Origin of the sequence: Massilia sp. PAMC28688 (assembly GCF_019443445.1) — a bacterium.
Classification (GTDB): Bacteria; Pseudomonadota; Gammaproteobacteria; order Burkholderiales; family Burkholderiaceae_D; genus Telluria_A.
Genome location: NZ_CP080378.1, coordinates 800,175 through 857,845 on the forward strand (window position 1 = coordinate 800,175; position 57,671 = coordinate 857,845).

Below are 57,671 nucleotides of genomic sequence, written 5' to 3' on the forward strand. Positions count from 1 at the left end.
GCTGCGCAAAGTCGCCAGGCAGCTTGTACTTGGCAATCCCGTATTCATTGAGTCCGCCGGACTTTTGACGCGCCTCGAACACCACCACGTCGTTGCCCAGCATCGCCAGCCGGTGCGCGCACGACAGGCCAGCCGGACCGGCACCGACCACCGCGATGGTCTTTCCGGTGGCCGGCGCGCGCTCGAACGGGTGCGCGGCAAAGCGCGCGTTGTCGAGCGCATAGCGCTGCAGCAGGCCGATTTTGACCGGCTGCCCTTCTTCATCATGATTGCGCACGCAGGCGTCTTCACACAGGATCTCGGTGGGGCACACGCGCGCGCAGGCGCCACCAAAGATGTTTGCCTTCAGGATGCCCGCCGCCGCGCCGTTGATGTTCTGGTCGTGGATGTTGCGGATGAAGCTTGCCACGTCGATCTCGGTGGGGCAGATGCGGGTGCACGGCGCGTCGTAGCAGTACAGGCAGCGCGCCGCTTCAATGGCGGCCCGGCGCTCGGTGAGCGGCGGCGCCAGGTCGGTGAAGTGCTCGGCCAGTTCACTGTTCGATCCACGCGCCTGCGGCAGGTGTTTGAGTGATTCAATCATGTGCGTTCCAGGGTCCTGTTATGGTTTTTTATGTCATCCACTACTGCTGCGTGAAATATTATTTCATCTGCGGGAACGCGAATTCCACGCCCGCGCTGGCCGTATTGGGCCAGCGCTGCATCACCGCCTTGTGGCGCGTGTAGAACCGCACGCCTTCAGGGCCGTAGGCGTGATGGTCGCCAAACAGGCTGCGCTTCCATCCGCCAAAACTGTTGAATGCCATCGGCACCGGCAGCGGCACATTCACCCCCACCATGCCGACCTGGATCTGGCGCACGAACTCGCGCGCGGTGCCGCCGTCGCGGGTGTAGATCGCCACCCCGTTGCCGTACTCGTTGGCGTTGATCAGGTTGACTGCGGTGGCCACGTCCGGCGCGCGCACCACGCACAGCACCGGTCCAAAGATCTCTTCCTTGTAGATCGTCATGTCGGGCGTGACGTGGTCAAACAGCGTGCCGCCCACGAAGAAGCCGTTCTCGCAGCCGGCCACCTTGCACTCACGCCCATCGACCACCAGGGTCGCGCCCTGCTCCACCCCTTCGCCAATCAGTTTTTCAATGCGCTGCTTGGCCGCCGCCGTCACCACGGGCCCCATTTCGGCATCGGCCGCCATGCCGTCGGCGATCTTGAGGGCGGCCGTGCGTTCGGCCAGCGCGCCAATGAGCTTGTCGCCTGAGTCGCCCACCGCCACCACGACCGAAATGGCCATGCAGCGCTCGCCCGCAGAACCGAAAGCGGCCCCGATCAGCGCATCCACCGCCATGTCCATGTCGGCGTCCGGCATCACCACCATGTGGTTCTTGGCGCCGCCCAGGGCCTGCACGCGCTTGCCGTTGGCGGTGCCGCGCGAGTAGATGTATTGAGCGATTGGCGTGGAGCCGACAAAGCTGATGGCCTGCACATCGCGGTGTTCGAGCAGCGCGTCCACGGTCACCTTGTCGCCCTGGACCACATTGAACACGCCGTCCGGCAGGCCGGCATCCTTGAGCAGCTTTGCGTGCAGCAGCGAGGCCGAAGGATCACGCTCGGACGGCTTGAGCACGAAGGTATTGCCGCAGGCGATAGCGACCGGGAACATCCACATGGGCACCATCACCGGGAAGTTAAACGGCGTGATGCCAGCCACCACACCGAGCGCCTGGCGCATGGACCAGGCGTCGATACCGCGCGAAATCTGGTCGGTGAATTCGCCCTTGAGCAGATGTGGAATGCCGACGGCGAATTCCACCATCTCGATCCCGCGTGCGACCTCGCCCTGTGCATCGCTGAAGGTCTTGCCATGTTCGCGCGTGAGCATGGCCGCAAATTCGTCCGTATGCTCCTGGCACAGCTGCAGATACTTGAACAGCACGCGCGCGCGCGTCAATGGCGGCGTGGCCGACCAGGCCGGGAAAGCTGCGGCTGCTGCGGCGACGGCGGTGTCGACTTCTTCGGCCGTGCCCAGCGCCACCCGGGCACACGGCACGCCTTGGGCCGGGTTGAACACGTCGGCGTAGCGGCCGCTGGCCGTGTCGACCAGGGCGCCGTTGATGTAATGCGAGATCGTTTCGAGATTGCTCATGATTAGTCCAGGTTCTTCAGTACGGTGGCAAGCTTGCCGAACAACTCGTCGATGTGCGCTTTTTCAAGCACCAGCGGTGGCGACAGGGCGATGATGTCGCCGGTGGTGCGAATCAGGATACCGTCGGCAAAGGCCTGCTTGAAGGCGCTGAAAGCGCGCGCGCCGGGCTTGCCGTCGATGGGCTGCAGCTCGATGCCGGCGATCAGGCCAATGGTGCGGATGTCGATCACATGCGGCAGACCCTTGAGCGAATGGACAGCATCTGCCCAGTACTGCTGCATCGACGCCGCGTGGGTCAGGATGTCCTGCTCCTGGAATACCTCGATGGTCGCCAGTGCCGCGGCGCAGGCCAGCGGATGGCCTGAATAGGTATAGCCATGGAACAGTTCAATGCCGGCCGGGCCGTCCATGAAGGTATCGTGAATGTGCTTTTTGGTGAACACGGCGCCCATTGGCACCGTGGCGTTGGTCAAGCCCTTGGCCACCGTGACCATGTCCGGTTCCACGTCAAAGTAGTCGAACGCGAACGGGGTGGTAAGGCGCCCGAAGCCGGTGATGACCTCGTCGAAAATAAGCAGGATGCCATGCTTGGTGCACAGCTCGCGCAGGCGCTTGAGGTAGCCCTTGGGGGGAATGAGCACACCGGTGGAACCGGCCACCGGCTCGACGATGACGGCGGCAATGGTCGATGCGTCGTGCAGCGCGACGATGCGCTCCAGGTCATCGGCCAGGTGCGCGCCGTATTCCGGCTCGCCGCGGGTGAACGCATTCTTTTCGAGGTTGTGCGTGTGCGGCAGGTGGTCTACCCCGGGCAGCAGGGGGCCGAAGGTGCGGCGGTTGCCGCCGATGCCGCCGACCGAAATGCCGCCGAAGCCCACGCCATGATAGCCGCGCTCGCGGCCGATCAGGCGCGTACGCCCCGCCTCGCCGCGTGCGCGGTGGTACGCCAGCGCCATCTTCAGTGCCGTGTCCACGGCTTCGGAGCCGGAGTTGGTGTAGAACACGTGGCCGAATTTGTGGCCCGTGTATTCCATGAGCTTTTCGGCCAGGTTGAACGCAGCCGGATGCCCCATCTGGAAAGTGGGCGCAAAGTCGAGCTGGCCCACCATCTGGCGCACGGCCTCGATGATTTTGGGCTGATTGTGGCCGCAAGGGACGCACCACAAGCCGGCGGTGCCATCGAGCACGGAGCGGCCGTCCACATCCTTGTAATACATCCCTTCGGCGGAAACGAGCAGACGGGGGTTGGTCTTGTAGTCGCGATTGTTCGTAAATGGCATCCAGAACGATGCCATTGAGTCGGGTTTTGCCTCGTGCATGAAACTCTCCAATGATTTTTACCGGCAAAAAAATAATTTACCAGTTGGCAAAATGATGATGCAATAATAGTCAGCAGTACAACTATGGCACATATACACAAACTGCAAAACTCGCCAACCGTATCGGTGGCGCAAACAATACAGTTTGGTGAGGTACTCGCAGGAGGATGGTTTTATGGATCAGAATGAGGCGCTGTGGCCGGTCCTGGAGATCGATCGCGGCAAGCGCGGCAGCTTGGTTGATCAGATTGTGGCAGCCATCAGCGACATGGTAAACAGGCGTTCGCTGCGGGTCGGCACCAAAATGCCTTCCGTTAGACGTTTCGCAAAGTGTAATGGCGTGAGCACCTTCACCGTGGTCGAATCCTACGACCGCCTGCTCACCCTTGGCCTGCTGTCATCACGCCGCGGCTCGGGTTTTTACGTGGCCCGCAGTGAGGTGACGGCGGCGCCCATGCCCGTTGCGCTGCAGGCCACGCCGGTTGCCATCGACGCGCTTGCGCCGGACCTGTATTCGGGCGTATCCGATGCCCTGCCGGTGGGCGCCGGCTGGCTGCCGCCTGAATGGTATGGCGAGACCACCATCCTCGACGCGGTGCGCCACGCCATGAAGATACCGGCCAACCGCCTGCGCGGCTACGGTCATCCGCTGGGGTTTCCCACCCTGCGCCAGCATATGGCCACCAGCCTGTCGGCGGAACTGTTCCAGGTCGGCGCCGACCAGATCATGCTCACCAACGGCGCCACGCATGCCTTTGACCTCATCCTGCGCACGCTCACCAAGCCGGGCGACACCGTGCTGGTGGAAGACCCGGGCTACAGCAACCTGATCTCGCTGGTGCGCCACCACGGCTGCATCCCGGTGGGCATCGCGCGCGGTGAACATGGGCTGGACATGGACATGCTCGCGCGCCAAGCTGCAGCCACCCAGCCCAAACTCATGTTCGTCAACACGGTGCTGCACAATCCGCTCGGCACCTCGCTGTCGCAGGCGCAGGCGCACCGGCTGCTGGCACTGGCCGAGCAATTCGATTTCTGGCTGGTGGAAGACGATATCTACCGCGAGCTGGCCGCGCGCGGCGAAGCGTCGCTGGCGGCCATGGACGGCCTGCGCCGCGTGATCCGGGTGGGCAGCTTTTCCAAGACCCTGTCGCCGGTGCTGCGGGTGGGTTCCATCAGCTGCTCCAATTCGCTGGCGCCGGAACTGCTGCGCGTGAAAATGCTCACCGGCCTGACCACCTCCGAAATCAACGAGCGCGCCGTGTACCACGCCATCTCGGCGCGCCCCTATCGCAAGATGGTCGAACGCCTGGTCGACCAGTTATCCAGCGCGCGCGAGCGCACCATCGAGCGGCTCGAGGAAGCGGGCATGATGCCATTGGCGCGGCCGCGCGGCGGCATGTTCGTCAGCGCCGGCTGGGCGCAGGCGCCGGGCGCTTCGCTCAATGGCAAGCTGGCGGCGGACCGCGCGCTGGCGGCCGGCATCCTGCTTTCGCCGGGCGAATTCTTTTCGCTGAGGGAGCCGTCCACCGTCTGGTTCCGCTTCAATGCCGCATACGCCGCCGATGCCCCGGCGCTGACTGCCTTCCTGCAAACGCTACGCTGAAAGAGACCATGGCTACTTCCGGAAACGATACCGAAGCGCGCACCGCATCGCAGCGGCGGATGCAAAATCGCGACAAGCTCGAAGCCGACATCCTCGCCGAAGCGGTGCGCGTGTTTGCCGAAGCGGGCTATGAAGGCGCGTCGATTGCCACCGTGGCCGAGAATACGGGGTTGTCCAAGCAGAACCTGATGTACTACTTCCCCACCAAGCAGGCGCTGTACCAACGGGTGCTCGACGGCGTGCTCGATGACTGGCTTGAACGCATGGACAGCCTGGCCGACCCGGAGCGCGAGCCGCGTGACGTGTTACGGGCCTACATCCAGGCCAAGCTGCGCTTTTCGCGCGAGCAGCCGTGGGCGTCGCGCGTGTATGCCATGGAAGTGATCAGCGGCGCGCAGCTGTATGGAGAGCAGATCCAGAAGCGCGTGGTGCCGCTGCTGCGCAAGGACATCGACGTATTCGAGCGCTGGATCGGCGAAGGCAGGATCGGCCAGGTGAACGCCACCCACCTGCTGTTCGCCATCTGGGCGATGACCCAGTCCTACGCCGACTTCGCGACCCAGATGGCCCTGGTACTTAATCGCAAGCAATTGTCGAAAAAGGACTTTGATGATGCAGAGAACATGATCACCAACATGGTCCTGGCAGCTGTAGCGCTCCCGGCCGCATAATTCAGCCTTCAAAACAATTTCCTACAGGCGGGGTCAGACCACTTAAACCGACCAAAATCAATTTCCCCACGGCGGGGTCAGACCACTTAAACCGCGCAAAATCAATTGTTCCGCGTCATAAGTGGTACCGCTGCGAGGCGTAATACCCCTTCTTCCGGCCAAATTTGTCGGCGATTTCCTGGCCAGCCTGCGACAGAATCTTAACCGCGAGTGAGGCGGAAAGTTGTATAGACAAAAAGTGGTCTGACCCTGGTTTATGGAAATAAAATGAGAAAGTTCCGGTCGCTGCCGGCTTTTTTGATGGGCACCACGGGGGCAATTCAGTCACCGCGCCTTGCCACATCGTGTATGCTTTCCGGCAATAGCAACCCGACCACGTCTTGTATATGCCAGGCTTCGATTCCACGCCCATTGACACGCCCAGGCTGATCCTGCGCCAGCTGACCCTGGCCGATGCGCCTGGCCTGTATGCCATTTTTTCAGACGCGGAAGTGACCCGCTACTGGAGTACTCCGCCCTGGGCGGCGCTGGCCGAGGCCGAAGCGTCGATTCGCGAGTCACTCGAGCACTACCAGGGCAACGAGAACCTGCGCCTGGCCATCACGCTCAAGGATAGCGGCGCGCTGGTGGGTGTCATCAGCCTGTATCGCATCCAGCAATCGAACCGGCGCGCCGATATCGGCTACGCCCTGGCCCGCGCTCACTGGCGCTGCGGCTACCTGAGCGAGGCAATGGAGGCCTTCATCGGCCATGCCTTCGGCGCGCTCGATCTGAACCGCATCGAAGCCGATATCGACCCGCGCAACACGGCTTCGCGCCAGCTGCTGGAGAAGATGGCCTTTGCGCGCGAGGGCTACATGCGCGAGCGCTGGATCGTCAATGGCGAAGTGTGCGACACCGCTTTCTACGGCCTGCTGCGGCGCGACTGGGATGCACGCGCATGAGCGGTCTGCGTATCGCAGCGGCGCAGTCGCATTCGGTCGATGGCGACATCGCCGCCAACCTCGCGCGTCACCTGCTGTTCATCGAAGCTGCCGCCCAGGCGAAGACCGGCTTGCTGGTGTTCCCCGAACTCTCCCTCACCGGTTATCTGCCGCAGCAGCTGGCCGAGCTGGCGGTAACGCCCGATGATCCGCGCTTTGCCGATATCCGCGCCGCAGCTGCCTGCCACGGCATGACCATCGTGGTGGGCGCACCCCTGGCCAGCGCCGCGGGCAAGCCGCATATTGGCGTGATCGCCTTCCACCCCGGCGGCCACACCAGCACCTACCGCAAGCACTTCCTGTATCAGGACGAGGAGCGCTACGCCGCGCCGGGCAGCGCCATCAGCCAGGTGATCGATGTGCGGGCGGTCCCCGTGGCCCTGGCGGTCTGCTACGATGTCAGAGACCAGCGCCACCCGCACGCCGCCGTAATGGCCGGGGCGACAATTTATGCGGCAGGTTCGGTCGTCACCCCTGGCGGCATTGAACAGGAGCTGGCCACCCTCAGGCACTATGCGAGCCTGTTCAGCATGGGTATCCTGTTTGCCAATCACGCGCGCCGCACCGGCGCCTTTGATTGCGCAGGCCGCAGCAGCATCTGGTTGCCAGACGGGCAATTGCTGGTGCAGGCGCCCGGCCAGGGCGAGTGCCTGGTGACGGGCGACGAGGACAACGGCGCCGTCATCGCGGTGGCAACCTGACGCACCACTGGCCCCCGCCAGCTACCGCATAACCCCCGAAACCGACCGTTCGTCGTATGGCCATGGCAACGCCAGTTGCTGCTTGGTACAGTGACTCCATCGACAAACCCACCGGAGAACACCATGACGCACAATACCGCTTTCACCAATTTCTACGCAACGCTGCAGGAAATCGGCCGCGCCCTCTCGCGCGCCGCACGCTACGGCGCAGACGCGGTGGCGACCATGTCGTGGCCGGCGCTGGCTGTGGCCTGCCTGCTGATTGCGTTTGCCGTGACCATCCTGCCCTTGGCCCTGTTCCTGTTCGTGACGTTCATGCTGATCAAGCTGATCGCCAGCTCGCTGGCCGAGCGGCGCGAACGCGGCGCGCCAACCCCGTACCGCGCCACCGACGACAAGGAACTGTAAATCGTGCAGGCCAGCCAGATCAATAAATTCATGGACCTGCTGCGCGACGTGGTCGGCGAGGCGCGGGTCCTGTGGTGGAATTTTTTTGACTGGCTGGCCGTGGTCGAGTGGCGCAAGCTCAATATCACCTGCGCTCTCGCGGTGCTGGTAGGCGCGATGTTCCAGGTGACCGAGCCGGCCATCTCGTTCGCACTCATTTCCATCGGCGTCAAGACGCTCGCCGGCGGCAAGCGCAAGGCCGAACTGGCGGCCCGGGTGGCGACCGACGAAGCCGGCGTGGCAACGCTGGAACGCCGCCTGCTCGAAGCCCAGATGGCCACCCTGCAGGCCCAGGTCGAGCCCCACTTTCTGTTCAATACCCTGGCCCTGATCGGTCAGCTGATCGAGACCAATCCGGCCGAAGCGGCCAGGGTCCACATGCATCTGATTGATTACCTGCGCGCGACGCTGCCGCAAATGCGCTCGTCCGGCGGCGGCACGCTGGGCCGCCAGGTGCAGCTGTCGCGCGCTTATCTGGCCATCATGCAGGCGCGCATGAAGGAGCGGCTGGAAGTATGCTTCGATGTGCCGGACTACCTGGAGCAGGCGCCCTTTCCACCCATGATGCTCGTCACCCTGATCGAAAACGCCATCAAGCACGGCCTGGAACCGAAGATTGAAGGGGGCCGCATTACCGTGACGGCGCGCCTGATCGACACCAGCCTGTATGTCAGTGTGCGCGACAATGGCGTGGGCTTCAATATGCACGCCAATGATGGCGTAGGCCTGGCCAATATCCGCGAGCGCCTGCGCCTGCTGTTCGACGAGCGCGCGGAGCTGATCATCGAGGCGCCCATGGACGGCGGGGCGCTGGCCACCATTCGCGTCCCCTTCTCCATGCAGGAAAAAACATCATGACTACTGCCACGACACCGGTACGCGCCCTGATCGTTGATGACGAGGCCCCCATGCGCGACCAGCTGCGCGCCCGTCTGCGCGACGTGTGGCCGGAGCTCGAGATCATGGGCGAAGCATCGAATGGCCTCGATGCGGTCACGATGTCCAGGCAGCTCCAGCCCGATATCGTGTTCCTGGATATCCGCATGCCTGGCCAGAGCGGCATCGAGGCGGCGCGCCACCTGCACAGCCACTGCCACATCGTGTTCGTCACCGCCTACGACCAGTACGCGGTCGACGCCTTCGAGCACGGCGCCATGGATTATCTGCTCAAGCCCGTGTCGGCCGAGCGCCTGGCCACGACCTGCCAGCGGCTGCGCCAGCGCCTGGCAGCGCCGCGCGAGGATATTGGCGGCAAGCTCGATGAACTGACCAAACTGCTGCAGCACGGCCCGGCGGTGACACCGCGCTATCTGCGCTGGATCCAGGCCCAGGTGGGCAACAGCCTGCGCATGATCAGCACCAGGGAAATCCTGTTCTTCCAGTCGGACGATAAATATACGCTGGTGCAGACCATGCAGGCTGAAATGCTGATCCGTAAAACGCTCAAGGAACTGGCCGACGAACTCGACCCGGACGAGTTCTGGCGCATCCACCGCTCAACGCTGGTGCGGGTGGACGCGATTGCTGAAGTGACGCGGGACGAACGCGGGCGCCAGATGCTCAGAGTCCGTAATTTCCCTACCGCACTGGAAGTAAGCCGCAATCACGCCCACCTGTTCCAGCAAATGTAGCCGGAAGACGACGCCACTGCACAAACCGGCCCGGTGACGCGGTCCGGGGCGCCCCCCGTGCACCGCACGATGTATGATTGACACTGGCCGTGGTGGCCGTCCAATCTCATCGGGAGCGTGAAAATGTCTTCAGTGAACAACGGCATCAGATCCACCCTCATCCCCTGCCTGATCTACCGCGACGCGCCGGCCGCCATCGCGACCTTGTGCGAGGTATTTGGCTTCACCGAGAAAGTTGTGATACCGGGCGAGAACAATACCGTGCATCATGCCGAGCTGGCACTCGGCAACGGCATGCTCATGCTTGGCTCGGTCCAGCACCAGACCCCGTTCGGTCGGCTGATGGACGCCCCGACGGCCGGGCAAACGCAAACGCAAAGCGTGTATGCCGTCGTTCCCGATCCCGATGCCGTGTACGAACGCGTCAAGCGCGCCGGCATGGCAATCCTGATCGAGATCAAGGACGAAGATTACGGCGGGCGCGGCTTCACGTGCCGCGACCAGGAAGGTCACATCTGGTCGGTCGGCAGCTACGATCCATTCGCCTAGAAAGGAACCCAATGTCACGCGCAGTGCACTTTGAAATCCATGCCTCCAACCCGCAGACCCTGATCGATTTTTACAGCGGCCTGTTTGGCTGGACCTTCAACCGGTGGGAAGGCGGCGAATACTGGATGATCCAGACCGGTGCCGATGACCAGCGCGGCATCAATGGCGGCCTGATGCCGCGCCGCGGCGACCTGCCGCATGCCACCGCTGCCATCAACGCCTTTGTGATCACGGTCGACGTCGACCAGCTCGACCCGGTGGTCGACAAGGCCACGGCGTCCGGCGGCTCGGTGGCGCTGCCCAGGATGCCGGTGCCGGGCATCGGCTGGCTGGCCTATCTCAAAGACCCGGACGGCAATATCTTCGGCGTGATGCAATCGGACCCGGAGGCCGCATGAGCGCCGACGAACAAGCTATCCGCGCGCTGATCGCACGCTGGCTGCAGGCCACGCACGACGGCAACATCGACGAGGTTCTGGCGCTGATGGCGCCCGATGCCATCTTCCTTACTGCCGGCCAGCCCCCCATGCAGGGGCACCAGGCGTTTGCCGACACCTTGCGCCACGTATTGAACGACAACGTGGTCGAATCGAACAGCGAGATCGATGAAATCGAGATCGAAGGTGACATGGCTTACTGTCGCTCCACGCTGGAAGTGACGATTGTGTCCAAACATGGCAAGCTGCCGCTGCGCCGCACCGGGCACACGCTGACCATCTTGCGCAAGGATGCCGCCGGCACCTGGCATGTGACGCGCGACGCCAACATGCTGGCGTAGCTTACAGGGTCGCCATGTTTGAGCTTGCCGTAGATCGGCGTCTCGATAAGGCCCGGGCTGATGCTGTTGACGCGGATGCTGCGCGATGGAGGTGAGAATGACGCTCGACGGGTTGTTCAGTAGCGCCAGCCTGCTTTGCACGGAGTAGACGACGCATGTGAAATTGACGCCGATCTGTTCACCGAGATTGGCACCATCCACGTCCGGCAGGACCGGCGGCCGGGCGAAGCCTGCAGGGGCCCGCTCGCGACAAGGCAATAACAGCGCTCATGACAGCGCAGCGACAAGACCCTGATCGGCTACCTGCACGGCGCGAATGCGGATCGCTTCACTGTACAGCGGTGGCATGTGAGCACACAGCGCGTCCAGCTCCTCCTGCGGCAGCGAAGGCAGCACGTACTGGAACTGGTGCGGATTGGAAGGGGGCAGCGGGCCCTCCATGGTGGAACCATACGCGCCCAGATTCATGATGCTGTGGGCGGATGCATCCGGCCCCCGTGCGAAGACGAATGTACCCTCCCGGGGATGCGCCAGGTAGTTGCGCACTTCATGCTGGGCTTCTTCGTTCGCACCTTCCATCAGCCGATAGCGCAGCTGGGCGTAGCGGCGAGTGCACTCCATGAACGCCGTGCAGATGGCAGACTGCGCCAGCCGTCCGGGGGCGCACAGCAGCAGGTTGCCAAAAGGGTCGAGCAAGGCAACCGCGTCGCCACCGCCCCCCTGCGCCCTGTCCTGCTCCATGGCGCGCAGCAGATAGGGCGCCAGGCCAGCATCGGGCTGCAGTGGCTTGCTGCGGTATGCAAGCGCGTCGAGATACAGCATCTTGAGCGCACGCAGGATGCGGTGGCCGGGCGGCAGCGTCGCGGGATCCTTCGGCACGGCACGCGGCAGGTCGGCATTCACCTGCGCCCTCACCTTGTCGTTGGTAGCCTCGAAGACCAGCGCGCACAGGGCCTGGGTCGGTTCCGAAATCGTTTTACCGATAAAGAACGATCTCGGTGCATGGCCCGATCCCTCGCGCGCGAAGCACGAGGCCCCCAGCACCGCCGGATAAAAGAAGCGCGCCGCCGCCACTGGCCGCAACGGTTCCGGCAAGCTGGTAAAAGTGAAGCGCGCATCGTGGTTGATGCCGGCGGTGGCATCGTTGGCACCGGCCACCACATTGAAGCCTGCGGCGAGGATCGCACCCGCGCACATGGCGCACGGATCAAGCGAAGTAACGATTGTCATCTCGTGCGGCGGTGGCAGGTCGGCACCACGCGCGCGTTCAGCAAAATACCAGTCGATCAGCTGGCGCTCGCCGTGGGCAGTGGGATCGAACACCAGCCCCCCGCACATCACATTATTTTGCAGTGCCTTGTGGACGTTGCCATGGTGGTCGAGCAGCACGCCACCGACCCCGAACGTTCCCTGGGTCCTGGCGGCGATGGCCTGGCTGGCGGCCATGGCGACCGCCGTCTGTACGTCAATGGCGCGTTTGAGCACTTACTTGTTTAAATCCCGGCTATTGAAGGCATTCGGCAGCTGGCCGGCCGCCGTCGTTTCCAGAATGTCGCCCTGCAGGTTGGTCAGTACAACCGGCAGATCATCGCCACCCAGTTCCACGATCACCTGGCGGCAGGCGCCGCACGGCGCGATGGGACCGTCGGTAGCACCGATGACCGCCAGCGCACTGAAGTCGCCCGGCTTGTAGCCATGCGCGATAGCCGAGAAGAACGCGGTGCGCTCGGCGCAGTTGCACAAGCCGTACGATGCGTTTTCCACGTTACAGCCGCGGAAGATGCGGCCATCCTTGCATTCCAGTGCTGCCCCGACCTGGAACTTCGAGTACGGCACATAGGCCAGCGCACGCGCGGCCGAGGCTTCGGCGATCAGTTTTTCGTATTTCATGAGCGGCTCCGGAAATTCAAGGACGGATTGTACGATAGACGACTGGATTGGCCGCCGGCTTGATGGCGCCAATATGGTAAGCCGCCTGCACTTCGCGCACCGCCTGTTCGGCCGCTGCCTGCGTCCGTGCATGCACCATGGCCAGCGGCTGGCCCACGGTGATCGCGTCACCCAGTTCCACCAGTGCGCTCAGGCCGACCGCGAAGTCGATTGCGTCTTCCGGACGGCGCCGGCCACCACCCAGGCTCACCACCGCCAGGCCCAGGCCGCGCGTGTCCACCGTTGCGATGAAGCCGCCCTGCAGCGCAGGAACTGCCACAGTCACCGGCGCCTGTTCCAGGTAGGCGTCGGGACGCTCAATCAGGTCGGCCGGCCCGCCCAGCGCCGCCACCATACGCGAGAAGCGCTCTGCCGCTTCACCGGAGTCCAGGCCTGCCTGCAGCTTTGTCCGCGCTTCGGCTTCGTTTGCGGCCAGGCCGCCCAGGATCAGCATCTCGGCGCACAGCGCCATCGTCACCTCGTGCAGGCGCGCAGGCCGCGCGCGGCCGGTCAGGTAATCCATCGCCAGGCGCACTTCCAGAGCGTTGCCGGCCACCGGACCGAGCGACTCGTTCATCTCGGTCAGCAAGGCAGAGGTGCGGGTGCCGGCACCATTGCCCACGGTGACGATGCTCTCGGCCAGTTCCACCGATTTCTCGAACGTCGGCATGAAGGCGCCGGTACCGACCTTGACGTCCATGACCAGCGCATCGAGGCCGGCCGACAGCTTCTTGGACAGGATGGAGCCGGTAATCATGGCCACCGATTCCACCGTCGCGGTGGTGTCGCGGATGCTGTAAAACCGCTTGTCCGACGGCGCCAGCTGCGCGGTCTGGCCAATGATGGCCACGCCCACATCCTTGACAACCTTGCGGAACAGTTCGGGATCGGGCACCGTGCAATAGCCGGGAATGGAATCGAATTTGTCCAGGGTGCCGCCGGTGTGGCCCAGGCCGCGGCCCGAAATCATCGGCACAAAACCGCCGCAGGCGGCAATCATGGGGCCGAGCATGAGCGAGACCACGTCGCCCACGCCGCCGGTGGAATGCTTGTCCACCACCGGGCCTGGCAGGTTCAGCGAGCGCCACTCCATGACCTGGCCGGAATCGCGCATGGCCAGCGTGAACGCGACGCGTTCGTCCATGTTCATGTCATTGAAGAACACCGCCATGGCCAGAGCCGCAATCTGCCCTTCGGTGACGCTGCCGTCGGTAATGCCACGGACAAAAAACTGGATCTCTTCTGCGCTCAATACGCCGCCGTCACGCTTCTTGCGGACGATTTCCTGGTTCAAAAACATTAAATACCTTTTATATTATTTATACGCCGTATGGAATCCACACGTTCTTGACCTGGCTGGCGTGGGCCAGCACCGCGCGGCCACCGGCCTGCCTGGTGTCGTACCAGTCGCGGCCCTTGCCGCCGCCCACCCAGGTGCGCTTGAGGGAACCTGCCGACAGGCGTTCCACTTCGGCGCAGCCATCAGGCGAACCATCATGACGCCATACGGCGTCTACGTCCGCGTGCGAGGCCAGGGTGCGTGCCAGTTCGTCGGCGCTGCCGGTGACGATATTGAGCGCGCCGCCCGGCAGGTCGGAGGTGTCGAGCACCTGGTACAGGTCCGTGGCGGCCAGCGGAAATGCCTCCGACGGCACGGCCACCACCCGGTTGCCCAGTGCCAGGGCCGGCGCCACCAGCGAAATAAAGCCCAGAAGGGGCGCTTCGTTGGGGCAGATGATGCCGATCACGCCGACCGGCTCGTTCAGCGCCACGGTAATGCCGTGCATGGGTGGCTGGTGTGCCAGGCCGTCATACTTGTCGGCCCACGCTGCGTAGTAGAACAGGCGCTCGATCGAGGCTTGCACTTCGCGCTGCGGATCTTTCGAGCCGGTCATGGCAGCGAGGCGGTTGGCAAATTCCTCGGCCCGAATGGCGAGATTTTCGGCGATGTAATACAGCACCTGCGCGCGGTTGTGCGACGTGGCCTTGGCCCAGCCGTACGCCTTGTGCGCCGCTTCCACGGCATTGCGGATGTCCTTGCGATTGCCTTCGCCCACTTCGCCAATGAAGGCGCCGCCGGCGCCATGGATGGCGCGGCTGTAGGCGCCGTCGGGGCGGGCCTGCTTGCCGCCGATGTACAGCTTGGCGGTGCGGTCGATGGCGAACAGGTCGCCCGAACCACTCTGCCTGACCTTGCCCTGGGCTTCCACCACAGGTGCGGCGGGCCGCGCGTCTTCGGCCAGCGCCACCATGTATTCATACATGCCTTCCTTGCCGCCTTCACGGCCAAAGCCGGACTCGCGATAGCCGCCAAAGCCGCAGGCTGCGTCGAACTGGTTGGCGGTGTTGATCCACACTACGCCGGCCTTGATTTGGGGCGCGACATCCAGCGCCAGGCTGATGGACTCGGACCACACGCAGGCGGCCAGGCCGTAGACGGTATTGTTGGCCAGCTGGACCGCTTCCACCGGGGTGCGGAAGCTCATCGCCACCAGTACCGGACCGAAAATTTCGGTCTGGGCGATGCCGGCCGAGGTCGAGGCCCCGGTAATGAGGGTGGGTGGGAACCACGAACCACTGGTTGGCATCTCGCAGACAGGCTGATAGATCGTGCAGCCTTCGGCGCGGGCAGATTCCACCAGGCCGTGGATGCGCTGGTGCTGCACCGGGTCGACCAGGGCGCCGATATCCATCGACTTGTCCAGCGGCGAACCCACACGCAGGTTGTCCATGCGCGCGCGCAGCTTGGCGTAGAAGCGCTGCTCCACCGATTCCTGCACCAGCAGGCGCGAACCGGCGCAGCATACCTGGCCCTGGTTGAACCAGATCGAATCGACCAGGCCTTCAACCGCGGCGTCAAGGTCGGCGTCTTCAAACACGATGAATGGCGACTTGCCACCGAGTTCCAGCGACAGCTTCTTGCCACTGCCTGCGGTAGCCTGGCGAATGATGCGGCCAACTTCGGTGGAGCCGGTAAAGGCCAGCTTGTCGATGCCCGGATGATTGACGATGGCTTCGCCCACGCGCCCGTCGCCGGTCACGATATTGACCACGCCTGCCGGCACGCCCGCCTGCTGGCAGATTTCGGCAAACAGGAGTGCGGTGAGCGAGGTGAATTCGGCCGGCTTGAACACCACCGTGTTACCGGCCGCCAGTGCCGGCGCGATTTTCCAGGCCAGCATCAGCAGCGGAAAATTCCAGGGCACGATCTGTCCTACCACGCCCACGGCGCGGTAGTCCGCGAACTCTTCCGACTGCAGCTGCGCCCAGCCGGCGTGATGATAGAAGTGGCGCGCGGCCAGCGGCAGGTCGGCGTCGCGCGTCTCGCGGATGGTCTTGCCGTTGTCGAGCGTTTCAATGACCGCGAACAGGCGCGCATGCTTTTGCAGCAGGCGGGCCAGCGCATACATGACGCGTGCGCGGCCATGGCCACCCAGCGCCACCCAGCCTGGCTGCGCGCGGCGCGCGGCTGCCACGGCGCGGTCCACATCGTCGCTGCTGGCCTGGGTGATCTGCGCCAGTTCCTTGCCATTGGCAGGATTGGTCGAGGCAAAGGTGTCGGCCGCTGCGGTCCACGCATTGTCGATGAACAGGCCAAAGCGGCTCTCGTGCTGGTCCAGCCATGTTTGCGCTTCCTTGGTGCTCTCGGGTGCGGGGCCGTAATCCATAGTCTGAAGAATCTCGTTAATTGTTGGCATGACGAATCCGATAATTTAAGGTTGCGCGTGGCGGTGGTTCGCGGAGTAGTTGCCAGTGACGTAGTGTTCGAGCTGGCGTTCGATGTCGGTCAGCAGGCTCGATGCGCCAATGCGGAACAGGTGCGGCTCCAGCCATTCGCGGCCCAGCTCTTCCTTCATCAAGGTCAGGTACTGCAGCGCGCTCTTGGCAGTGGCCACGCCGCCGGCCGGCTTGAAGCCCACCTGGAAGCCATACTGCTCGTGGTATTCGCGGATGGTGCGCACCATGGTCAGGGCCACGGGGATGGTGGCATTCACACCTTCCTTGCCGGTGGAAGTCTTGATGAAATCGGAACCGGCCATCATGCACACCCACGAGGCCTTGGCCACGTTTTCCAGCGTGAGCAGATCGCCCGTGGCGAGGATGGCCTTGACGTGGGCTTCGCCGCAGGCCTGGCGGTAGGCGACCATTTCGTCGTACAGCGCCTGCCAGTTGCCGGTCAGGACATGCTGGCGGGTGATCACGATATCAATCTCGGTGGCGCCGGCAGCTACCGACAATTCGATCTCGCGCACCTTGGTTTCCATGCTGGCCAGTCCCGCAGGGAAGGCCGTGGAGACCGCTGCAATCGGCAGGCGGCCATTCAGTATCCTCGCCGCTGGCGCGATCATCTCGTGGTACACGCACACGGCACCGGTGGTCAGGCCCGTGACACCGAGCGCTTCCATCAGATCGGTGCGCAGCGGGCGCATCGCCTTCATGCACAGGCGCTCGACGCGGCCGGGCGTATCGTCGCCGCCGAGCGTGGTCAAGTCGATGCACTGCAGCGCCTTGATCAGCCACGCGGCCTGGTATTCCTTCTTGACCGTGCGGCGGTTGGCCAGACTGGCGGCGCGGCGGTCGGCGGCGTTGCGGTTGACCTTGATCTGGTTGACCCAGCCGAGGTCGAGGCCAACGGCCTCATTGCGCTTGAAGCCAGTGTGTGAGCCGGTATCGTGGGTCATAACAGAGCGGTTCCATGTAAAGTTGGTGCGACCCCGAGGTGCCTGGCCAGGGTGGCGCCAATATCGGAGAAGGTTTCGGAAATCGGCAGCGCGCGCGGTGCGACGCCAGGGCCGAAGAAAATCATCGGGATGTGTTCGCGCGTGTGGTCGGACCCCGGCCAGCTCGGGTCGCAGCCATGGTCGGCGGTGATCACCACCAGGTCGCCTTCCTTGAGCCTGGCCATGAATTCCGGCAGTCTGCGGTCCATCTCGTGCAAGGCGTTGGAATAGCCGGCAATGTCGCGGCGGTGGCCGAAGGCCTGGTCAAAGTCCACGAAGTTGACGAAGGTGAGCGACTTGTCGCCTGCTTCTTCCGTCACCTTGAGCAGTGCGTCGAACAGTGCCATGTTGTCGGCACCTTTGACCACGCGCGAAATGCCCTGGGTGGCGAAGATGTCGCTGATCTTGCCCAGGCCAATGACCTCGCCACCGGCATCCTTGACGTTGTCGAGCAGGGTCTTGGCAGGTGGCGCCACGGCGTAGTCGTGGCGGTTGCTGGTGCGGCGGTAGTTGCCGTTCTCGCCCAGGAAGGGGCGCGCGATCACGCGGCCGATGTTGTATGGCTTGACCAGTTCAAATGCGGCCTCGCACACCGCGTACAGGCGCTCCAGGCCAAAGTGTTCTTCATGCGCGGCGATCTGCATGACCGAGTCGCCCGAGGTGTAGACGATGATCTTGCCGGTGGCGACATGCTCGTCGCCGTGGCGGTTGATGATTTCGGTGCCCGACGCGTGGCAGTTGCCCAGGTAGCCCACCAGGTTCATCTGCTGCTGCAGCTTGTCGGTCAGCTCCGCCGGAAACGATGGCGTCTCGCGCGGGAAGTAGCCCCAGTCGAACGTCACCGGCACGCCGGCGATTTCCCAGTGGCCGCTCTGGGTGTCCTTGCCGGTGGAGCGCTCGCGCGCCGCGCCGTAGGCTCCGGTGAAGCCGTCGCGCATGGCGAAGCCTTCGGCCCACTGGCCGCAGGCCAGTTGGGCAGCAGCTGCCAGGCCCAGTTTTTCAAGATTCGGCAGCGCCATCGGCTTGCCTTCGGCAGCGGCCCAGCTGGCAATGTGGCCAAATGTGTTGGCACCGGCGTCGCCGTATTTGTCGGCATCGGGCGTGGCGCCCAGGCCAAAGGAATCGAGCAGCAAAATAAAGGCGCGTGACATGGTCGGCTCGCTAAAAAGGGTGAACGATTATTGTGCCGCGCGCGGGGTTGCAGCGACGCGCTCCAGGAAGGCCAGGATCAGGGTGACCAGGTCCTTGGCACCGATGGCGGCGTACTTCAAAGTCTGCTCGTGCGACAGCGGGAATGGCGACAGGCCTTCGGCCAGGTTGGTGATGACCGAGACGCCGGTCACTTTCAGGCCGCAGTGGCGTGCCGACACGACTTCCGGCACCACCGACATGCCGACCACGTCTGCACCCAGGCGCGCCATGGCGCGGATTTCGGCGGCGGTTTCAAAGTTGGGGCCCGGGTAGGCGATGAACACACCCTCGTGCAGCTTGATTTGCTTGTCGGCGGCGGTGGCCTTGACCAGTTCGCGGATGTCGCTGTCGTAGGCATTGGCCATGCTGAAGAAGCGCGGGCCGAAACGGTCGTCATTGGGGCCGATCATGGGCGTACCGGGCAGCCAGTTGATATGGTCAGTCAGTGCCACCAGGCTGCCGGCGTCCACTTCGGGACGCAGCGAACCGGCCGCATTGGTCACGAACAGCATCTCGCAGCCGAGCAGCTTGATCGTGCGCACGGCGCTGGTCATGACTCCCATCCCGTAACCTTCATAGAAGTGACCACGGCCCTTCAGGCACACCACATCCACGCCGGCGAGCGTGCCCAGGACCAGCTGACCGGCATGGCCATGCACGGTGCTGATCGGGAAGCCCGGCAGTTCGTCAAAGCCGATCGACACCGCATTTTCCATCTGCTCGGCCAGCACGCCCAGCCCGGAACCGAGGATCAGCGCCACACGCGGAGCAAATCCGGGCTTGCGGGTACGGATGATGTCGGCGGCTTCAAATGGGGTGTTGTTCAGCATGAGGGTTCCTTGTCTGGTTCGCGTGGTGAGGTGACGGCGGACAGCGCTGACCCACTGATGGGTTGCCACATGAAAATTGATCGCTGTATTTGCTGTCACTACTTAAGTATTATAACTATGCATGAGGGTCGATATGTATGGCAAATACCATTTTTCTTGCTGATTTATAGGCCTCACATATAAATACCAGGTAAAACTGTTGGCGCAGGGCATCGCCAACGCCTCGATCAGAGAGCTGTTACACATTCATTGATTGACAGAATCAAAACATGTGTCTACCATCGCAGACAATTGTTTAATTGATTGCCGATCGTGAACGAAATTTCCAAAAAAGACCAGTTGTACGAGCTCATACGCGCAAATCCCTTCATTTCTCAGCAGGATCTTGCCGTGCAACTGCGGCTGTCACGCTCGGCCGTCGCCGGCTACATTGCCGGCTTGATCCGCGACCGACGCCTGCTCGGGCGCGCCTATGTGCTGCCGGACAATCGCCCCATCGTCTGCCTGGGTGGCGCCAACCTGGACCGCAAGCTGCGCTCCACGAGCACGCTGCGCATGGGCACCTCCAATCCCGCACGCCAGGACGAATCATTTGGCGGCGTGGCGCGCAACATCGCGGAAAACCTGGCCCGCCTGTCCACGCCCGTGTCCCTGATCACGGTCATCGGCGACGACTCGTCCGGCCAGGCCCTGCTCCAGCATGCCGAAGGCGTGGGCATCGACACCCGCGCCACGCTCAAGCTGCAGGGAGTGTGCACCGGCACCTACACCGCGGTACTGGACGACCATGGCGAGATGATGCTGGCCCTGGCCGACATGGCACTGTACGACGCCCTCACGCCGGAATTTCTGTCCACCCGCCAGCCGCAGCGGGCATCGGCCGCCCTTACCGTGGCCGACATGAACCTGCCGCGCGAGACGCTCAAGCTGCTGCTGGAAGACGCCGCGCGTGATGCCATTGCGCTGGTGATCGTGGCGGTATCGCAGCCCAAGATGAGCCACCTGCCGGAAGACCTGCACGGCCTGCGCCTCCTGATCCTGAACCAGGGCGAGCTGGAAACGCGGGTGGGCAGGCAGCTCAAGACCGAAGCCGACCTGCTGGCCGCATGCCGCACCGTGCAGCTGCAAGGGGCCAAGGACGTGATCGTGACGCGCGGTGGCACCGGCGTGATCTACACCACCGCCCAGGGCATTGCCCACCTGGACGCGCCCGATGCCCACATCGTGGACGTTACCGGCGCCGGCGACGCCTTTGCCGCCGCCGTGTGCTGGTCCATGTTCCACGGCAGCGACGACCTGCTGCTGGCCTGCCGCCGCGGTCTGCGCCTGTCGGCCATGACACTCGAATGCGAAGAAACCGTTTGCCCCTACCTGAGCGCCGACATCCTGTCCGACATCCATAACTTTGACAGCGTCCCTGCGAGCCCGCAGGCCTTTAACGCCCTCTATCAGGATTGACATGCAACAGTTCCTCAAGTTTTCCCCGGAAGTGGCCGCCGCCCGCTCGGCCGGCAAACCAGTGGTCGCCCTGGAGTCGACCATCATCTCGCACGGCATGCCGTATCCGCAGAATGTGCAGATGGCGCAGGAAGTCGAACAGATCATCCGCGATGCCGGTGCCGTGCCGGCCACCATCGCCATCATCGATGGCAAGATCTGCATCGGCCTGGCCCCAGAACAGCTGGAACTGCTCGGCACCTCCCCCGACGCCATGAAAGTGAGCCGCCGCGATCTGCCCTTCGTGCTGGCTACGCGGCGCCTGGGCGCCACCACCGTGGCCGCGACCATGATCTGCGCCCAGCTGGCGGGCATCGAGGTGTTTGTCACCGGCGGCATCGGCGGCGTCCACCGCGGTGCGGAAACGAGCTTCGACATTTCGGCCGACCTGCAGGAATTGGCCCGCACCGACGTGGCCGTGGTATGCGCGGGCGTCAAGTCGATTCTCGACATTGGCCTGACGCTGGAATACCTGGAAACCTACGGCGTACCGGTGGTGTCCGTCGGCCAGCAGGCCTTCCCCGCGTTCTTCACGCGCGACAGCGGCTTTGCGGCCGACTTCCAGTTCGACAGTGCGATTGAACAGGCTTCCTTCATCCAGACCAAGTGGCAGCTGGGGCTGCACGGCGGCGTGGTGGTGGCCAATCCGGTGCCCGAGGCGTTTGCCATGCAAAAGGAAGAAATCGACCGCATCACCGACCAGGCCTTGATGGAAGCGGACCAGCGCGGCGTGACCGGCAAGGCCGTGACACCATTTCTGCTCTCGCGCATCAAGGAACTGACGCAAGGCCGCAGCCTTGCGACAAACATCGCCCTGGTCAAGCACAATGCCCTGGTCGGCGCCCAGCTGGCGGTGGCCATGCGCGACCTGCCGGGCCTCAAACCTCTGTAAGGCAGTGCCATGTCGATCGACCTGAAGCAGCTCAAGTACTTCCTGGCCGTGGCTGAAGAAAAAAGCTTCAGCCGCGCCGCCGAACGGCTGCACATCTCGCAGCCTCCCCTGTCGCAGCAGATCATGAAGCTGGAAAGCGAGTTGGGCGTGCGCCTGTTCGCCCGCACCACGCGCACCTTCGAGCTGACGGTGGCGGGCAAGGCGCTCATGGGCGAGGCATCGGACCTGCTGGCCAAGATGCGCATGACGATTGATACCATCCGCCAGATCGACCGCGGCGAAGTGGGGCGGCTGCGGGTGGGCATCGTGGGTTCGGCCATGTGGGGCCCGATTCCCAGCCTGCTCGAAGAATTCCAGACCAAGTATCCGCGCGTGACCTGGACGCTGCACGAGTCGGGTCCCAACGTGCAGTACGACGCCCTGCGCGCCAAGCAGATCGACGTGGGCTTCTGGCGCGAGCCGAAGCTTGACGAAGATGACCTGCGCAACGACCACCTGCGCCAGGAATTGTGCTTTCGCGAGAACGTGTGCGTGGCCGTCAACGAGCATCACCCGCTGGCCACCCTGCCCCACATCGAGCTGACCGACATTCGCGACGAACCGATGCTCACGCTGGCGCTCGACAAATCGGCCTTCCCGCGCTACCTGATCCAGTGCTGCGTCAAGGCGGGCTTTCAGCCGGCGATTTTCCAGGAAGCGTCCGAGCCGCAAACGCTGCTGGCCATGGTGGGTGCGGGCCTGGGCGTGGCGCTCATGCCCGAGACCACCAGCCGCATCGGCTGGCCGGGCGTGATCTTTTTGCCGATCAAGACCAATCCGCCGTCGGCCAATCTGTATATTACTTACACAACACTGGATGATGCGCCGGTGGTGCGCGCTTTCCTCAACATCCTCAATCCACCCGAGGCCTGACCCCGGACCGCCAGGCCAGCGCAGTGCCTGCGCGTGCGGGCCTGGGTGCCGCTATCGGGTCGGATCTGCCGCCCTTGGTCCCTGTAGATACTTGTCCAGCGCGGCCTTCATCGGTGCCAGGTCGACCTTCTTTTCGGCCAGCTCCCGGAACTTAAGAAAGGACGCGTCGGCCTCGGCCCGCTTGCCGAGCCAGTCGAGCAACTGGCCGCGGTCCAGCCAGGCGTAGGCATCATCCGGGTATTTCGTGACATAGGCCAGGGTTTGGGCTTCGGCCTGCGGCGCCTTGGTACGTATGCTGATCATCATGAGCCGGTGCTGGGCAAATTGCGCATGCTGGCCGGCTGCCAGCGCTTTTTCGAAAAAGGGCATGGCCTGCTCCAACTCCTGCGTTTCATACAATGCGCGCCCCAGCAGGATGGGAAGATGCACGTCGCCGGGATACGCTTTTGCCGCATTTTCCAGCATCCGCGCGGCCCAGACCGCCTCGCCGATATTGAGCAGGATGCGCGCCCGTTCACGCGTGGCGTGCTCACTGACTGGCTCAAAGCGTGACAGCGTCAGGGAAGTGGCCAGGGTCTCCCAGCGGTCGGCCGGCAGATAGACCATGGCGTTGGTGAGCGGAGCGAGGACCCGGGTAGAGGGAAATTCCAGCGCGTAGGGCTTCAGGAGGGCAATCGTGTCCGCATACTGTTTATCGCTATTTGGATAGTCAATTTTATCCTCGGCGGCGCGTGCCTTCATGCTGATCAAGAGAGGTCGCGCCCCGGACAGGAGCTGCAACTGGCTTGCATGCTCGCGCATCGCGTCATGGCTTCCGCTCCAGCGCGGTTTCAAACCCACCGACACCTGCCCCGCCACATCGAAACATCCCGCATCCGCAAGCTGTGCGCTGAGGATGATTTCTTTTTCAACCCACGCATCACTGCTCATCCTGGCGCCGAGCAGCATGGCCGCATGCGCGGGCATCATGCGCGGCTCCAGCTCAAGCGCGCGGCGCAGCAGGACATAAGATTGTCCAACCAGCTCCACCATTTGCCGATAGTTTTCCGCCTTAGTGTTGTCGATCGTGTCGAACCCGCGCGCATCGCTTGCGCGTTGCACGGTATGAATACCGCTGGCGGCGAGCGCAAAGGCACTATCTGGCGCCCTGGCCAGCCATTGGGCGGCAATGCGGCCAGCCTGTGCACCGCCGTCGAAAGCGCCCAGGTCACGATGAATGACTTCGCTGAAGTCCTTGCTGGAAAAATGGCGTTCCAGGTTGCGTCTGAACAGTTGTTCGAGTTTGTCCAGTGTCCCCGTGTCCAGGTGCTCCTGCACTGTCGCCAGGGAGATTGACGGTTCAAATTTGTAATGGCAGTAAGCTTTGACCACCTCTGGCGCGGCCTTACTATCCGGGTGATCCGGAAAGGCGAGGCAGCGCTGGAGCGGATCGGCAATGGCGTCCGCCAGCCTGGCCTTGGCCAGGTAGTCGCGCAGCCGTTCAGGGGCCTTGGTCAGTGGCCCTGGCGGCGGCGCCCAGCCGGGAGGGCTGTCCAGCGTCCACACGTATTGGACTTGCACCCATGCTTTGACTGGTTTGCCATTCTCCCGCATCGGCGCGATCTTGCAGCGCGACAGCGCCTCCAGTGCGGCCTGATCCAGGCGCGGATACAGACTCGACACGGCTACCTTGCTGTCAAGGACGGTGCCGTCCGCGCCGGGCAGCATGGCCAACGTCACGGTTCCCTCCTGCGTCCTGCGCTGGGCTTCGATCGGGTAAGTCGGGCGCGGACAATTCGAGAAATCGATGGTGCCCGGTTTGGCAGGCGCGCCTTTCACGGCAGCGGCAGCGGCCACGCCATGGGCCAGCGCGGACAGCGCCAGGATACTGAGCAAGGACGGGATGGTACGGTTCATGGGGCGGAAGGCTTGCGAAGAAGCTGCAAATAAAAAAATGCCCCGTGCCTTTTCAGCGCACGGGGCTTTGCGGAGGAGGCGGTGCTTAGAACGACGCCTTGAGCTGCACGCCGTAGGAGCGCGGCTCGTTGACCATGCCGGTCAGGTTGTTGAAGTCAATCGCCGCCACCGACTGGATCTCGTTGGTGATGTTGCGCGCATACGCGGCCACTTCATAGTTATCCCACTTGTAGCCCACGCGCAAGCCGCCTTCGAGCAGCGACTTTGCCTTGTACTCGGCAGCCTGGTACAGGAACATGTTGTAGCTGCTGCGATACGCCCAGTCGGTCAGCGCATACGCTTCGCCATTGCCAATGTCCATGCGATAGCGCAGCGTGAAATTGCCCTGCCACTCAGGCGCACGCGGCAGCGGATTGCCGTTCAGGTACTGAACCCGGGTATTCGAGCCGGGCAGGATCTGGTTGCCCGAGCCGGTCACGGTGCAGCCAGCTGCTGCCGGCGTGGTCGCGGTGCCACCGGTATTGGCGAAATTGCCGCAAGTCTGTACGAACAGGCGCGCATCCTTGATTTCGGTGTCGTTGTAGCTGCCGCCCACGGTCAGGCGCCAGGCGTCGCCCAGGTTGGCCTGCAAATCAATCTCAACGCCCTGGCCGGTCACCTTGTCGGCGTTGACCAGTTCATTCATGTTGATGGTGCCCGATCCTGCCGTCAGCTGCTTGTCATTGACGGTGTACTTGAAGGCGGAAATGGCCAGGCGCGCGCGGCGGTTGAACAAGTCCTTCTTGATGCCGGCCTCGAACGACACGGCTTTCTCGGCATCGGCATCCGATGGACGGTCATTCGGTCCGAACAGGCGTCCCTGGAAGGACGGGGCGCGGTAGCCGGTCGAGACGCGGGCGTACAGGTTGGTATCCTGGTCCAGCTCATACGTGCCGCTCAGGTCACCGCTGACGTTGGAGGTGCTCGAGCTCAAGGGGAACGGGCCGTAGGTGATGTCCTCGATCCGGAAGGCCGCAAAATCCTTCTTGTCCTTGGTGTAGCGCAGGCCGCCGCGCATCTTGAAGCGGTCGGTGACGGTGTAGTTGACCGAGCCGAAAACCGCGTAGGCCTTGGAGTCCTGGGTCTGGCGCGAGAAATTGGCGTATTGAGGATTGCCCGGCGCCAGGGAGTCGAAACCGATACTGTCGATCTGGATGTTTTCGTCAAAGTAGAACAGGCCGGCAATCCACTGCAGCGGGCCCTTGTTGTTCGATTCCACCCTTACTTCCTGGGTGAACTGGCCATGGTCTGGCAGCAGGTCGGCGGTTTCGACCACGAATGGAATCAGGCCGGGGCCGGAAGGCTGGGCGTACGCCGCGCCATAGCCGCCATCGACGTCGCCGCGGCTGTAGAAATCGGCCGTTTCGTAGCCGGTGATCGAGTGCACCGTCATGCCGTCCAGATCCCAGCGCAGGCGCGCGCTGGCACCCTTGGACTTGAGCCACTGCTCATTGCCGCCATCGGTCGAATAGCTATCGTAGTCGAAGTTATCGACCAGATCGTTGGTACCCTGCTTCAGGATATTGGCGCGGAACAGCATGGCGCTGCCCTTCATGTCGCGCGCATGGACATTGAACAGTGCCGAGAACTGGCTGTGCGGCTTGTACAGCAGCTGCAGGCGGCCGGCATTGTCGTTGTAACCTTCAAATTCCTTGGTGAACGCGTTGGGACGGGTATTGGTCACGCGGTCGTCGCGGTTTTGCGATTGTACCGACAGGCGCGCGGCCATGGTCTCGGACAGCGGCAGGTTGTACACGCTTTCAAAATTGATGGCCGTGTCGTTGCCAAAGCCGAGGGAGAAATAACCCTCGGTCTTGCCGATCACGGGCTTGGCCGAATCGAACTTGATCACCCCGGCCGGCGAATTGCGGCCAAACAGGGTGCCCTGCGGTCCGCGCAGCACTTCGACCTGGTCCACGTCAAAAATCGGGAATCCCTTGAGCATCGGGCTTTCCTGCACGATGTCGTCGACCACCAGGCCCACCGGCTGGGATGCATTCAGGTCGAAGTCGGTGTTGCCCTGGCCGCGGATGTAAAAGCGCGGAAAGGAGCGGCCATAGTCTGATTCCACCACCAGGCTGGGCGCACGGCCCGACAGGAGGCGAATGTCCTGGCCGCCGGCGGTCAGCGTCTCGAGCTTTTCACCCTTGAGGGCGGTGATGGCCATCGGCACATCCTTGATGTTTTCCGAGCGGCGCTGCGCCGTCACGATCACGGTTTCGAGCTGGCCGCTGGCCGTTTCCTGAGCCGGCTGTGCCTGCTGCGCCACGGCAGCGTGCAGGGGAAAGGCGCCGGCGACGGCGATGGCGATGAGCGAGCGGGTCGCAAAGCGGCGGGTCAAGTTGGTCATGGATGGTCCTGGTCATGTTGCGTTCTGTGCCCTTTAGCAATTGGTAAAGGTTGTCGCATCCTAGCATGAAAATTCAGGGCCTAAAATCAACGTCAATACGATTAGATTTATATTTTCAGAATATAAATGCTCAACTAAATTTGTATTTGCCATACATATTGGCGGTGGTGCATAGTTCTACGATCAGCCACCGGCAGTAAGTCGTGTATACAGGCAAGGCACGCAGGTGCAGTGCACAGCAGCCGACACATGACTCCTCCGGGCAGGCCTGTTTAAAGCAAAAAACAATTGTTTATGCACCCGGGGCATGTTGCAACAATACGACAAGAACTGAGCAAGTTAAACAAGCAGGGACATGATGAGTGAAACAAGCGCCTTCACCAGCCGGCTCAAGGCGGTGGCAGAACTGGGCCAGCAGATCTGGCTCGACAACCTGAGCCATGAGCTGGTCGCCTCCGGCGCGCTGGCTGCGTGGATAGCCGACGACGGCATCCAGGGCGTCACCTCCAATCCCTCCATATTCTTTAACGCGATCCGCAGCGACGCTGCCTACCAGGCCGCCCTGCCCGCCCTGCGGCGCACCCATGCCGACCCGGAAGCGCGCTTTGAAGCGCTGGTCTTGCCTGATGTGCAGCGCGCCTGCGAGCTGTTCCTGCCGATGTACCAGGGCAGCGACGGTCAGGCCGGCTTTGTCAGTTTTGAAGTGTCGCCGCGCCTGGCGCACGATGCCGCCGCCACCGTTGCCGCCGCGCGCCGCCTGTGGCAAGCGATCGACCGCCCCAACGCCATGATCAAGATCCCGGCCACCGAGGCCGGCATCGCTGCCCTGGAAGAAGTGATCTTCGCCGGCATCAACGTTAACGTGACCCTCATCTTTGGCCCACGCCAGCTCGCTGCCGTGCGCGCCGCCCACCGCCGCGGCCTGGCCCGGCGCCTGGAAGCGAAACTGTCGGTGCAGCGTATTGCCAGTGTGGCCAGTGTGTTCATCAGCCGGGTCGATGCCGCCGTGGCCGCCCTCCTCCCGCCCAGCGCCGAAGGGCTCAAGGGCAAGGCCGCCATTGCCAGCGCGCGCCTGGCTTACCGCGACTTCCTGGGCGACAGCGGCTTCGCCGTCTTTGCCGCCTTTGGCGCCACGCCCCAGTGGCTGCTGTGGGCCAGCACCGGCACCAAGGACCCGGCCATGCGCGACGTCACCTACGTGGAAGAACTGATCGGCGCCGGCACCGTCAATACCGTGCCCGACGCCACCCTGCTTGCCTTCCGCGACCATGGTGAAGCACGTCCATCGCTGGCCGAAGGTGTCGAGGAAGCCCAGGCCACCCTCGCTCAACTCAGCCGCCATGGTATTGAACTCGATACAATTGGTAACGACCTGTTGCGCCAAGGACTGACACAATTCGAACAAGCCTATGCCAGCTTGCTGGCGTTGCTGGATTGACCGTTTTACGCCGCGCGAGCGCGTTTGCTGCAATGGCAGCCAGTGTGCCGGGTACAATATCGAACTTCCCAGGAGTTAATACATGAAACTTAAGCAACTCAGTGTCACGATGGCCGCCCTCTTTGTGGCCGCAAGCGCGCAAGCGGCCGATCCCAAGCTGGCGATCGTGTACGACGCGGGCGGAAAGTTCGACAAATCGTTCAATCAATCCGCTTTTGAAGGCGCCGAGCGCTTCAAGAAGGAGACCAAGATTGACTATATCGAAGCACAGGCAGCCAGCGACACCCAGGCCGAGCAGATGCTGCGCAGCCTGGCGCGCAAGAAGACCGACCTGATTGCCGCCGTGGGCTTTTCGCAAAGCCAGGCCGTGGCCAAGGTGGCCCGGGAATTTCCCAAGACCCGCTTCGTGCTGATTGACGCCATTGCCAAGGGCAACAACGTCAATTCCGTCCTGTTCAAGGAAGAAGAAGGCTCCTACCTGGTAGGCGTGGCTGCGGCGCTGGCATCGAAGTCGAAAAAGGTCGGCTTTGTCGGCGGCATGGACATTCCCCTGATCCGCACCTTCAATTGCGGTTACGCCCAGGGCGCCAAATCGGTCGACCCGAAAATTGAAACCTTCAGCAACATGGTGGGCACCACGGCCGCCGCCTGGAACAACCCGGCCAAGGGCGGCGAGCTGGCCCGCGCCCAGTTTGACCGCGGCGTGGACGTGATCTTTGCCGTTGCCGGCGGCAGCGGCATGGGCACCCTGCAGACGGCCAAGGAAAAAGGCAAGCTGGCCATCGGTGTGGACTCCAACCAGAACTACATCCACCCGGGGTTCGTGCTGACCTCCATGGTCAAGCGCGTGGACAACGCCATCTATGAAGCGTTCATGCAGCAAAAGAACGGCACCTGGAAGCCGGGCGTCGTCTACAAGGGCCTCAAGGAGGGCGGCGTGGATTGGGTGGTGGACAAGGACAACCGCAAGCTGGTCACGCCGGCGATGGAAAAGCGTGTCAACGAAGCCAAGTCCAACATCATCAACGGCAAAGTCAAGGTACACGACTACCGCACGAACAGCACCTGCCCGGTCTGATCCCTTCTCGTTCTACCAAAGCGCGCCGCGCCGGATTCCCGGCCCGGCGCGCTTTTGAAATTAACCACTGATCCATATGCAGCCAGCCGTAGAATTTCGCAACATAAGCAAGGCCTTCGGGGCCGTGCAGGCGAACGCCGACGTCAGCTTCTCCATTGCCAAGGGTTCCATCCATGGCGTGATTGGCGAGAACGGCGCGGGCAAGTCGACCCTCATGAGCATCCTGTACGGCTACTACCAGGCCGATTCGGGGCAAGTACTGCTCGATGGCCAGGTACAGCCCATCCGCAGCAGCTTTGAAGCGATTTCACGCGGCATCGGCATGGTGCACCAGCACTTCATGCTGGTCGAGAACATGACCGTGCTCGATAACGTGATGCTGGGCTCCGAGGGCAGCTTCATGCTCGGCGTCACGCGCGACGCCATCGAAGCGAGCCTGCGCGAGATCTGCACCCGCTACCGGCTCGATGTCGACCCGCTGGCGCGCATCGACACGCTGTCGGTGGGCGCCCAGCAGCGCGTGGAAATCCTCAAGCAGATCTACCGCAGCGCCAACATCCTGATTCTTGACGAGCCGACAGCCGTGCTCACGGCGCAGGAGACGGCATCGCTGTTCGAGATCCTGCGGCTGTTCAAGGAACAGGGCAAAACCATCATCCTCATCACCCACAAGCTTGGCGAGATCATGGAAATCACCGATGAAGTGACGGTGATGCGTGGTGGCCGCGTGGTTGGCGGCGTGCACACGGGTGCCACCTCCAAGGAGGAACTGGCCAACATGATGGTGGGCCGCCCGATCCAGAGCGAGCTGCCGCGCCAGCCCTACAATCCCGGCGCCACCGTGCTGGAAGTGCACAACCTGCAGCTGACCGACAAGCAGCAGGTACGCCTGCTGGCCGATATCGGCTTCACGCTGCGCGCCGGCGAAATCGTCGCCATTGCGGGCGTGTCAGGCAATGGCCAGAGCGAGCTGCTGGAGATCCTGTCCGGTATGCGCATGCCCACCAGCGGCACCATCAACTTCCTGGGCAAGGCGCTGCCGTTCGGGCGCCGCGGCGACGCCGACGGCCTGCCGGCCACCTTCCGCAACCTGGGCATCGGCCACGTGCCGGAAGACCGCCTGCGCGACGGCGTGATCAAGGATTTCTCGGTCATGCAAAACACCGTATTCGGCTACCAGGACCGGGTCAAGAACCGCTGGGGCCTGTTTGACTTCAAGGCCATCGCCGCGCGCTGCGCCGACCTGCTGCGCACCTTCGACGTGCGACCGAATAATCCGGACCTGCGCATTGGCTTGCTCTCGGGCGGCAACCAGCAAAAGGTCGTGATCGCGCGCGAAGTGCTGGCCGCGCCCAAGCTCATGCTGGTGGGTCAGCCCACGCGCGGGGTCGACATCGGCACCATCGAAAGCATCCACACCCAACTGCTGCGCATGCGCGACGAAGGCGTGGCGATTTTGCTGGTGTCAGTGGAGCTCGAAGAAGTGCGCGCCCTGGCCGACCGCATCATCGTCATGTCGGGCGGGCGTATTACCGGTGAACTCAAGATTGACGAATTCGATACTACTCGCATCGGCTTGCTGATGGGCGGGATGCACAAATCATGAAAACGACAGAACTTCCACGCTGGGCGACGGCCGTCGTCATGCCGCTCCTGAACCTGTTTACCGCCCTGCTGGTGGCAGCACTGGTGATCAAGCTGCTGGGCGAAAGCCCCACCGAGTCGCTCTCCATCCTGATCGAAAATTCGCTCAACCTCGATTCGCTCGGCTACACCCTGTTCTACGCCACCACCTTCATCTTCACCGGCCTGTCGGTGTCGATCGCCATGAAGGCGGGCCTTTTCAACATCGGCTCCGAAGGCCAGATGTACATCGGCGGACTGGGGCTGACGATTGCCATGCTCACGCTTGACGCCACCATGCCGGCGATCATCCTCATTCCGCTGGCGATGCTCTCGAGCGCCCTGTTCGGCGCCCTGTGGGCCTGGCTGCCGGGCTACCTGCAGGCCAAGCGCGGCAGCCACATCGTGGTCACCACCATCATGTTCAACTTCATCGCCGCTAGCCTGATGAACTTCGTGATCGTCAAGTACCTGATTCCCGAAGGCGAGCAGAATCCCTCGAGCCGCTCGTTTGCCGAAGCCGGCGCCATGCCGCGCATCGGCGAGTGGATCGAACGCTTTGCCGACGCCCCGCTCAACCTGTCCTTCCTGCTCGCGATTGCCGCACTGGCCGTCTATGGCGTGACCGTCTGGCGCTCGCCCTGGGGCTACAAGCTGCGCGCCACGGGCTTGAATCCCCACGCCGCCCACTACGCCGGTGTCTCGATCAACCGCATGATCATTGTCGCCATGCTGATCTCCGGCGCGCTGGCCGGTCTTGCGGCGGTCAACTCCATCATGGGTTCGACCCACTACCTGTCGCTCAACTTCCCCGCCGGTGCCGGCTTTGTCGGCATTGCGATTGCGCTCATGGGGCGCCAGCACCCGGTCGGCATTTTCCTGTCGGCCGTGCTGTTCGGGGCTCTGATCCAGGGTGGCGGCGAGCTGTCGTTCCAGAAGCCGAATATCCCGGCCGAGACCTTCATCTTCATCCAGGGCCTGATCATTCTGTTCTGCGGCGCGATGGAAAACCTGTATGGCCCGGCCCTGCTCAAGATGATCAACACCGTACGAGGAGCCAAACATGTTTGAAGAAATCCAGCTTGGCGCAATCGTCGTCTCCACCATCCGCAATGCCCCGGTCCTCATTTTCGCGGCCATGGCCGGCCTGTTCGCAGAGCGCAGCGGCGTGATCGACCTGGCGCTCGAGGGCAAGATGCTGGCCAGCGCCTTTGTCTCGGCGGCAGTCGCCTTTACGTTCCAGAATCCCTGGCTCGGCATCCTTGCCGGCGTGTTTGCGTCATCGGTGCTGGCCCTGATCCAGGGCTTTGTCAGCATCACCCAGAAGGGCAACCAGCTGGTGGGCGGCATTGCGATCAACATCGCCATGAGCGGGCTGACCTTCGTGCTGGCGCAGTACTTCTTCCAGCAGGGCGGCCAGACCCCGAACCTGGGCGACGCACGCCTGTTCGACATTGTCTTGCCGGGCACCGCAGCGCTGGCTGACGTGCCGTTCCTGGGCTGGTTCTATGGCCAGGTATTGGGTGGGCACACGGCGCTGGTGTACGCTGCCTTCCTGCTGATCCCCTTCGTCCACTGGCTGCTGTATCACAGCAGCTTCGGCCTGCGCCTGCGCGCCTGCGGTGACAATCCGCATGCGGCCGATGCCGCGGGCGTGAGCGTGCAGCGTACCCGCTACGCCGCCATGCTGATCGCCGGTATCCTCTGTTCTTTCTCGGGGGCCTACATCTCCATCGTGCAGAGCGGCTTCTTCCTGCGCGACATGACGGCCGGCGCGGGCTACCTCGCCCTGACCGCCATGGTCTTCGGTAACTGGCGCCCCATTTACACGGCGCTCGGCTGCATCATGTTCGGCTTTTTCAGCGCCGTGCAGATCCAGATTGAAGGCGTGGACCTGCCGGTAGTGGGCCGCATTCCCGGCTCGCTGATCCAGATGATCCCGTATGTCGTGACCGTGATCGTGCTGGCTGGCCTGATGGCCAAGTCGGTTGCACCGAAGGCGCTCGGTACACCGTTCGTCAAATCGCGATGAACAAAAGGGCGAAGGGAGCACTTGCTGCCTTCGCCGCGCTCACCCTGCTCGCCTGCGTTGTCATTTTTAGCGCGGGCGAGTATCTCAGCTCCCCGGTCCAGCGCCGGGTGGGCGAACCTCCTCCCGAACTGTTTGCAAGGGCGGTTCGTATTCCTGCAGCGGGTGGCCACGTGGCCGGCTGGGTCGCGCGCGGCAGCGGCAGCGGCAGCGGGACGCACTGCCGCCTATGGTATGTCCGGTGCTGATCGTGGGCGGGGCACAGGACCGCCACACCAGCGAGGCTGAAACGCGGCGCATGCATGCCGTGGCCCATGCACACAAGTCACTGTGGATCGTGGCAGGGGCTGCCCATGTCGATTTCCACGAGCACTCGCGCGTGCTCGAGCAGCGGGTAGCTGCATTCCTCGCCGCACACATCGGGCCACCCACCTGCTAATCCACCGGAAAAACAAGCTCTGCAGCCCCCACCAGAATCAGATTTTTCGCGGACACGGTCCATCCGTTCGCATAGCGCAGCGGCTGGTTCAAGGAAGTGTGCTCTGGCCGTGCCGGCGGATTGGGAAGCCCGTCGCCCAGAAAGCCTTTACCCGTTCATAAGCGCCGGCAACAATCATCGTTAGCGCCTTCGTTGCCCTCCTCTCCCACGCCGCCGCCAGGCACAGCGCCGATGCCCAAGTTCGTCCAATGTCGCCCCTTGCCGAAAGGGGAACACGCACGCTCATTTTCCAAGCAGGGTTCCAAAACGGCAAAGGACGCCGGAAAAACAACATTAATTTGGCAATGTGAAAAAAAAATCAATGTTTCTTGACAATATTTATTTAAGATAAGATCATCAATCGCGTTTCAAAAAACGGCGGTGGTCGGGCAGATTTTCTCCTGAAGGTGAAAATTTGGCAGCAATGCAGAGAGCCTTAAAAAGCCCATTCGGGCAGCCCTGGCCACTATCCTCGGCATCCATAAGATGTTGATTTATCACCAATTTTCAGGGAATTTCCGTGTCACTTTTAACTTTTATCCTCGATTTCGACGGCACCATTTGCGATACGCGCGACGCAATCAGCTCATCGCTTGTTCATGCATTCGAAACTGCGGGCATCGCAAAACCAGATAACTCATCAGTCCACCATCTGATCGGGACTGGTAAAACCTTGCAGGAAACCATTCACGCCCTGCATCCTGCGGGCGGCTCGCTGAGCGACGCCGACATGGCGCACTGGATGAAGACCTACCGCACTGCTTATCGCCAATTTGGGGAGGAAAAGGTGCATCTGTTCGCTACCGTAATGGAAACGCTCACTCTGCTGAAGAACCATGCCAACCTTATCCTGCTCAGCAATAAAGGGATGGCTGCCATTGAGCATTCCCTAGAGCGGCTGTCGATCAAGGATCACTTCGACCTGGTTCTGGGAGAAGAACCCGACATGCCGAAAAAGCCGGAAGCGGCTGTATATGACGTCCGCATCCTGCCCCGCTTTCCGGAGTTAAGCCGCGAGCACTGCATCGTCGTGGGGGACACTGAGGCGGACTTGCAGTTCGCCAAAAATATCGGCGCCATCGGATGCTGGGCCGCATACGGCTTTGGCGACCATGCCAACTGCGAACAGCTCGGCTACGATCACAAGCTGACGAAATTTAGTGACTTGACACGATTTATCAACTAAGTACGGTCGCGAGATTACTGTCGTATGGATAATAACAGCAATAAAAAAGAGACGTATTACTTGCCGAGCATTTCCGATTCCCGTCTCGCGGAAAACATATTCAGATCGGTGAAAGCTGAGATCTACCATTTTCTGGACGATGCAATTCGCTATTTTCTGAATCTGCACCCAGCCGTCGCCAATATTGCGCCGGTTGAAACATGGCGCATCGCACTGACTGCCCATAAATATGGCGTCATTTATTTGATTGACCGGCGCGAAGCGTCTGCCTACGATTTCGGGGGAGCCGCCGACAGCAAGGTCATGACACGCATCGCCGAAATTCTCACCGAAGATCAGCGGGTTAATCGGCTGTTCAATTTCGCGATCTGCGCGTGGGTCCATGCCATCGACGTGCGCAAGAAGTATTCGGAAATTCGGTTGCCCAAGCATGCTTTCATGAGCGAGGGTGACCAGGCCGTATTTGTGAATCAGAATGATTTTGGCGGATTCTTTCCTGTTGATGCGTTTGCGCTCACCACCCCGCTGTACGATCTGCATGATTTCGTGCATTACAGCTGCGCAATGATTGATCGGAATCTGTACGGGTGCAAGTACTTTCGCCGCTTCTCCTCTTTGCCAACGCGGCTCCAGGCCTTGGTGCGTGACGCGGGGTATCGCTCTGAAACGCCTAATCTGTATGGCGACGGGTTCATGTTCCGGGAGCTGTCGCTCGGCTTGTTCGACACCTATGAGCCGCTCATCGACAGCGACAGCGAACTTTATAACACGATCAGCGACAAGCTGTTTCAATACTTGAAAGGTGAGCTTGCGCTGGCACAGCCGTCCTCGGGCCGGGTGTATCAGGCGCCGGCACCGCTCGACGTCGACGCCCTGGCCGTGCTAAGCCAGAACAAGGCGTACGAGCATTCGGCATCGGAGTGCGAAGAACATTTCTTCATTCGCAGCGGCCCTGGCGCGGCAAACGATTCGTATGTCCATCTGCCAATCGTAGAACGGCTCGACGCCATGAAAAGCACCGAACTCAATTATTTTGAGCGGCGTAATTTTCTTCGGCACCGAGCCCAGAAGCTGGCCTACCTGCGCTATTCGACGCACTTGAAGAGCAAGTTCCCTGCGCGCGCCGAGGAGTTTTCCTTGCTTCACATGGTGGAGGAAAACCTGACCTTCGTCGATCATCTGCGCGGCGACCGCGTCAATCTGTTCAACCTCGTTGAACACTGACACGCACGCTCAATTGCACTAATGGCACCGGCCTGAGCCGGTGCTAACCATTCCATTTAACGTGTGGCCCAGCCGGCCCGAAAACCGGCATGTGCGTACAAGAATCATCAAGAAAATATAAGTAATGCAGACCAACAAACTTAGCGACGCTGAACACGTCCCGGCCGCGCGCACGACACAGTTTTTCACCGACTTTTCCGCATTTTGCGCTGCTGACATTAACGTCCTTGACGCCCAGCGCCGCGTCATATCGCTCGGTGAGGTGATCGGCGAATGGATGGCCAGCCAGGGACAGGATGCCGCCGTATTGTGCCCTATCATGCGCGCCGCCTTGCCCTTCGCCATTGGCGTGGCCGCCAGTTTTCCGGCGCGCGCGATCAGACCCATCAGGATTTCGCGGGCCGCCATCGACGCTGGCGCGGGCCTCGACACGCATTTCGCCGATATCCCTTCGGGAACGGTGCTATTGATCGACACAGTCACGGCCACCGGCAAGACTCTGTCCTACCTCGCCAAAGAAATACAGCGTCACCAACCCGGCTGCCGCATCATCGCCACTGTGGCTTATGCCAGCCCGCAGGCGCTCACGTTGCTGGAGCGGGAATCGGTGATTGATCATATGTGGGTGGGACATCTGTCCGACAGCGTCGACAGCAACGGCTATTTGATCCCGCCGACGAACGGCGATACGGGCGACAAGCTTTTTGATGGAATGATGTGATGGCGCCGCACGAGCGAACCGCCGTGCTTGGCACCTTCAGTTTGCAGCTCGGTGCCAATCATGTTGTCACTGTCGCCGAGTTGTTTGCACTGTTCGCGCACCACGGTATCGACGGCTATGTCTGCGGTGGCATCGTAAGGGATCTGCTTGTGGGCGACCCGTACAACGACATCGATTTCACTTTCCACGCCCATATTGATGACCTGCGTAAAATTCTTTGCAAGCATTATGGACCTGATATCATCCAGTTTTATAATCGCGATTTCGGGCTGCTGAAGCTCGGCACCGATCCTGACCGGCTGATTGACATTACCATGTACCGCAGCGCCGACAGCATCGGGGCATCCACCAGTCTCGAGGATGTTCGCTACGGTCTTGGTGCATCCCTGCTTGAAGATGCCCGCAACCGCGATCTGAGCATCAACTGCATGTATTGGAATGACCGTTCGGGTTTGCACGATCCGCTCGGCCACGCCATGGACGATATTGCGGCACGCCGCATCCGGGTCGCGGCCGACCCGCGCAAAGCCCGCATTGATCCCCGGATCAGCATGCGCTCCTTGCTGTTCCAGACACGGCAGTATGTGCTGTCGCCGTGTACCCACGATTACCTGCTGACGCATCTGGATGCCAATATCCTGTGCTATCCGCAGGACAAGTTCAGCGACTATGTCCACGCCCTCGTACGTGGACGCCGCGAGTCGGCCCACGCGCTGTATCACGCCGCGTGCGGCTTTCTTCCCGCGGGCACAGCACGCGAACAGCTCGCGCGTGCCTGCAATGTCGGCGACGCCGTTTGACGCGTGCTGAGGGACAGGTTTGTTTTGATTTTTTTCGCGTTTAAGGGCAGGTTGGCTGCATGACTTTTTTTAAGAAGTGGCGCAATATCGCCGTTTTGGTGCTGTGCGTGAGCGCTATCGGCGCCCTGTTCGTTCACTCAAGCAGGCGCTTACTGGTGGACGACGCCAGAGTAGTGGCCGACATGATCACGCTCGCCGCCGCCGTGGAGGGGCGGGTGGCCGACATCGCCGTCAAGGAAAGGCAGGCAATTGCCCGCGGCGACGTACTGGTCAGGATCGACAGCCAAGCCGCGCGTCTGGCTGTCGAGGGCATCGAAAAGGACCTGGCAATGGCCCGCATCGAAATCGAACGGCTTGAGCGGCACCTCGCGCTGCAGACAAGAACGGCCGTGCTGGACGTCAAAAGTGCGCGATCGTCCCTGCACGCGGCCCATACCCGGGCCGCGCTGACGGCGCAGCAACGGACCCTCTCGCGCGCGGAGACCGAGCGGGCCAGACACCTCACCGCCTCCGGTTTCCTGTCCGCGGGCGGGCTGGGCCGCTACCAGAACGAAGCGATCAAGGCGCAGCTCGACGGTGCGCAGGCGGCGCAGGTGCTCGATGCTGCGGGCGAACAAACCGCGCGCGCCTTGCTGGCCCAGCAGAACGTAGCGCTGGGCAGGCTGGACTTGCAAACTGCAAAAACCAAACTGGAACGCAACGCGATCGCACGTCTGGCACTACTCGACAGCCTCCAAAAGCACGACATCAAAAGCCCCGGAACGGGCATCGTGGACAAGATATTTGTGCATGCGGGTGAATTTGTTATGGTAGGCAAACGTGTGATGCTGATCCATGATCCCTCGACCATTCATATCCGCGCCAACGTCAAGGAAAAAGACCTGGGCAAAGTAGCGACCGCGCAGACAGTGGCGATCCGCTTCGACGGCTGCAGCGACGACACCGCCCGCGGTGTTGTGACCGACATCGGCTCAACCACCAATAGCGAATTCACGGTACTGCCGGCGATTGTCCCCGGTGGCAGTTTTGTCAAGGTCGCCCAGAGCATCCCCATTAAGATTGCTATCACGGACACGCGCTGCGCGGTGCGTCCGGGCATGCAGGCCGAAGTCGAGTTCCGGCGCTAGATGCTCGCCCGTTCCCAGCTGGTACCCATTGCAATCGCAGCGGGCGCGACCTTTCCCATGGTGTTGTCGAGTACCGCCATCAGCGTGGCACTGCCCGCCATTTCGGCCGAGCTCGGACTGACGTCGGGCGAAATGCAGGGTATCGCGGCGCTGTTCTTTCTCACCTCCTCCATTTCCATGCTGACCGCCAAAACGCTGGTGAGCCGGTATGGCATTCGGGCTACCTTCATTTTTTCTGTCCTGGTGTTTAGCCTGGGCATCGTGATTGCCTGCGCCAGCGCGAATTTTGCCGTGCTCGCGGTCGGCCGCGCCCTGCAGGGCGTGGGCACGGGCGTCATTCAAACCTTGGGCATCCTGATCATCTCTCCGCTGTTTCCAGTCTCGCGCCGGGGCTTCGCCATGGGCTTGTTCGGCACCTGCATCCTGCTGGCGCCGGCCATCGGTCCCGCTTACGCCGGCTACCTGCTCGAGTTTTTCAACTGGCGCGCCTTATTCTATTCGATGCTACCAGTAATGCTCACCGTGCTCCCGCCCCTCTCACGCGCGCTGAGCGCCGACATCAGCAGCGCACGCGAACGCTTCGACTGGCTCGGTCTGCTGGTCATCGCACTGTCGCTGTCGGCATTTCTCACCGCCTCGATTCAGAGTACGGGGGGAGAGCCGGAGCTGGCACGCCTGTGCTACCTGGGCAGCGCCATTTTGCTCGCGCTGTTTGTCTGGATCGAATTTGATGTCGCCTCCCCTCTGATCGAACTGCAGTCACTGCGCCAGGTCGACTACAGCGGCAGCCTGGTGGTGATCTTCGTGCTCGGCGCTGTCCTGTTCGCAATGACCTTCTTGCTGCCCCAGTTCCTGGACCACGTAGCCAGGATGGATCCGGTCAGCATCGGCTACATCATGTTGCCGGGCGGGCTGGCGATGGCCTTCGCCTCGCCCTTGTGCGGCTATCTGAGCGACCGCTATTCGTCCACCCTCCTGCTTGCGCTCGGACTGGCCCTGCTGGCTTTCTCGTGCTGGCTGCTGACGGGGCTCCAACTGGGCATGGATCCTATGACCCTGATCATGTGGGTCATTGTGGGCCGCATGGCGCTGTCGCTCATCTTCCCGTGCATTTACAAAATATCGCTGTACCGTTTTTCCGGCGCGACGCTGGCGCAAGCGTCGGCGCTGGTCAATTTCACGCGCCAGATCGGCGGCGGTCTGGGCCTGGCGCTGGCCGGCTCCTACTTCCACTACCGCGATGGCGCCTGGCTCAACGCCATGCACGACACCGGCGCAACCGGCGCCGAAGGCTGGGATGAAGCGCGGGACCTGCTTGGACTGTCCATTGACAGCGCCGCCGGCGCCGGCTCTTTATCGACCGACGGCATCAGTACTTCGCTGCTGAGCCAGCTGGCCTCGCAGGCACTCACAATGCACGCCTACCGCGACGTTTTCGCCACCATGGCGCTGTGCATTGTGATTGCCGGCCTGGTGTTCGCCCTCACCAAGGTGGTCCGCCGCCTGCGTTCGGCTGCGCCCGAATGAGCCTTGCCCTTTTCTTTCTATCACCTGGAGATCAACCTTGAATATTGGTACCGCGCATACTGCGCTCGCGACAAAAGTCATTTTGCTGGGATGCGGCGAGCTCGGCAAAGAAATTGCCATTGAATTCATGCGCCTCGGTGTCGAAGTTATCGCCTGTGACAGCTACGCCAACGCGCCCGCCATGCAGGTGGCCAACCGCTCCCATATCGTGCCGCTGCTCGACGGCGCGGCAGTGCGGGCCGTGGTCGCGCTGGAACGGCCGCACTACATTGTCTCCGACACCGAGGCCATCGCGGTGGATCAATTGCTGCTGCTCGAAACGGAATTGCCGGATGTGCGGATTGTGCCCACTGCCAGGGCACTTGCCATCACGGCAGACCGCGAAAGCATCCGCCGCCTGGCCGCCGAGCAACTGGGCCTGTCGACGGCGAAGTACGCCATTGCAGAGACTGCGCAAGCGCTTGCCGTGGCAGCGCATGCACTCGGATTCCCCTGCGTCGTCAAACCCGTCAAGGGCTTTAGCCGTAGCGGCCAGTCCATTGTGGGTGATGCCAGCGGGCTGGCGGATGCATGGCAGCGGGCCCAGGCCGGCAACCGGGGCATCTCCTGCAAGGTCATCGTGGAAGAGTTTGTGCCCTTCCAGGCCGAGATTACGCTGCTCACTGTGCGCGCTGCCAATGGCACCTTTTTTTGCGCGCCCATCGGCCATCGCCAGGAAGGGGGCGATTACGTTGCCAGCTGGCAGCCCCATCAACTAGACCCGGCCCATCTGGAAAAAGCGCAGCAGATGGCCGCCGCCGTCACCGCCGCGCTGGGCGGCTACGGCATTTTTGGCGTCGAGCTGTTTTTGCTGGAAAACGGGGACGTGTATTTCAATGAAGTGGGACCGCGCCCGCACGATACCGGCATGGTGACTGTCGCCTCGCAATTGCACAGCGAGTTTGCCCTGCATGTGCGCGCCATTCTCGGGTTGCCGGTGACGGAAACGCAACTGGCGTCGCCGGCGGCCAACGTCGTGTTCAGGGCTGACACCCCATCGGAGCACCCGGTGCTGGTCGGCGTTGAGCGCCTGTTCGCCACGCCAGGGGTCGATTTCCGCTTTTTCGGCAAGCCAAAAAGTTACGCCCGCCGCATCATGGGTACGGTCCTGGCACGCGACACGTCGGCCGCGTCGGCCCTGGAAAAAGCTGGTGAAGCCGCGAAAAAAATTGCGCTGCAATAGCGCGCACTTGCGCGAGAACGATTCTTCAACAACGGGAGACAGATAAATGAGCAGAGCCGACACCCTCATCGCATTCGATGAAGCCGGATTGCCCTCGTGGGAATACGACACCCACCGCAGCGCCATCAGCAAAGCCTATTTGCTCAAGGATTTTGTGCAAGCCTTCGGATTCATGAGCCAAGTCGCCCTGTGCGCGGAGAAACGCAATCATCATCCTGAGTGGTCAAATATTTACAACAGGGTGTGCATCACCCTGACCACCCATGATGCCGGCGGACTGACGGCGAAAGATGTAGGCCTGGCACGGCAGATCGATGAAATCTTCCGCCAGGCCATGAGCGCACACTGACCCGCCGCCGGCATGCGCCGGCGTCAAGGCTTACTCGGAGCGATAGTTGGGCGCTTCCTTGGTCATCTGCACGTCATGGACATGCGATTCGCGCATGCCGGCCGAGGTGATCTCGACAAACTCCGCCTTGTCGCGCAGCTCGCCAATGGTAGCTGCACCGCAGTAGCCCATCGACTGGCGCACGCCGCCTACCAGCTGGTAGAGAATGGCCAGCACGCTGCCCTTGTACATGACCCTGCCTTCAATTCCTTCCGGCACGAACTTGTCGGCCTTGGCGCCGGCTTCCTGGAAGTAGCGGTCAGCCGAACCATCTGCCATCGCGCCCAGGCTGCCCATGCCGCGGTATGACTTGTAGCTGCCACCCTGGTACAGGATGACTTCGCCAGGGGCTTCGTCGGTGCCGGCCAGCATACTGCCCATCATCACTGTCGAGGCGCCGGCCGCCAGTGCCTTGGCGATATCGCCCGAGAAGCGGATGCCGCCGTCGGCAATGCAGGGCACGCCTGTACCCGCGAGGGCGTTGGCGACGTCGGAAATGGCGGTGATCTGGGGCACGCCAACTCCGGCCACGATGCGGGTGGTGCAAATGGAGCCCGGGCCGATCCCGACCTTGACAGCGTCGGCGCCGTATTCCACCAGCGCGCGCGCGGCAGCCGCGGTTGCAATATTGCCGCCAATTACATCTACTTGAGGAAAGTGGTTCTTGATCCAGCGCACCCGGTCCAGAATGCCTTGCGAGTGACCGTGCGCTGTATCGACCACCAGCACGTCCACCCCGGCGGCGACCAGTAGTTCGATGCGCTGCTCGTCACGGGCACCGACGCCCACGGCGGCGCCAACGAGCAGCTTTCCTTGGGCATCCTTGGAGGCGAACGGATGTTCTTTGGATTTCTGGATATCCTTGACGGTGATCAGGCCGCGCAATTCAAAGTCATCATTAACCACCAGCACGCGTTCGAGACGGTGCTTGTTCATCAAGCGCTTTGCCTCGGCAGGATCGGCACCTTCCTTGATATACACCAGTTTGTCGCGCGGTGTCATTTTGCTGCGCACTTGCGCATCAAGATCCTCTTCAAAGCGCAGGTCGCGGTTTGAGATGATGCCGACAACCACCGTGCCTTCGACGACCGGAAAGCCGCTGATACCGTGCTGTTCAGTAAGGGCAATCACTTCGCGGATGGTCATGGTTGGCGGAATCGTGATGGGATCACGCAGCACTCCGGACTCGAAGCGCTTGACACGCGTGACTTCACTTGCCTGGCGCTGCGGCGACAAATTCTTGTGAATGATGCCAATGCCCCCTTCCTGTGCCATGGCAATGGCCAGACGCGCTTCCGTCACCGTGTCCATGGCCGCCGACAGCAGCGGAATGTTCAAGGAAATATTGCGGGTGAGCTGGGTTTTGAGGCAGGTGTTCGAGGGGAGAACGTTTGAATAAGCCGGCACGAGCAGCACATCATCGAATGTGAGTGCTTTGTTGAGTAGACGCATTGCATTTCCTAGTGGCACAAAAACGTATTATACAGAGTGTGACCCACAGCATGGTCAACTTGTAAAATTTGTCTTAGTGTCATGCCGTCGCAGCGTGCTGCCGATACGGTTCAGCGCGCGCGTGCCACCGAACGTTTCAAGGTCCACGTGAAGCCAAGGCCGGCCGAAGTGCCGTGTTCCTGCCGCAGCAGAGGGCTCTGCCGATTAGCCGCCCCGGCGTAGCTTTCGTAGCGCACAAAGCCGAACAGGCGCAGGTCTGGCGAGATCATGCGCGTACCTGACAGCCCTACCCGCACCAGCATCAGCCCGCCTGCGGCGTCATAGGCCGGTCGCGCCGCCGTCGCATAGGCCGGCGCCACATCGTAGAAGTAACCGTTGATCTTGCGGTCGCCCGCCACCAGCGACAGGTTGGCATCCATGGTCCAGCGGGCGCCTTCGCCGCGCGTTTCATATGACAGGCGTGGCTCGAAGGTGTAGCCCTGCCCCCGCGCACCACCACGCAGTTCGATCACCGCGCGCAGCGGCAGCTCAAGGCGCACCCGGCTCGCCTCGCTCGGACGGTATACATTGATCTTCAGGCGTGGGCCGAATTCAACCAGCGTGCCAAGGTCCGGCATGCCTTCCCGAATCTCGACGTCGTCAGAACTCGCCGGCAGCGATCCGGCCAGCCCCACATCGAGCTCCACGCGGTCGCTGCGAAACAGGCGCGCGCCCACGCCTTCCTGGTCGGCGCGGAACACTTCACCACGGTAGATGAAGTAAGGCAGCAACAAGCCGCGCGTGGAGCGGTCGGACGCGCCGGGATAGGCGGGCGTGGTCGCCGCAAAACCAAAGGCGCCCAATTCCCACAAGGGGAGCTGCTGCTGCGCGGCGGCAGGGACACTGGCGGCAAACCAGGCTGCGGTGCAGCAGGCGAAAGCGCGGCGGATATGGGTCGCGGTCATGGATCTGGTTCCGTTCAAGATGAGGGTTGTAGACCAGTATCGTCAGCCCTGCTCTTTTCGTCAACAGGCGCGCCGTGCGCGCCTACGCACACGCCATGAACAAAAAAGCCGGCCGTTGCTGCCAACGCCGGCTTGTGTCTTCCCTTGCGCGATTGCTTACGGCCAGATGGCCTTGAGCAGCGCGGCCAGGTGGTAGCCACCCTTGATCAGCTGCGTGCGGGCCAGGTCCGAGCTCGGTACTGGATAGCGCTCGCCCATTTCAAGACCAAAGGTGTAGGCGGTCTCGCCCTTGCTGGTGGTGCGCGCATCGCGCTTGGTCACCGTCACGTCCTGGTGCGCCAGCTTGGCGGCAGCCAGCGACTCGGCCGCCCACTGGTAAGGCCAGGTGACCGGGTCGCCGGTGTTGACCGACACTTCTTGCCTGGGATCGGTGAACTTGGCGGCAAACTGCTCGGGCGTGCGGGTGCTGCTGCGGCGCATGGCGTAGGTGACGACGGTGCTGTCCCAGTAGCTGTGGAATGGCTTGGTGGGATACTTCTTGCCTCCTTCGGGAACATAGGGCGCTTCGCCCGTCACCGCCTTGGTGACGGCGTCGATCTTGGCGTCGTCCAGCAGCAGGTTGTTGCCCCCGCGTGACTCAAAGATCTTGACCGAGTCAATCTCGGCTTTCGTGGCAGGCACGACGAACTTGCCATCGGCACTCACGTAGGCAGCGCCCATGTGCAGCGGCTGGTGGATGTCGCCGGTCATGTGGGCAATCAAGAGCAGCGCCTGGCGTGGCGTGAAGCCACGCGGGTTGTTGACGGGGTCGGTCTTGCCCTGCAGGACGGCGATCGATTGCTTGAGCGTTTGCACGATATCGACATCCGACCCACCCACGATGCCGTCGTGGTAATGGTCATGCTGGAACGGCACATTGGCGTAATGGAATTCATTGTGGCGCGGGTGGGCGGCAGCGTAAGCGGCCATTTCCGGGGACGGGGCCGGGTAGCCCACGCCACCCTTGGCCGAATCGGCCAGGGTGGTGATCGATTCGAGCGTCTCGCCCGGCAGCAGCAAGGCCTTGACCTGCTTCTCGGCATTGCTGCCCTTGATCAGCTTTTGGGCGATGTTGCCGACGGCGCGGTGGCCTTCATTGCCCCATGCCAGCGCTTCGGTGGAGAGGAAGGCGGCAGAGAGCGCCATGACACAAGCGAGTTTTTTCATGTTCAGGTTCCTGGTGTTGGGAAAATCAAGGGACAATCTGGATGCGTCCCGCCGGTTCGGTGATGCCAACCGGCTTGCCTGCCTTGTCATGCTTGACGAGGTAATCGACCAGCACATCGAAGTCGCGCCTGTGCGTATCGATCTTGTTGCGGGCCTCTTTGAATACGGGGAAATTGTCGCCGCCTTCCGCGACAAAATTGTTGGTGGTGACGCGATAGGTGGCGCCGTCCTTGATGGCCACGCCATTGAGCTTCATGCTGCCCGGCACCACGCGCTGCCCGGGCGGCCGGGCGGGATCCCAGCGGTAGGTGAAGCCATTCGATACTTGCAGCACCGATGGCTCGGCCGCGCCTTCCCGGATCCACTGCTGCTCAAGCACGGTGCGCAACTGGGCGCCGGTCAGGTCCATCACGACCATGGTGTTGCCAAACGGGAGCACGATCTGCACCTGGCCCACGGTCGCGGTCAGGTTCTCGCCCACGTCCAGGTCCTTGCGGATGCCGCCGGTATTCATGAAGGCGATCTGGGCATTCTGGTCCTGGGTGGCCGCCAGGAAGGCGTCGGCAATGACCCCGCCCAGCGCAGTTTCGCCGGCCGCACTGGCGCGCCGTCCCATGGAGCGCACGGCCACCCGGGCCAGCGGCTTGGCCAGCGCTTCCTTGCTGCGCGCGCGTGCCGAGGCGAGATAGGCCGCCACTTTTTCGTCCGGCGGGTATTGTCCGGGCTTGATCACGACATTGCGCACCTTGATGTCCAGCACGGCCTTGGTGGCAGGATCAATTTTCATGTTAATGCGCGAGAGCACGTGGCCGCCCATCTCGGCCTGGGTAATGGTGCGTCCATCGACCTTGCACTGAAAGCCCTTGTGCGTATGGCCACTGATGATCAGGCGGATTGCCGGATCGAGCCGCTTGGCAATGCCGACGATGGGGCCTTTGAGTTCGCTGCAATCTTCCTTGTCGAACGCTTCAGTAGTGCTGCCGCCTTCGTGAATAAGGAGCACGAACACGCTGGCGCCCTGGGCGCGCAGGGCCGGCATCACGGCGTTGATGGCGTCAGCCTCGTCGACAAATTCCAGGCCGGTAATGCCGGACGCCAGCACGACCGAGGCGGTGTCCTTGAGCACGGCGCCAATGACGCCCACCTTCAGGCCCTTGACGTCGGCAATGCGCCAGGCCGGCAGGAAGGGTTTGCCGGTGGCGCTGTCGAGCACGTTTGCCGCCAGGTAGGTAAAGCCGGCGCCGCGGAAGTCGGGGGCGAACTGGCAGGCTTTTTCAGGCTGGGTGGACACGCAACCGCCGTTTTGCTGGCGCAGCAGTTCGGCGCGACCCTTGTCGAATTCGTGGTTGCCTACCGAGCTGGCGAACATGCCGGCCATGGTCAGGGCGTTCAGGCTCGGTTCATCGGCCCACATGGCCGACATGGCCGGGCTGGCGCCGATCAGGTCGCCGGCGCCGACAAACAGCAGGTCGCGGTCGACCTTGCGCCACGCCTGCAGGGCGGCGGCGACATTGTCCACGCCGCCGGCCAGGTGCGATTGCCGCGCCCCGTCGGCCGCACTGGTGTATTCAAATTTGCTGGCATCGAGATGGCCGTGGAAGTCGTTCATGCCGACCAGGTTGATCTCGAGCGGAACTGCGGGTGCCACGGCGGCCGTGGTACAGCCGGAAAGAACGGCAACGGCCAGCAGGCTCGCGCAGAGCGGACGAAGGAATAGTTTCATAAACAGGAGGATAACCGATGCGCGCCGCCACAGGAACGCGCATCGCCGTCAGAATAGTTTCTTAATGTATCTGTCCCAGCGGGACCGTCAAAAAAAACGGCCGGTGTCGCCACCAGCCGTCTTGTCAGTTCACACGCGACAATCTGTCAGCTTAGAACTCGTAACGCACGGTTGCCTGAACAACCCACTGCGATTCCTGGCGGGCATTCTTCGCGGTGTAGTTTTCCAGATTCTCGACACGGTAGACATACTTGCCGTCTTGCATACCAGCATAGTCCACGAAGTTGCGCGAGGCACCACCGGCAGTGGCGAAGCCCACTTCGTTAATCCGGCCCCAACGCTTGTTGAGCATGTTGCCGAAGTTGGCGATATCAAGCACGAACACGCCCTTGTTGCCCTTGAACAGGCCTGGCACTTCCTGGCTGACGCGCAGGTCGATGCTGTTGGTCCATGGCGAGAAGGAATCGTTACGTTTCATCAAACCGCCGGCATTACGCAGCAGTTCCTTGTTGCTGTTGACGATATCCCAGAACTTTTGCTCGTTCGCCTTGTTGGTGGCCGTGTCGCCAAAGAACAGGACTTCGCCCGAACCGAAGGCACTTGGAATGTACATCAGGTCGTTGCCGGAAATGCTGTCGCCGTTCATGTCGTTGCTGTAGGTCCAGCTGTACGGCTTGCCGGTACGGCCTTCGTAGAAGGCGCCGAAGGTGGTCTTGTACTTGCCAAAGAATGCCTTTTCCCAGGTCAGCGACGCATTCACACGGTCCTTGACCAGATAGGACGAATTGGCCAGCACTTCGTCGTTCGGGTTCAGGCTAGGATTGGCGCTCCAGTTCGAGGCAGCCTGCGACGAGGTCAGGGGATTGACGTCTTCGGCTTCGGTGTAGGTGTATGCCAGGGACCAGCGTGGGCCCTTGGAGCGGCTGTTGCCGACCGACAGGGTGACCAGCTGACCGCCGCCCAGCTCGCTATTGCGTGCTTCCATCACCTGGCCGAAACCTGGGTTCGACAAAGCCACCGTGCGGTAGCCCTGGCATTCCAGATCGGTACGGAAGGTGCCCGTCGCGGTGGCGCAGGACGCCAGATAACCGGCACCGGTGAAGTACATTTCGCGGCCATCAGGACCGATGCGCGTTGGCGCGCCCAGGTTCAGGTTGCGGTAAAAGATGCTCTTGTTGGTCTTGGTGTACAGGTACTCGGCACTGGCAACCATGCCAAACCATGGCAGTTCGTGCTCCACGCCCAGGTTGGCCTTGTAGACCGATGGCTGGGCAATGCCCGGCGCCAGGATGTCGACGTTCGATGCTGGCGGGATACCGGCGATCGGCTGCTGGCCGCGCGGATCAGCCACGAACAGGCCTTCACCGCGGCATGGCGCGAAGCCGGCGGTGCCGCAACCGGTAGTATAGATACCCACGCCATTGTTGGCGAAGGGGTTGCCCAGCCAAACGTTCAGGGCCGAACCCTGGAACAGGCCGGCGCCGCCGCGCACCTGGGTGGCGCGCGCCGTGTTGAGGCGGTAGTTAAAGCCAAAACGCGGCTGGATCAGCGAATCGCCGTCAATGGTAACGGTATTGTCCACGCCCAGGCCACCACTGTCGCGCACCATGGCGCGGAAATCGGCGTTGTAGACCCCGGCCACGCGTGGCTGGGCAATGGCTGCGTTGCGCACTGGACGGTCGTTGGTGCTGGCCTTGTCGTAACGCACGCCGTAGGTCAGGTTCAGCTGCTTGTTGACCTTCCAGGTGTCCTGCAGGAACAGGCCCAGGGTGTCCAGCGTCCAGACAGCGGCGCCGTCGTTGAGCGTACGGCCAGCCGTCGGCAGCGTGGCCTGGTAGTTCTGCGGACGACCGCGGCGGAAATTCTCCAGCACGGCCTGCTCGATGATTGCGGCCGACGACGTGCTGCAGTTGACGGCGCCGATGGTGTAGGTGAAGGTCGCGCTCGAGTTCTGGCAGCCAAAGCTGTAGTTACCATTGGCGTTGGCAACGAAGGCATTGAAAATGTCGTTGCTCTGGTAGTCGCCGCCAACCTTGATCTCATGGTCGCCACGCACCAGGGTCGCGCCGAAATAGGCATCGATGGTTTCGGTCTTGAGCAGGTTGAAGTGACGGAAGTTCTCGGTACCGAAACGCAGCGTGCGGGTGCCGCCGAGCACTGTCTCAGGCGTGCCGGTCGGCAGCGGTCCCGGGAAATTCAGGGCAATGGCCGGCAGGAAGGCATTGTTGTTGCTGATCTTGTCGTTGTCGCGACGCGAAATCTTGAATTCCGTCGAGAACGTCGGGCTCCAGTCAGAGAACAGCTGGGCCACAACACTTTCGGTCTGCTTTTCTTCCTGGAACAGGTAAGAGCTGAGCGAAATGCTGCGCGTGCCGTAGCCGGAGAAGCGTGGCTCGGACTGCTTGGTCTGCTGCCAGCGCACGTTGGCGCGGTGGTTGTCGTTGATGTTCCAGTCCAGCTTGAGCAGACGGTCCGACACGGTCAGTTCGGTGCCGGCTGGCACATCGGCGCCGCCAATGTCAAAGCCATAACCCTTCGCCACATTCTGGGCGCCGGTAATGGCCGAGCCGGTAATGCCGACGTTGGTCAGGTTGCTGCCCAGCGGACCAAAGGTTGGCGAGGTACGCGAACTATTGGTGTCTTCCATGCTCAGGAACATGAACAGCGTGTCCTTGATCAAGGGGCCGCCCAGGGTCACGCCCTTGGTGCGCTCATAGAAATCCGGCTGGTCGTTGTACTGGTCAGTGGTGACATTGTATTGCTTGCCGACCGCTCTTTCATCGCGCGCCAGGGCGTACAGGCTACCCTTCCACTGATTGGTACCGGACTTGGTGACGGCGTTGATGTTCGCGCCCGTGTAACCCTTCTGGGTCACGTCATAGTTCGAGATGTTGACCTGCACCGACTGGATCGCATCGATCGAAATCGGCTGCTTGTCGGTTGGCAAGCCATTGCCTTCGAGGCCGAAGGTGTCGCTGATGCTCACGCCGTCAACGGTGATCGAGTTGTAGCGCGCGTTCTGGCCACCGACCGAAATTTCGCCACGGCCCTTGTCGGTTTGCGACAGGCGTGGATCGAGACGGGCATAGTCAGCCAGGCTGCGCTGTACCGAGCCGAGCGCATTGATCTGGGCGCGGCCGATATTGGTGCCGGCACCCATGGCCGAGCTGTTGATCTTGTCCGATACCGTCTGACCGGTAATGGTCACGGTCTGGATCGGCGCGCCGATGGTGGCATCGACGGAAGCGGTTTCGGCCAGGTTGGTGTAAACGTTTTCACGACGCTCGGTCACGCCATTCTTGGTGATGACGATCGTGTAAGGACCGCCGGCGCGCAGGCCGCGGGCCACGTAGCGGCCCTGGGCGTCGGTGACGACATTGCTGACCGAACCGGATTCAGTATGGATGATGGAGACGGTCGCGCCACCTGCAGGCTGGCCGTCCGCGCCGGAAATACGGCCGCCGATTGCCGAGGTGGTGTTCTGCGCGAACGACGGCGTGGCCGACAGAGCGATGGACAAGGCCAGCGCAATCTTGGTCAGCTGAATCCGTTTTTGATTGATCATTGTATAACCCCAAAAAAAACTAATCGTGATCGGGAGCCCGTGAAGACTCCCCTCTTTACTTTGCTGCAAACCTGCCCAGGGACCTTGTAGGTCCTGTTTCACTTCCTGTACCAGCTGCCCGGTTTCACCGCGCGGCCCAAACAAAACTTGCGCGACCGCAACTTTAAACCCTTTTCGTGTCGGCTTGATGACACGGGCAACGGCTGCAATGGGTGTCCTGATTCGTCCAATATGCAGTACGGCGCTTCGTTGTGACAAATACCATTTCGTTTAAGAATTTATATGACAAACATATAAATTCACTAAGAGAAGCAGTTTTATTGACCTAAACGACAGTGCTCCAGAGTGAGAACTGCTAAGCGCGATTATAAATGAGCCATTCTCCAGAGAAATCCTTTCCTGGGGATTTTCGACAAAGGTTGGTTCGGATGCGCAAATGTGTAGCGGGTTGACCACAGAGCGGGGCAAACCTTAAAGGAACATCAATATGTAAATTCCCGTCTGGACTAGCTGCGGCCTGTGGATGCTTGCCGCGTTCCGGGTCAGTGAAACTCGCAGCTCAAGTGGAAGACGGGTCGTTAACGCAACATGCTGTCCGAAACAGTATTCCGGACGGCATGCTGGGGAGGGAAAAACACCGCTTAGCGGGCCCGCCTGGCCAGGCCGGCAACGTCCGCTTCAAACCTGGCAAAGCGCTGGTCAAGCTGGCGCGTCAGCCGCTTCTTGGCCGCCGCATCCAGAAAGCTGTAGCGAATGCTGTTGTAGGAGACTTTCTTCATTTCCGCATAGCTCGGCTTGTAGCGGCTGGCAAACAGCACGTATTCATGGGCCAGCGTGTGGCGCGTCACGCCTGCGTCGTCGGTGGAGATGACATAGGGCACGCCATACTTGCGGTATAGCGTAATGGGATGATTCTCCCCCTTGATGCCGGAGATAAAGGCATTGCTGGTGAGGTTGATCTCCACCGGAATGTCGCGCTCGCGCATGGTCTTCATGATGGCCGCGGCATTGGTTTCGTGCGCCAGGTCCAGGCCGTGGCCGATGCGGTCGGCGCCGGCCACGACCAGGGCATGATCGATATGAAAGCGCAGGCCGTCCGGCGGCACGTCGCCCAGCGCCAGCTCGCCGGCATGGAGCGCCAGCTTGACCTTGGGATACTGGGTTTTCAGGAACTGGAACATCTTCATGTGCAGCGCGTAGTCGCGCATCGACACCGCCTGGCTTTCCTGGCCCACGATATTGACACCGACAACCAGTGGGTTGCTGGTGCTCGCCTTGAACGCCCCTACCATCGAAGAGAACACCTGCGACGGCGACAGCAGGCGCAGGACGTAGGCCTGGTAGCGCATGGTGAAGCGCTCGTCGTCGATGCCTTCATGGGCACTGGTGATCTTGGCGCTGTAGTCCGCCACCGATTTGTTGAACGCCGCATCCTGCTCCAGCGCCGCCAGCCACCCGCGCATGGTATCGGTCAGGACCGCGTCGCTGGACGCTGCCTGGCGCATGCGGGCGTCAAAATCGGCATTCGCGACAAACGGCGCGAGCTTGAACATGGTCTCGATGTAGCCCACGTTTTCCTCGATCGCGCGCTTCTTGATCTCTTGCAGGCCTTCGTTGAAGTTGGCGTTCGAGACAGCGTTGAAGTAACCGAAGGTCTGGAAGAACTGGCGGTCCGGTGGCGGCTGGATGGCACCATGATTGTCAAAATCCTTGGCCGACCAGCGCTGCAGCAGTTCGCGGTAGGTGTAATCGTCAGCCAGGATTTCGGCCGTCGACAGGCAATTGCGCTCCGCAGCGGGCCGCGCACGTTCCGCTGCCACGACATCCTTGCTGGTTTCGATGCGGTAGGTCTGCTTGTTGACGCAGTAGCCCTGGCGGTCCACCCAGTCCACATACTGCTCGGCGTAGATGGAGCCCGAATAGTGATGGTGCAGGTCGCCGCCCTTGGGCATCTGCGAGAAGAACAGGGTCAGTTCCGCCATTTTCGGCTCGCTGCCTGCCACCAGGGAGGCCAGGTGACGCGCGGTGGCCGCCTCGTTGGAGGTCGATGCCGGCGCTGCGTGGGCACTGGCGGCGATGGCGAGGGCTGCAAGCATGCAGCGCTGTTTAGTGATCATGGATGCGGTTTTCCAGTCGATGTACGTTGTTGGCCAATGCCGATTTACGACCCCTGGCGCTGGTGGACCTGGCGCCCGCAGGCATAGGTGGCAGCGATGGCGCGGTCGTCCCCCAGCAGCGCCAGCGCAAACAGCAGCTCCTCCAGATTGGTGCACTTTTCCGTGCGGCGCGCCAGCAGGGGCGTCGACTGCGGATCGAGCACGATGAAATCTGCTTCGGCCCCCGGCACAAAACTGCCGATGGTGCCTTCCAGTTGCATGCTGCGTGCAGCGCCCAGCGTGGCCAGGTAAAACATGCGCACGGCGGGCAGGTAGCTGCCTTTCAAGCGTGCTACTTTATAGGCTTCATTCATCGTTTGCAACATCGAGAACGAGGTGCCGGCGCCGACGTCGGTCGCCAGCGACAGCGATACACGCGCCGCGTCGGCCTGCTCGAAGTCAAACAGGCCGCTGCCCAGGAACAGGTTGGAGGTGGGGCAGATCGCGGCGGCGGCGCCCGATTCGGCCATGCGCGCAAAGTCCTCTTTATCCAGCCAGATGCAGTGTCCATACACGGCGCGCGGGCGCATCAGGCCAAAGCTGTCATACACGTCCAGGTAGCTGCGCGCCTTGGGATAGAGTGTTTTCACCCATGCGCATTCGTCCGGGTTTTCCGACACGTGGGTCTGGATGAAGGTGTCGGGATAGGCCGCCGCCAGCTCGCCCGTCAGACGCAGCTGCGCCTCGGTGGAGGTGGGCGCGAAGCGCGGCGTGATGGCGTACATGTTGCGGCCCTTGTTGTGCCACTTGCGGATCAGCGCCTCGCTGTCGCGCACGCCCCCTTCGGCCGTATCGCACAAGAAGTCCGGACAATGGCGATCCATCAGGATCTTGCCGGCTGCCATGCGCAGGTTGCGCGCCTGGCTCGCTTCAAAGAAGGCATCCACCGACTCGCGGTGCACGGTGCAGTAGACCATGGCGGTGGTGGTCCCGCAGCGCAGCAGCTGGTCAAGAAAGAATTCGGCGACTTCGCGCGCATGCTCCGGATCGCTGAACTGGCGCTCGGTGGGAAAGGTATAGGTCTCCAGCCACGGCAGCAGGCCCGGGGCCGGCGAGGCGATCATGTCGGTCTGCGGAAAATGCAGGTGGGTGTCGATAAAGCCCGGCATGATCACCTTGCCACGGTAATCGTGGATGGCGAGCGCCGGGTCGAGCGACGCTGCCAGCGCGGCGTAGTCGCCGGCCGCCTTGACCTTGCCGTCTTCGACAAGCAGCAGGCCATCTTCGTGCCAGTGCGCGGCGTCGCTGGTGAAAGCGGGATCGGCGTGAAAGTGCAGCAAGCTGGCCCGGTAAGCTTGCACGTTGTGAGGTGCTGTTGACATGAATGCTTTCGTGTTACGGCCGGCCGCGCGCATGCGCGACCAGCTTCAATGTAGGGATGGTGTGCTCTGCCTTGCTGGCCTGCTCCCACACCATGAGCAGCTGCGCCGACACGGCGGCGGCGATCACGGCCGGCTCCTTGCCGCTGATGCCGGGCAGGCCGATGGGGCAGACCATGGCGGCAATGCGCTGCGCAGCCACGCCGCGCTCGCGCAGCCGGTGCTCGAACTGGCGCCGCTTGGTGAGCGAGCCAATCAGGCCAAACCAGAGCACATCATCGCGTTCCATGATGGCCTGGGTCAGGCGCTGGTCAAGCGCGTGGCTGTGCGTCATGACCAGATAGCTGGCGTTGGCGGGCGCCTGCGCCACCACCGCTTCCGGGGTGTCGCTTGCCTCCACCGTCACGTTGGGTGGTACCTCGCGCGGAAACATGTCGTCCCGCTCGTCGACCCAGGTGACGCTGCATGGCAGGTGCGCCAGCGCGCGCACGATGGCCGCGCCCACGTGGCCGGCGCCAAACAGTACCAGGTGGGCCCTGGGCGCAGCAACCAGATCGACCAGCCAGCGGCGGCCATCCTGTTCCTGCATGACGTGCGTTCCGCGCTCGCGTGCGAACAGGGGGGCGGCATCGCCTGCCAGCTGCATCGCTGCCTCGTCAAACAGCGCGCGCCCGGGGGCGCCGTCGAGCGCCACCAGGCGCCACGTATCGCGCTGGCGGAGGCCTTCCAAAAGATCCATGTAAGCCGTATCGACGCGCTCGAATGCGAGATGCACCACGCCGCCACAGCACTGGCCAAGGCTGGGACCAAGTGCGAACCGTTCCAGATGGCGCTGGCGCCCTTCGTCCAGCATGGCACGAGCGATATCGATGGCACGCAGCTCCAGGTGGCCGCCGCCGATGGTATCGGCCAGCGTGCCGGCGCCGACCAGCATGCGCGCGCCCGCCTCGCGCGGACCGGAGCCTTCCACTTTTGCCACCGTCACCAGGACGGCGCTTGCGCGGGGATCCATCACGCCGCCTGTGTCATGGCCGCCTCGACAGCGGCAATGGCGTCAAGGATTGCTTCGCTGGTGGCCGGCGCGTTCAGCGGCGGGTTGACCGTATGATTGCCGACGCTGGACACCGCATCGCGAATGGCAAAGAAGACTGAAAACGGCAGCAGCAGCGGCGGCTCGCCCACGGCCTTGGAGCGGTGGATGCTGTCTTCGACATTGCTGTTGTTGAAAAGGCGCACGCGGAAGTCTTCCGGGCAGTCCGACACGCCCGGGATCTTGTAAGTCGATGGCGCATGCGTCATCAGCTTGCCGGCCGGGTTCCACCACAATTCTTCCGTCGTGAGCCAGCCCATGCCCTGGATGAAGGCGCCTTCCACCTGCCCGATATCGATGGCGGGATTGAGCGACTTGCCTGCGTCGTACAGCGCGTCGGCGCGCAGCAGCTTCCATTCACCGGTCAGGGTGTCGACCACCACTTCCGCCACCGCCGCGCCATACGCGTAGTAGGAAAACGGATGACCGTTCATGGTCTTGGGGTCCCAGTGCAAATTGGGCGTGGCATAAAAGCCGTCGGACCACAACTGCACGCGCGCCAGGTAAGCTTTCTGCACCAGCACCGGGAACGGCACTTCGTGCCCGTTGACGAACACGGTGTCGGCGGCAAAGCGCACGGCGGCTTCGTCGCCTCCATACAGCTTGACGGCGTAGGCGGTCAGGCGCTCGCGGATCTGGCGCGCCGCATCCTGCGCCGCCTTGCCATTCAGGTCTGCACCAGTGGAAGCGGCAGTGGCCGAGGTATTGGATACCTTGCTGGTATTGGTGGCGGTGGCGCGTACATGGGCCATGTCCACGCCCAGTTCATGCGCGACCACCTGCATGACCTTGGTGTTGATGCCCTGCCCCATCTCGGTGCCGCCGTGGTTGACCAGAATGGAGCCATCCACGTACACGTGCACCAGTGCGCCCGCCTGGTTCAGGTGGGTGACGTTAAAGGCAATGCCGAATTTGACGGGCGTGAGCGCCAGCCCTTTCTTGAGCACCGGACTGCCAGCGTTGTAGGCCGCGATGGCGGCGCGGCGCGCGCGGTATTCGCTGGTCTGTTCCAGCTGCGCCGTCAGCTCGTGGATGACGTTGTCCACGATGACCTGGCCATAAGGCGTGACGTTGCGCTCGTCGCGGCCGTAAAAATTAAGGCGCCGGATATCGAGCGCATCGCGGCCCAGGTTGCGGGCGATTTCATCGATGACGTATTCGATGGCGATGGCGCCCTGCGGTCCGCCAAAGCCACGGAAGGCGGTATTGGACTGGGTGTTGGTCTTGCCGCAGGCGGCGCGGATATCCACATCGGACAGGTAGTAGGTATTGTCAAAGTGGCAGACCGCGCGCGTGGCAACGGGGCCCGACAGGTCGGCCGAATAGCCGGCTCGCGTGACCATGTCCACTTTGGCGGCGACGATCTTGCCGGTCTCGTCGTAGCCCACTTCATATTCGTAATGGAAGCAGTGGCGCTTGCCGGTGACGAGCATGTCGTCATCGCGGTCGGCGCGCAGCTTGACCGGCCGGCGCAGGTGCGCGGCGGCAATGCTGGACGCGGCCGCCCACAGGGCCGACTGCGACTCCTTGCCGCCAAAGCCACCGCCCATGCGGCGGCATTCCACCACGATGTTATGCGAGTGCACGCCCAGCGCATGCGCGACCACGTGCTGCATTTCGCTCGGATGCTGGGTCGAGCACAGCACCAGCATGCCGCGGTCTTCGTTGGGAATGGCGTACGAGATTTGCCCTTCCAGGTAAAACTGCTCCTGGCCGCCCACATACAGTTCGCCCTTGACCGAGTGCGGCGCCTGCTCGAACGCGGCCTGGTAATCGCCCCGCTCAAGGCGCATGGGCGGCAGCACGTACGATTGCGCGGCGCGGGCGGCCTGCGGCGTGAGAATGGCGGGCAACTCTTCATAGGTGACCTTGCCAAGGCGCGCGGCGCGGCGCGCATTGTCGTGCGAATCGGCCACCACAATAAAGATGGGCTGGCCGATGTACATCACCAGGCCGTCGGCGAGAATGGGATCGTCGTGGATGATCGGGCCGCAGTCATTGGTGCCGGGGATGTCGTCCACCGTCAGTACGGCCACCACGCCCGCGCTGGCGCGCACGGCGGCCAGGTCGATGCCGGTGATTCTGGCGTGCGCCTTGCTCGACAGGCCAAGCGCCGCGTGCAGGGTGCCCTGCACTTCCGGGATGTCGTCGGTATAGGTAGCCTGGCCCAGCACGTGCAGCGTGGCCGATTCGTGCGCGCGCGGTGTGCCAACGGCCGTCCATGCGGCGGCGTTGGTGACGGGGATGCCTGCGTCATTCATGGTGTTCTCCTTACGCGCGCAGGGCAAA

Annotated in this window: 48 protein-coding genes and 1 pseudogene (2 of these 49 cut by a window edge); 27 read left to right on the plus strand and 22 right to left on the minus strand. The window is 62.3% G+C overall.

All coding sequences use genetic code 11. The annotated features are described in order from the left end of the window. The 3 genes in view from KY495_RS03500 to KY495_RS03510 are tightly spaced (at most 58 nt apart) and all read right to left on the minus strand, a layout consistent with a single transcriptional unit that may run on beyond the window. Window positions 1-583 carry the 5' portion of an NAD(P)-dependent oxidoreductase gene (locus tag KY495_RS03500; protein WP_219882375.1) on the minus strand. It extends 785 nt beyond the left edge of the window, so 583 of the gene's 1,368 nt are visible here — the first part of the coding sequence; the start codon lies at window positions 581-583; its stop codon lies off the left edge, out of view. Window positions 584-641: 58 nt separating this feature from the next. Further along, window positions 642-2,144 (minus strand): CoA-acylating methylmalonate-semialdehyde dehydrogenase, encoded by a 1,503-nt coding sequence (locus tag KY495_RS03505; protein ID WP_219882376.1) that lies wholly within the window; start codon window positions 2,142-2,144, stop codon window positions 642-644. A gap of 2 nt (window positions 2,145-2,146) precedes the next feature. Beyond that, complete coding sequence (locus KY495_RS03510; protein WP_219882377.1) at window positions 2,147-3,463, minus strand: aspartate aminotransferase family protein; 1,317 nt, start codon at window positions 3,461-3,463, stop codon at window positions 2,147-2,149. Window positions 3,464-3,638: 175 nt separating this feature from the next. Between KY495_RS03510 and KY495_RS03515 the strand changes: the two genes are divergently transcribed. From KY495_RS03515 to KY495_RS03560, 10 genes are all read left to right on the plus strand, one after another. Beyond that, a complete protein-coding gene (locus KY495_RS03515) occupies window positions 3,639-5,069 on the plus strand; it encodes a PLP-dependent aminotransferase family protein (RefSeq protein ID WP_219882378.1) in 1,431 nt (476 codons plus the stop codon). A gap of 8 nt (window positions 5,070-5,077) precedes the next feature. After that, window positions 5,078-5,740, plus strand: coding sequence for a TetR/AcrR family transcriptional regulator (locus tag KY495_RS03520; RefSeq protein ID WP_219882379.1), 663 nt, complete (start codon window positions 5,078-5,080; stop codon window positions 5,738-5,740). A 386-nt stretch (window positions 5,741-6,126) separates the two neighbouring features. Beyond that, window positions 6,127-6,684 (plus strand): GNAT family N-acetyltransferase, encoded by a 558-nt coding sequence (locus KY495_RS03525; protein WP_219882380.1) that lies wholly within the window; start codon window positions 6,127-6,129, stop codon window positions 6,682-6,684. Then, the gene (locus tag KY495_RS03530) at window positions 6,681-7,424 is read left to right on the plus strand and encodes a carbon-nitrogen hydrolase family protein (protein ID WP_229518488.1); all 744 of its coding nucleotides are present in this window, start codon (window positions 6,681-6,683) and stop codon (window positions 7,422-7,424) included. The genes KY495_RS03525 and KY495_RS03530 overlap by 4 nt, the downstream gene beginning before the upstream one ends. Before the next feature lie 123 nt (window positions 7,425-7,547). Further along, window positions 7,548-7,832, plus strand: coding sequence for a hypothetical protein (locus tag KY495_RS03535; protein WP_219882381.1), 285 nt, complete (start codon window positions 7,548-7,550; stop codon window positions 7,830-7,832). Between the two features lie 3 nt (window positions 7,833-7,835). After that, on the plus strand, window positions 7,836-8,729 hold the full coding sequence (locus KY495_RS03540) for a sensor histidine kinase (protein WP_219882382.1): 894 nt from the start codon (window positions 7,836-7,838) through the stop codon (window positions 8,727-8,729). Beyond that, window positions 8,726-9,502: a LytTR family DNA-binding domain-containing protein gene (locus KY495_RS03545; RefSeq protein ID WP_219882383.1), complete on the plus strand. Its 777-nt coding sequence runs from the start codon at window positions 8,726-8,728 to the stop codon at window positions 9,500-9,502. Before KY495_RS03540 ends, KY495_RS03545 begins: the two co-directional genes overlap by 4 nt. A gap of 123 nt (window positions 9,503-9,625) precedes the next feature. After that, on the plus strand, window positions 9,626-10,051 hold the full coding sequence (locus KY495_RS03550; RefSeq protein WP_219882384.1) for a VOC family protein: 426 nt from the start codon (window positions 9,626-9,628) through the stop codon (window positions 10,049-10,051). A gap of 11 nt (window positions 10,052-10,062) precedes the next feature. Beyond that, window positions 10,063-10,449, plus strand: a complete 387-nt coding sequence (locus KY495_RS03555) for a VOC family protein (RefSeq protein ID WP_219882385.1) — start codon at window positions 10,063-10,065, stop codon at window positions 10,447-10,449. Beyond that, window positions 10,446-10,829, plus strand: coding sequence for an SgcJ/EcaC family oxidoreductase (locus KY495_RS03560; protein WP_219882386.1), 384 nt, complete (start codon window positions 10,446-10,448; stop codon window positions 10,827-10,829). Before KY495_RS03555 ends, KY495_RS03560 begins: the two co-directional genes overlap by 4 nt. A 267-nt stretch (window positions 10,830-11,096) precedes the next feature. On the opposite strand, the gene KY495_RS03565 is transcribed toward KY495_RS03560, so the two are convergent. The 7 genes from KY495_RS03565 to xapA are packed head-to-tail and all read right to left on the minus strand — an operon-like array spanning window position 11,097 to window position 19,500. Next, window positions 11,097-12,314, minus strand: coding sequence for a nucleoside deaminase (locus tag KY495_RS03565; RefSeq protein ID WP_229518489.1), 1,218 nt, complete (start codon window positions 12,312-12,314; stop codon window positions 11,097-11,099). After that, window positions 12,315-12,719: a cytidine deaminase gene (locus KY495_RS03570; protein ID WP_219882387.1), complete on the minus strand. Its 405-nt coding sequence runs from the start codon at window positions 12,717-12,719 to the stop codon at window positions 12,315-12,317. 16 nt (window positions 12,720-12,735) lie between these two features. Continuing rightward, window positions 12,736-14,058, minus strand: a complete 1,323-nt coding sequence (deoA, locus tag KY495_RS03575) for a thymidine phosphorylase (protein WP_219882388.1) — start codon at window positions 14,056-14,058, stop codon at window positions 12,736-12,738. A gap of 19 nt (window positions 14,059-14,077) precedes the next feature. Next, window positions 14,078-16,456: an aldehyde dehydrogenase family protein gene (locus KY495_RS03580; protein WP_374040987.1), complete on the minus strand. Its 2,379-nt coding sequence runs from the start codon at window positions 16,454-16,456 to the stop codon at window positions 14,078-14,080. A 15-nt stretch (window positions 16,457-16,471) separates the two neighbouring features. Continuing rightward, the gene (gene deoC / locus KY495_RS03585) at window positions 16,472-17,440 is read right to left on the minus strand and encodes a deoxyribose-phosphate aldolase (RefSeq protein ID WP_219882389.1); all 969 of its coding nucleotides are present in this window, start codon (window positions 17,438-17,440) and stop codon (window positions 16,472-16,474) included. Next, on the minus strand, window positions 17,437-18,630 hold the full coding sequence (locus tag KY495_RS03590) for a phosphopentomutase (protein ID WP_219882390.1): 1,194 nt from the start codon (window positions 18,628-18,630) through the stop codon (window positions 17,437-17,439). The genes deoC and KY495_RS03590 overlap by 4 nt, the downstream gene beginning before the upstream one ends. A gap of 27 nt (window positions 18,631-18,657) precedes the next feature. Further along, window positions 18,658-19,500, minus strand: coding sequence for a xanthosine phosphorylase (gene xapA / locus KY495_RS03595; protein WP_219882391.1), 843 nt, complete (start codon window positions 19,498-19,500; stop codon window positions 18,658-18,660). A 312-nt stretch (window positions 19,501-19,812) separates the two neighbouring features. On the opposite strand from xapA, the gene KY495_RS03600 reads away from it, so the two are divergent. Genes KY495_RS03600 through KY495_RS03610 form a run of 3 tightly spaced genes read left to right on the plus strand, consistent with a single transcriptional unit; the run spans window position 19,813 to window position 22,801 of the window. Continuing rightward, complete coding sequence (locus KY495_RS03600) at window positions 19,813-20,958, plus strand: carbohydrate kinase family protein (RefSeq protein WP_219882392.1); 1,146 nt, start codon at window positions 19,813-19,815, stop codon at window positions 20,956-20,958. A gap of 1 nt (window position 20,959) precedes the next feature. Continuing rightward, a complete protein-coding gene (locus KY495_RS03605; protein WP_219882393.1) occupies window positions 20,960-21,889 on the plus strand; it encodes a pseudouridine-5'-phosphate glycosidase in 930 nt (309 codons plus the stop codon). 9 nt (window positions 21,890-21,898) lie between these two features. Then, a complete protein-coding gene (locus tag KY495_RS03610) occupies window positions 21,899-22,801 on the plus strand; it encodes a LysR family transcriptional regulator (protein WP_219882394.1) in 903 nt (300 codons plus the stop codon). A 51-nt stretch (window positions 22,802-22,852) separates the two neighbouring features. On the opposite strand, the gene KY495_RS03615 is transcribed toward KY495_RS03610, so the two are convergent. Both KY495_RS03615 and KY495_RS03620 read right to left on the minus strand, forming a co-directional pair. Continuing rightward, the gene (locus KY495_RS03615) at window positions 22,853-24,697 is read right to left on the minus strand and encodes an energy transducer TonB (RefSeq protein ID WP_219882395.1); all 1,845 of its coding nucleotides are present in this window, start codon (window positions 24,695-24,697) and stop codon (window positions 22,853-22,855) included. 85 nt (window positions 24,698-24,782) lie between these two features. Continuing rightward, window positions 24,783-27,086 carry a TonB-dependent receptor gene (locus tag KY495_RS03620; protein WP_219882396.1) on the minus strand — a complete coding sequence of 768 codons (2,304 nt, stop codon included), beginning with the start codon at window positions 27,084-27,086 and terminating at the stop codon, window positions 24,783-24,785. Between the two features lie 355 nt (window positions 27,087-27,441). Between KY495_RS03620 and tal the strand changes: the two genes are divergently transcribed. From tal to KY495_RS03690, 14 genes and pseudogenes are all read left to right on the plus strand, one after another. Beyond that, window positions 27,442-28,524: a transaldolase gene (gene tal, locus KY495_RS03625; protein ID WP_229518490.1), complete on the plus strand. Its 1,083-nt coding sequence runs from the start codon at window positions 27,442-27,444 to the stop codon at window positions 28,522-28,524. A gap of 82 nt (window positions 28,525-28,606) precedes the next feature. Beyond that, window positions 28,607-29,602 carry a BMP family protein gene (locus KY495_RS03630; RefSeq protein WP_219882397.1) on the plus strand — a complete coding sequence of 332 codons (996 nt, stop codon included), beginning with the start codon at window positions 28,607-28,609 and terminating at the stop codon, window positions 29,600-29,602. Window positions 29,603-29,678: 76 nt separating this feature from the next. Then, window positions 29,679-31,208, plus strand: coding sequence for an ABC transporter ATP-binding protein (locus tag KY495_RS03635; protein WP_219882398.1), 1,530 nt, complete (start codon window positions 29,679-29,681; stop codon window positions 31,206-31,208). Next, window positions 31,205-32,296, plus strand: coding sequence for an ABC transporter permease (locus tag KY495_RS03640; RefSeq protein WP_219882399.1), 1,092 nt, complete (start codon window positions 31,205-31,207; stop codon window positions 32,294-32,296). The genes KY495_RS03635 and KY495_RS03640 overlap by 4 nt, the downstream gene beginning before the upstream one ends. Next, the gene (locus tag KY495_RS03645; protein WP_219882400.1) at window positions 32,289-33,257 is read left to right on the plus strand and encodes an ABC transporter permease; all 969 of its coding nucleotides are present in this window, start codon (window positions 32,289-32,291) and stop codon (window positions 33,255-33,257) included. The genes KY495_RS03640 and KY495_RS03645 overlap by 8 nt, the downstream gene beginning before the upstream one ends. Before the next feature lie 157 nt (window positions 33,258-33,414). Next, a pseudogene (locus tag KY495_RS03650) lies at window positions 33,415-33,693 on the plus strand (hypothetical protein); the annotation flags it as partial. A 559-nt stretch (window positions 33,694-34,252) separates the two neighbouring features. Next, entirely contained in the window at window positions 34,253-34,918 is a 666-nt protein-coding gene (locus KY495_RS03655) for an HAD family hydrolase (RefSeq protein WP_219882401.1), read from the plus strand. Between the two features lie 24 nt (window positions 34,919-34,942). After that, window positions 34,943-36,142 carry a hypothetical protein gene (locus KY495_RS03660; RefSeq protein WP_219882402.1) on the plus strand — a complete coding sequence of 400 codons (1,200 nt, stop codon included), beginning with the start codon at window positions 34,943-34,945 and terminating at the stop codon, window positions 36,140-36,142. Window positions 36,143-36,266: 124 nt separating this feature from the next. Next, entirely contained in the window at window positions 36,267-36,863 is a 597-nt protein-coding gene (locus KY495_RS03665; protein WP_219882403.1) for a uracil phosphoribosyltransferase, read from the plus strand. Further along, a complete protein-coding gene (locus KY495_RS03670; protein WP_219882404.1) occupies window positions 36,863-37,663 on the plus strand; it encodes a hypothetical protein in 801 nt (266 codons plus the stop codon). The genes KY495_RS03665 and KY495_RS03670 overlap by 1 nt, the downstream gene beginning before the upstream one ends. A 59-nt stretch (window positions 37,664-37,722) precedes the next feature. Then, window positions 37,723-38,790, plus strand: a complete 1,068-nt coding sequence (locus tag KY495_RS03675) for an HlyD family secretion protein (protein WP_219882405.1) — start codon at window positions 37,723-37,725, stop codon at window positions 38,788-38,790. Further along, the gene (locus KY495_RS03680; protein ID WP_219882406.1) at window positions 38,791-40,317 is read left to right on the plus strand and encodes an MFS transporter; all 1,527 of its coding nucleotides are present in this window, start codon (window positions 38,791-38,793) and stop codon (window positions 40,315-40,317) included. Window positions 40,318-40,354: 37 nt separating this feature from the next. After that, window positions 40,355-41,539: a formate-dependent phosphoribosylglycinamide formyltransferase gene (gene purT, locus KY495_RS03685; protein ID WP_219882407.1), complete on the plus strand. Its 1,185-nt coding sequence runs from the start codon at window positions 40,355-40,357 to the stop codon at window positions 41,537-41,539. A 46-nt stretch (window positions 41,540-41,585) separates the two neighbouring features. After that, window positions 41,586-41,888: a 4a-hydroxytetrahydrobiopterin dehydratase gene (locus tag KY495_RS03690; protein WP_219882408.1), complete on the plus strand. Its 303-nt coding sequence runs from the start codon at window positions 41,586-41,588 to the stop codon at window positions 41,886-41,888. Window positions 41,889-41,918: 30 nt separating this feature from the next. Here KY495_RS03690 and guaB read toward each other — a convergent pair whose 3' ends face one another. The 10 genes from guaB to xdhA form a co-directional block, all read right to left on the minus strand. Continuing rightward, entirely contained in the window at window positions 41,919-43,379 is a 1,461-nt protein-coding gene (gene guaB / locus KY495_RS03695) for an IMP dehydrogenase (protein WP_219882409.1), read from the minus strand. Between the two features lie 110 nt (window positions 43,380-43,489). Beyond that, window positions 43,490-44,323, minus strand: coding sequence for a MipA/OmpV family protein (locus tag KY495_RS03700; protein WP_219882410.1), 834 nt, complete (start codon window positions 44,321-44,323; stop codon window positions 43,490-43,492). Between the two features lie 156 nt (window positions 44,324-44,479). Continuing rightward, on the minus strand, window positions 44,480-45,529 hold the full coding sequence (locus KY495_RS03705) for a S1/P1 nuclease (RefSeq protein ID WP_219882411.1): 1,050 nt from the start codon (window positions 45,527-45,529) through the stop codon (window positions 44,480-44,482). Between the two features lie 25 nt (window positions 45,530-45,554). Next, on the minus strand, window positions 45,555-47,252 hold the full coding sequence (locus KY495_RS03710; protein WP_219882412.1) for a bifunctional UDP-sugar hydrolase/5'-nucleotidase: 1,698 nt from the start codon (window positions 47,250-47,252) through the stop codon (window positions 45,555-45,557). A 151-nt stretch (window positions 47,253-47,403) separates the two neighbouring features. Further along, window positions 47,404-50,817 carry a TonB-dependent receptor gene (locus KY495_RS03715; protein WP_219882413.1) on the minus strand — a complete coding sequence of 1,138 codons (3,414 nt, stop codon included), beginning with the start codon at window positions 50,815-50,817 and terminating at the stop codon, window positions 47,404-47,406. Between the two features lie 641 nt (window positions 50,818-51,458). Next, on the minus strand, window positions 51,459-52,934 hold the full coding sequence (locus KY495_RS03720; protein ID WP_219882414.1) for an adenosine deaminase: 1,476 nt from the start codon (window positions 52,932-52,934) through the stop codon (window positions 51,459-51,461). 44 nt (window positions 52,935-52,978) lie between these two features. Further along, window positions 52,979-54,295, minus strand: a complete 1,317-nt coding sequence (guaD, locus tag KY495_RS03725; RefSeq protein ID WP_219882415.1) for a guanine deaminase — start codon at window positions 54,293-54,295, stop codon at window positions 52,979-52,981. A 13-nt stretch (window positions 54,296-54,308) separates the two neighbouring features. Then, a complete protein-coding gene (gene xdhC, locus KY495_RS03730) occupies window positions 54,309-55,304 on the minus strand; it encodes a xanthine dehydrogenase accessory protein XdhC (protein ID WP_219882416.1) in 996 nt (331 codons plus the stop codon). After that, window positions 55,304-57,643 carry a xanthine dehydrogenase molybdopterin binding subunit gene (gene xdhB / locus KY495_RS03735; RefSeq protein ID WP_219882417.1) on the minus strand — a complete coding sequence of 780 codons (2,340 nt, stop codon included), beginning with the start codon at window positions 57,641-57,643 and terminating at the stop codon, window positions 55,304-55,306. Before xdhB ends, xdhC begins: the two co-directional genes overlap by 1 nt. Window positions 57,644-57,653: 10 nt before the next feature. Further along, window positions 57,654-57,671 carry the 3' end of a xanthine dehydrogenase small subunit gene (xdhA, locus tag KY495_RS03740; RefSeq protein ID WP_219882418.1) on the minus strand. The gene runs 1,446 nt beyond the window's last position, so the window shows 18 of its 1,464 coding nt (coding positions 1,447-1,464); its start codon lies off the right edge, out of view; its stop codon occupies window positions 57,654-57,656.

Bases quoted from the DNA above. Each gene is read 5' to 3' on its own strand.
- KY495_RS03505 (WP_219882376.1), bottom strand. From the start codon at position 2,144: ATGAGCAATCTCGAAACGATCTCGCATTACATCAACGGCGCCCTGGTC.
- KY495_RS03510 (WP_219882377.1), bottom strand. From the start codon at position 3,463: ATGCACGAGGCAAAACCCGACTCAATGGCATCGTTCTGGATGCCATTT.
- KY495_RS03515 (WP_219882378.1), top strand. From the start codon at position 3,639: ATGGATCAGAATGAGGCGCTGTGGCCGGTCCTGGAGATCGATCGCGGC.
- KY495_RS03520 (WP_219882379.1), top strand. From the start codon at position 5,078: ATGGCTACTTCCGGAAACGATACCGAAGCGCGCACCGCATCGCAGCGG.
- KY495_RS03525 (WP_219882380.1), top strand. From the start codon at position 6,127: ATGCCAGGCTTCGATTCCACGCCCATTGACACGCCCAGGCTGATCCTG.
- KY495_RS03530 (WP_229518488.1), top strand. From the start codon at position 6,681: ATGAGCGGTCTGCGTATCGCAGCGGCGCAGTCGCATTCGGTCGATGGC.
- KY495_RS03535 (WP_219882381.1), top strand. From the start codon at position 7,548: ATGACGCACAATACCGCTTTCACCAATTTCTACGCAACGCTGCAGGAA.
- KY495_RS03545 (WP_219882383.1), top strand. From the start codon at position 8,726: ATGACTACTGCCACGACACCGGTACGCGCCCTGATCGTTGATGACGAG.
- KY495_RS03550 (WP_219882384.1), top strand. From the start codon at position 9,626: ATGTCTTCAGTGAACAACGGCATCAGATCCACCCTCATCCCCTGCCTG.
- KY495_RS03555 (WP_219882385.1), top strand. From the start codon at position 10,063: ATGTCACGCGCAGTGCACTTTGAAATCCATGCCTCCAACCCGCAGACC.
- KY495_RS03560 (WP_219882386.1), top strand. From the start codon at position 10,446: ATGAGCGCCGACGAACAAGCTATCCGCGCGCTGATCGCACGCTGGCTG.
- KY495_RS03570 (WP_219882387.1), bottom strand. From the start codon at position 12,719: ATGAAATACGAAAAACTGATCGCCGAAGCCTCGGCCGCGCGTGCGCTG.
- deoA (WP_219882388.1), bottom strand. From the start codon at position 14,058: ATGTTTTTGAACCAGGAAATCGTCCGCAAGAAGCGTGACGGCGGCGTA.
- KY495_RS03580 (WP_374040987.1), bottom strand. From the start codon at position 16,456: ATGCCAACAATTAACGAGATTCTTCAGACTATGGATTACGGCCCCGCA.
- deoC (WP_219882389.1), bottom strand. From the start codon at position 17,440: ATGACCCACGATACCGGCTCACACACTGGCTTCAAGCGCAATGAGGCC.
- KY495_RS03590 (WP_219882390.1), bottom strand. From the start codon at position 18,630: ATGTCACGCGCCTTTATTTTGCTGCTCGATTCCTTTGGCCTGGGCGCC.
- xapA (WP_219882391.1), bottom strand. From the start codon at position 19,500: ATGCTGAACAACACCCCATTTGAAGCCGCCGACATCATCCGTACCCGC.
- KY495_RS03605 (WP_219882393.1), top strand. From the start codon at position 20,960: ATGCAACAGTTCCTCAAGTTTTCCCCGGAAGTGGCCGCCGCCCGCTCG.
- KY495_RS03610 (WP_219882394.1), top strand. From the start codon at position 21,899: ATGTCGATCGACCTGAAGCAGCTCAAGTACTTCCTGGCCGTGGCTGAA.
- KY495_RS03615 (WP_219882395.1), bottom strand. From the start codon at position 24,697: ATGAACCGTACCATCCCGTCCTTGCTCAGTATCCTGGCGCTGTCCGCG.
- KY495_RS03620 (WP_219882396.1), bottom strand. From the start codon at position 27,086: ATGACCAACTTGACCCGCCGCTTTGCGACCCGCTCGCTCATCGCCATC.
- tal (WP_229518490.1), top strand. From the start codon at position 27,442: ATGATGAGTGAAACAAGCGCCTTCACCAGCCGGCTCAAGGCGGTGGCA.
- KY495_RS03630 (WP_219882397.1), top strand. From the start codon at position 28,607: ATGAAACTTAAGCAACTCAGTGTCACGATGGCCGCCCTCTTTGTGGCC.
- KY495_RS03635 (WP_219882398.1), top strand. From the start codon at position 29,679: ATGCAGCCAGCCGTAGAATTTCGCAACATAAGCAAGGCCTTCGGGGCC.
- KY495_RS03640 (WP_219882399.1), top strand. From the start codon at position 31,205: ATGAAAACGACAGAACTTCCACGCTGGGCGACGGCCGTCGTCATGCCG.
- KY495_RS03645 (WP_219882400.1), top strand. From the start codon at position 32,289: ATGTTTGAAGAAATCCAGCTTGGCGCAATCGTCGTCTCCACCATCCGC.
- KY495_RS03660 (WP_219882402.1), top strand. From the start codon at position 34,943: ATGGATAATAACAGCAATAAAAAAGAGACGTATTACTTGCCGAGCATT.
- KY495_RS03665 (WP_219882403.1), top strand. From the start codon at position 36,267: ATGCAGACCAACAAACTTAGCGACGCTGAACACGTCCCGGCCGCGCGC.
- KY495_RS03670 (WP_219882404.1), top strand. From the start codon at position 36,863: ATGGCGCCGCACGAGCGAACCGCCGTGCTTGGCACCTTCAGTTTGCAG.
- KY495_RS03675 (WP_219882405.1), top strand. From the start codon at position 37,723: ATGACTTTTTTTAAGAAGTGGCGCAATATCGCCGTTTTGGTGCTGTGC.
- KY495_RS03680 (WP_219882406.1), top strand. From the start codon at position 38,791: ATGCTCGCCCGTTCCCAGCTGGTACCCATTGCAATCGCAGCGGGCGCG.
- KY495_RS03690 (WP_219882408.1), top strand. From the start codon at position 41,586: ATGAGCAGAGCCGACACCCTCATCGCATTCGATGAAGCCGGATTGCCC.
- guaB (WP_219882409.1), bottom strand. From the start codon at position 43,379: ATGCGTCTACTCAACAAAGCACTCACATTCGATGATGTGCTGCTCGTG.
- KY495_RS03700 (WP_219882410.1), bottom strand. From the start codon at position 44,323: ATGACCGCGACCCATATCCGCCGCGCTTTCGCCTGCTGCACCGCAGCC.
- KY495_RS03705 (WP_219882411.1), bottom strand. From the start codon at position 45,529: ATGAAAAAACTCGCTTGTGTCATGGCGCTCTCTGCCGCCTTCCTCTCC.
- KY495_RS03710 (WP_219882412.1), bottom strand. From the start codon at position 47,252: ATGAAACTATTCCTTCGTCCGCTCTGCGCGAGCCTGCTGGCCGTTGCC.
- KY495_RS03715 (WP_219882413.1), bottom strand. From the start codon at position 50,817: ATGATCAATCAAAAACGGATTCAGCTGACCAAGATTGCGCTGGCCTTG.
- KY495_RS03720 (WP_219882414.1), bottom strand. From the start codon at position 52,934: ATGATCACTAAACAGCGCTGCATGCTTGCAGCCCTCGCCATCGCCGCC.
- guaD (WP_219882415.1), bottom strand. From the start codon at position 54,295: ATGTCAACAGCACCTCACAACGTGCAAGCTTACCGGGCCAGCTTGCTG.
- xdhC (WP_219882416.1), bottom strand. From the start codon at position 55,304: ATGGATCCCCGCGCAAGCGCCGTCCTGGTGACGGTGGCAAAAGTGGAA.
- xdhB (WP_219882417.1), bottom strand. From the start codon at position 57,643: ATGAATGACGCAGGCATCCCCGTCACCAACGCCGCCGCATGGACGGCC.